The sequence below is a fragment of the Bradyrhizobium sp. LA2.1 genome, from assembly GCF_040547725.1.
Lineage (GTDB): Bacteria > Pseudomonadota > Alphaproteobacteria > Rhizobiales > Xanthobacteraceae > Bradyrhizobium > Bradyrhizobium barranii.
In genome coordinates, this window is record NZ_JBEPQI010000006.1 from 285,329 (window position 1) to 342,441 (window position 57,113).

The following is a 57,113-nucleotide window of genomic DNA, read 5'->3' on the forward strand; positions in this document are numbered from 1 at the left end:
GGTGTTCTCGCCAGATGGCACCAAGGTGGCGTTCTATACCTTTGCCGACAATCTTGTGCCGGGTAGTTCTAACAACCTAATCGGCAACATCGTCATTAAGGATCTGACCACAGGCGCGGTCACGCTGGTATCGACCGATGCCGACGGAGTCCCGCAGAACAACGGCGAAGCCCAGAAACCCGTGTTCTCGCCTGATGGCACCAAGATTGCGTTCTATTCCAGTGCCACCAATCTCGTGCCGGGTGTCAATGCCGATCAGGTCGTCTATGTGAAGGACCTGGCCACGGGTGCCATCACGGCCGTCTCGACCAATGGGGGCAGGCCGTGGGAATTCGGAGGCGGCAGCCGGCTTCCCGTGTTCTCGCCTGATGGCACCAAGGTGGCATTCGAGTCTTTATCCAGCATTCTGGTGCCGGGCGATACCAACCATACCTACGACATCTTTGTAAGAGATCTTACTACGCCTTCCTTCACCGCAGCGAAGCTGACGGACAATGGTGCTGCCCATTTTTCGACATCGCAGGCGGGTTTCTTTGCCGGTGCCCACACGGTCGCGGTGGCACCGCAAGACGGCAATCTCGGCACACTCACGGCCACCATCGACGTTGCCGATGGCAAGGTGACGTGGAGCTATGATGTCTCTCATGCCAACATCGCTCCGCTCGCGGCCGGACAGACCCATACCGACATCTTCATCTTGGTCCTCGACGGCTTCTACGGGACACAGGGCATCACCGTGACGCTGACGGGAATCGATGATGCGCCCGTGATCAGCTCGGGCACGACGGCAAGCTTCGCGGAGAATGGCACTGGCGTCGCCTACCACATCGCGGCGACCGATGTGGACAGTCCCGCGCTGACCTATTCGCTGTCCGGCACTGACGCGGCTCTGTTCGACGTGTCGGCGACGGGCGATGTGACGTTCAAGTCCGCGCCCGACTTCGAGGCCCCGAAGGACGCGAATCACGACAACGTCTATGACGTCACCGTCGCGGTCAGCGACTTGACAACAATCACGACAAAGAACGTCGCGATCACGGTCACTGACGTGAATGACACCAGCGGCGGCGGTGGCGTTCTGACTGTCACCGGCTCGACCGGCTTCACGTCGATTGATCGGGCAACGATCAATATCAGCGTGACCGGCAATTTGCACGAGACCGGCCGCGCCGGTGTGATCAGCAACAGCACGATCAACAATCTCGGTTCACTGAGCGAAACCCAGGCGATGCTCGCCTTCGTGAACGATACGATCGCCGGCGGTTCCCTCGGTGCGATCGTCGCCAATGGCGGCACCATCACCTTCGACAACGTGCATCTGGACGGGACGTTGCTGGATGCGACATCAGGCGGACTCATCGAATCCGTTGCAGGCAGCGCCAACAGCTTCAACAACGTGACGCTCAAGGCCGGCGCCGTGTTTGACGACAGTGCCGGAAGCGTTCTGAATGTCAGCGGCACGCTGAACAACGGCGGCAAGATCGAGCTCTTCAATTTCGCGAAAGTCATCCTGACCGGCGACGCCACGGTCATCGGCAATGGCGAGATCAAGCTCGATCCGGGCTCCTCGATCCTGAACAGCGGTGGGCATCACACGCTCGACCTTGAAGGCGGCACGATCGACGGCGCCGGCACCATCGGAAACGGAGATCACAGCCTCACTTTGGATATCGGCTTCTCCGGCACGCTCGAGGCGAACGGGTCCCAGCCGCTTGCGGTGAACACCGGCAATTCCGTCACCAGCAGCGGCCTGATCGAAGCCGTGCATGCCTCGCTCAATTTCGACGACGCCGTTCTCAACACCTTTGGAACGATCACCGCCGATCAGGGCGGCACGATCGACTTCACGAGTGGCCTGACCAATGGCGGCATCGTCAATGTGCACGCCGGCAGTGAGGTGGATGTCTCGGGCAACCTCGTCAACAACGCCACTGTCCTGGATAATGGCGTGCTCAAGGTCGACAATTTGAGCGGGACCGGAACGGTCAACGTCAACAACGGGACATTGGTGGTCACCGGTAATTTGAGCAGCAATGTCGTTCTGACGGGTACGGACACGTTTGTTTTCGGGCCCGACGCCCGGCAAACATCCGGTGTCATCTCAAACTATACGCCAGGCACGACGCTGGTGCTGGATGGCTTCGACGCCAAGGTGAACGCGGCCTTCGACACTCAGACCAATATTTTGACGCTGACCGATGCGGATCATCATGCGATGACGCTTCACCTCGCGCCCGGATCCCTGATCCCGCAGGCCCACGGCGCGGCGCCGGATTTTCTGGTCTAGCGAATTTCCCCAAGGACACTTTGCCGAGCCCGCCATGTCCAGGCGGGCTGTGGCAATTCGCCAGGGAATTTGCCGCGCAAAAATTCTAATATATTAGCTCTTCGCATCCGGCATGCGCGCCCCGCCCGGCTTAAGCTTCTCCCGCCCTGATGGGTGCGGTCCTCCTGTCGGGCAATATTCGGATGAAAGCCATGGACCAGCAGAAACTCGACCGTGCGATCGGTCGTCGCTTGAAGACGTTGAGGACGCAGGCGGGCATCACGTTGAACGAACTCGCGACGCGCTCCGGTGTCAGCCGGGCCATGATCGGGAGGGTGGAGCGGGCGCAAAGCAGTGCCACCGCTGCGCTGCTCAACAAGCTCTGCGCGGCGCTCGATGTCACCCTCAGTGACGTCGTCGCGCTCGCCGAGAAACCGCCGGAGCGGTTGATGCGGCTTGCCGACCAGCCGCTTTGGCGCGATCCCGACAGCGGCTACCGTCGGCGGCACGCCTCGCCGCCGGATGCGGCAAGTGGCATCGAGATCATCGTCGTCGACCTGCCGGCCGGTGCGCGCGTCTCCTACAGCCCCTGGGGCCGCAACGCGTTCACCCAGCAGCTGCTGATGCTGGAGGGGGCGGTCTGCGTGCATATCGACGCCAAGACCGTGCGGCTGCGCGACGGCGATTGTCTCGACTTCGACGTGATGCGGGCGGTGACCTTCGAGAACGAAACCAAACAGGATGCGCGCTACGTCATCATCACGCGGCGCGGCACATCGTACGGGAAAATGTGATGTCGCTGATCGTGCGGGACGCCACGCTGGAGGATTCCGAAGATATTCTGGCCATCTACAATTACGCCGCGATCAACACCACGGCGGTGTGGACCGACGGACCGGCCGATCTGGCTTCGCGGCGCGAGTGGATGCGCGCACGGCAAGCGGCCGGCTATCCCGTGCTGGTCGCGATGAAGGGCAGGGACGTCGTCGGCTTCGCATCGTTCGGCGATTTCCGTCCCTGGCCCGGCTATCGCCACACTGTGGAGAATTCGGTCTATGTCGGCGAGCAACATCATCGGCTCGGCGTCGGCCGCAGCCTGATGGCCGCGCTGATCGAGCGCGCTATCGCGCTCAACAAGCACACGATGGTCGCCGCGATCGAGGCTTCGAATTCCGCCTCGACCGGGCTGCACGCGTCGTTCGGCTTTGCCGAGGTTGGCCGTATGCCTGAGGTCGGCTGCAAGTTCGGCCACTGGCTCGATATGGTCCTCATGCAGAAGCGGCTTTCAAGTGAGGTGAGGCCGTGACGATGCAGATCCGCACCGGCGATACCTTCGATCCGCGCGTCATTGCGCTGCTCGACCATCACGTCACGGCTGCGCGGGCGCAGACCGCGCCGGGCAGCGCCCATGCGCTCGATCTCGCTGGGCTGCGCGCGAGCGACGTCGCGTTCTGGACCGGCTGGGACGGCGAGACGCTGGTCGCCACCGGCGCGCTGAAGATGCTCTCGGCCGACCATGGCGAGGTGAAGTCGATGCACACGGTGCAAACCACGCGGAGGCGCGGCTTCGGCGGCCGGATGCTCCGCCACATCATCGCTGAGGCCTGCGCGCGTGGCTTGAAGCGGCTCAGCCTCGAGACCGGCTCCTGGGACTATTTCAAGCCCGCGCATGCGCTCTATCAGGCGCACGGTTTTGTGCCCTGCGGCCCGTTCGAGGGCTATGTCGAGGATCCCAACAGCCTGTTCCTGACGCTCGACCTGACCGGCGGCTGAGGCCGCGCGGTGTGACCCGGGCCCGAAAACATCGTCGTGCGGCTCAAAATGAGTTGCGTACCTCAAAACACCTCGATAACCTTCAGCCATGGCCGATACTCTCACCGCGACCGCGCTGACGCTGAAGGACATCGCCCGCGAGGCGGGCGTCAGCCTCGCGACGGTCGACCGCGTCCTGCACAACCGCCCGGGTGTGCGGCCCGATACGGTCCGGCGCGTCAAGGCGGCGATCGAGCGCAACGCCTTCCAGCCGCACGTCGCCGCCGCCGAGCTCGCCCGCAGCCGCGCCCGCCGCTTTGCCTTCGTGATGCCGGCGGGGCCGAACCCCTTCATGCAGCAGATCGAGGCCTATCTCGGCGAGATGTCGGCCTGGCTCTCGGCCCGCCGTCTCGGCGTCGCGGTGGTCGCCACTGATGTGTTCGACCCGTCCGTGCTCGCGGCCTCGCTGGAGACGCTGTCCGGCGATTACGACGGCGTCGCCGTGGTGGCGCTGGACCATCCCGGAGTCCGCGCCGCGATCAACGATCTCGTCGACGTCGGGACCAGGGTCGTGACGCTGGTCTCGGACGTCCCGTCCTCGCGTCGCCACCATTATGTAGGCATCGACAACATTGCGGCGGGACGCACCGCCGGCGCGCTGGTCGGTCGGCTGGTCGGCCAACGGTCCGGCAAGGTCGCGATCGTCGCGGGCTCGCAGGGCCTGCGCGACCATTCCGAACGCATCTTCGGCTTCAGCCAAGTGATGGCGTCGGAATTCCCCGATCTCAGCGTTCTGCCGGTGCTGGAAGGGCGCGACGAAGACGGCCGTTCGGAACAGGTTCTGGCGCAGCTGCTCGGCAGGCATGCTGACATTGTCGGCCTTTATAACGTCGGCGCCGGCACGCAAGGCGTCGCCAAAGCGTTGAGCGATGCCGGCCGCGGCAAGCAGGTGGTGTTCGTCGGACACGACGTCACCGCACTGACGCGCCGGCTGCTGTTGCAGGGCGTGATGGATGCCGCGATCTCGCAGAACCCCGGGCATGAAGCGCGCGCCGCCGTGCGCGTGCTGCTCGCGCTTGCGCGCGGCGAGCCGATCTTGCGCGAACAGGAGAAGATCAGGATCGACATCGTGATGCGGGACAATTTGCCCTAGGGGCGGGTGGATTTCAAAACGGTCCGTTGCGGAAAGGGCGACTCTGAGATCGCGCACCGCATCAGGCGAAAGGGAGGACGGCGTGTATCTCGGTATCGACATCGGCACATCCGGTGTGAAAGCGGTGCTCGTGAGCGAAACCGGCGCGATTGTCGCGACGGCCGCGCGCGAGCTTGCGCTGTCGCATCCCGCGCCGCTGTGGTCCGAGCAGGATCCCGACGCCTGGGTCGATGCGGCCGTTGGCGCCGTCGACGATCTCGCCGCCCGCCATCCGCGCGAGGTCGCGCAGGTGCGCGGCATCGGGCTGTCCGGCCAGATGCATGGTGCGACACTGCTGGACGAGGATGGACGGCCGCTGCGTCCCGCGATTCTGTGGAACGACGGCCGCTCGCACGCCGAATGCGTCGCGCTCGAGCGGCGCTGCCCGTCGCTGCACACGATCGCCGGCAATCTGGCGATGCCCGGCTTCACCGCGCCAAAGCTGCTCTGGGTCGCGCGGCACGAGCCGCAAATCTTCGAGCGCGTGGCAAAGGTGCTGCTGCCGAAGGCCTATGTGCGTTATCGCCTCACCGGCGAGATGGTCGAGGACATGTCCGACGCCGCAGGCACGCTGTGGCTCGATGTCGGTCTGCGCCGCTGGTCGGCGCTGCTGCTGCACGCCGTCGGGCTCGATCTCCACCACATGCCGCGCCTCGTCGAGGGCAGCGAGGTCAGTGCAGTGCTCGCGCCGGAATTCGCGCGGCGCTGGGGCATGGCGAATGATGTCGTGATCGCCGGCGGTGCCGGCGACAATGCCGCGAGCGCCATCGGGCTCGGCGCGATCGCGCCGGGCGATGCGTTCCTGTCGCTCGGCACATCAGGCGTGGTGTTCCGCGTCACCGATCGGTTTGCACCGGCGCCGGCTTCGGCCGTGCATGCGTTCTGCCATGCGCTGCCCGGCCTCTGGCATCAGATGGGCGTGATGCTGTCGGCCGCGGCTTCGCTGGCCTGGCTCGCCGGCGTGATGGAGACGCCGGCGGCCGCGCTGCTGGCGCCGCTCGGCGAGCGAGTCGACGGACCGAGCTCCATAAAATTCCTGCCCTATCTCGATGGCGAGCGCACGCCGCACAACGATGCCGCCGCCAGCGGCGCCTTCGTCGGCCTGCGCGGTGCGACCGGGCGCGGCCAGATCGTGCAGGCCGTGCTGGAAGGCGTCGCCTTCGCCGCGCGCGACAACCTCGCGGCGCTGAGCGCGGCCAGCGGGCCGATCGCGGAGGTCGATCTCGTCGGCGGCGGCTCGCGCTCGCCGCTGTGGGCGCAGATCTGCGCCGATGTGCTCGGCATTCCCGTCCACCGCGTCGAGGAAGGCGAGGTCGGGGCGGCGCTCGGCGCCGCGCGGCTCGGCCGGCTCGCCGCCACCGGCGAAGATCCCGCGGAAGTGTGCAAGCGCCCGCGGCGGCTCGCGAGCTTTGCGCCCCGCGCATCCGTCACTGCGGCCTATGACGACGCCTATCGGCGATGGCGCGAACTTTATCCTGCGTTGAAGGAGAGTCTTAAGTGAACGCACCAGCAAAATTCTTCGATGCAAGCGCCCCTGTCGCCTTCGGCGGCAAGGATGCGGGAAACACGCCCGCCTTCCGCTGGTACGACAAGGACCGGCTCGTGCATGGCCGCAGGCTCGAGGATCATCTGCGCTTTGCGGTCTGCTACTGGCATTCGTTCTGCTGGCCGGGCGGCGACCCCTTCGGCGGCGAAACCTTTCTGCGCCCCTGGCATCAAGGTGCCGGTGCGATGGCGCAGGCACGCGCCAAGGCCGATGTCGCCTTCGAGCTATTCCGTCTGCTGGATGTGCCCTTCTTCACCTTCCACGACGTCGATGCGGCGCCGGAAGGCAATTCGCTCAGCGAGTCCGTCGCCAATCTCAACGCGATCGCCGATCTGTTCGAAGCGAAGATGGCCTCCGCAAAAGTCCGCTTGCTCTGGGGCACGGCCAATTTGTTCACGCATCGCCGCTACATGGCGGGTGCCGCGACCAATCCGGACCCCGAAATCTTCACCTATGCCGCCGGCCAGGTCCGCGCCGCGCTGGAGGTGACGCACCGGCTCGGCGGCCAGAACTACGTGCTGTGGGGCGGCCGCGAGGGCTACGAGACGCTGCTCAACACCGATCTCAAGCGCGAGCTCGACCAGCTCGGCCGCTTCATCTCGCTGGTCGTCGAGCACAAGCACAAGATCGGCTTCAAGGGCCCGATCCTGATCGAGCCGAAGCCGAAGGAGCCGACCAAGCATCAATATGATTTCGACGTCGCCACCTGCTATGGCTTCCTGGAACGCTACGACCTCCTGAACGACGTCAAGCTCAACATCGAGCAGAACCACGCCATCCTTGCCGGCCACTCCTTTCATCACGAGGTCGCGCTCGCCGAGGCGCTCGGAATCTTCGGCTCGCTCGACGTCAATCGCGGCGACGATCTGCTCGGCTGGGACACCGACCAGTTCGCGATGAACGTGCCGGAGCTGGCTCTGGTGTTCCACGAGATCCTGAATCGCGGCGGCTTCACCTCGGGTGGGCTCAATTTCGACGCCAAGATCAGGCGGCAGTCGATCGACCCCGACGATCTGATCCATGCCCATGTCGGCTCGATGGATGCCTGCGCGCGCGCGTTCCTCGCCGCCGCCGACATGCTCGATGCCGGCGCCCTCACCACACCGCTCGCGCAGCGCTACGAGGGATGGGCGGGGCCCGAGGGCCGGGCCATTCTCGGCGGCCAGCGCTCGCTTGCCGAACTTGCCGACCGTGCGCTCAGCCCCGGCTTCGACCCGCGGCCGCGCTCGGGGCGGCAGGAATATCTGGAATCCCTGGTCAACCGCTACGTCTGAGGAAGGCCGCTGATGACAAAGGCTGAAGCGACACCGGTCCTCGAGCTGACCGGCATCGGCAAGGAGTTCGGCGCAATCCGCGCGCTGCACGGCGTCGACCTGCAGGTCCAGCCCGGCGAGGTCGTCGGCCTGATGGGCGACAACGGCGCGGGCAAGTCCACGCTGGTCAAGATCATCGCCGGCAATTTCCGTCCCAGCCATGGCGAGATCCGCTTTGCCGGCAACGCGGTCCATTTCAACCGGCCCGTCGATGCCCGCGGCGTCGGCATCGAGGTCGTCTACCAGGACCTCGCGCTCGCCGACAATCTGACGGCTGCTGCCAACGTCTTCCTCGGCCGCGAGCTGAAGCGCAGGTTCGGCCCGCTCGCACTGCTCGACCACAAGGCGATGGCGGCGCGTGCGCTGGAGCTGTTCGGCGAATTGCGCTCGGAGACGCGCCCCGACGATCTCGTCAAGCAGATGTCTGGCGGCCAGCGCCAGGCGGTTGCGATCGCGCGGACGCGGCTGTCCAACGCGCGGCTGGTCATGATGGACGAGCCGACCGCCGCGATCTCGGTGCGCCAGGTCGAGCAGGTGCTCGGCCTGATCCACCGGCTGAAGGAGCAGGGCGTCGCCGTCATGCTGATCTCGCACCGTATGCCCGACGTGTTCGCGGTGTGCGATCGCGTGATCGTCATGCGCCGCGGCGAGAAGCGGGCCGACAAGCCGATCCACCAGACGTCGCCCGAGGAAGTCACCGCCCTGATCACTGGCGCGAAGGAGGCGGCGTGATGGCCATGCCCTTGGAATCTCCGATCAGCTTCACCAATGTCGGCCGGATCAGATGGTGGCAGCGCGGCATCTTCGCTTCCCAGACCGGCTATGTGCTGCTCGCGCTGGCGATGCTGCTGGTGGTCATGCATTTCGCCAGCCCCTATTTCTTCACCGAAGGCAACATGCAGAACGTGGCGAAGAATTTCTCCTTCATCGCCATCGCCACCCTCGGCGTCACCTTCGTGATCATCACCGGCGGCATCGATCTGTCGGTCGGCTCGATGATGTGCTTCTCCGCCATGATCACCTCGATGGTCATGACCGAGCTGTCGGCGCCCGGCTCGCCCGCAGGCTCGCTGTTCGTGCATATGGCCGCTGACGGCAAGACCGTGCTGGCCAACGTGCCGGGTCTGATCCTGCTGATCTCGATCCTCGCGGGGCTCGGCGTCGCGCTGATCGCGGGCCTCGTCAACGGCTTCTGTATCGCCGTGCTCGGCCTGTCGCCCTTCGTCACCACGCTCGGCATGCTCTCGATCGTGCGTGGGCTCGGCTACGTCGTCTCCAACGGCCGCGGCAGTTTTCCGGGCGGGCCGGACGCTGATTACTTCTACGCGCTCACCTCGGGCGATGTGCTCGGCGTGCCCGTGCCCTTCATCTATCTCGTGGTCCTCGCGCTGGCGATGGCCGTGGTCCTGCACCACAGTTCGTTCGGCCGCCACGTGTTCGCGCTCGGGGGCAACGAGAAGGCCGCCGAGCTCACGGGTATACCGGTCGTGCGGGTGAAGATCGAGGTCTATGTGATCTGCGCGCTTGCCGCAGGGCTGCAAGGCATCATCATCTCCGGCTGGCTCGGATCGGCGCCCGCCAACATGGCGACGTCCTACGAGCTCAACGTGATCGCAGCGGCCGTCATCGGCGGTGCCAACCTCGCCGGCGGCATCGGCGGTCCGTTGGGGGCCATCGTCGGCTGCGTGCTGCTGGAAGTGATCCGCAACGGCCTCGTGCTGGCACAGGTCAGCTCCTACTGGCAGCAGACGCTGGTTGGCGTGATCATCATCCTGGCGGTGCTGGTCGATCGCATCCGCTCGCGGATGATCTGAACTGACGTCGTTCCGGGAGGGCAACGAAAATGTCGCCTGTCCGCTCCCCGGACGATCTTAAGAGGATGGGCGCCAGAGAAGGGTGGAGGAAACAATGAGGAAACTTCTTCTTGCCGGCATCGCGGTCGCGATGATGGCGACGCCGGCGTTCGCCGCGAACTACCGTTTCGTGATCGTGCCCAAGGCGATGAACAATCCGTTCTTCGACTTCGCGCGCGACGGCTGCCTGAAGCGTGCCAAGGAGCTCGGTAACATCGAGTGCATCTACAAGGGGCCGGTGGAGCATGAGCCGGCGACGCAGGCGCAGATCATCCAGGACTTCGTCACCCAGAAGGTCGACGGCCTCGCCATCTCGGTCGCCGACGTTGCGGCCATGACCAAGTCGATCGAGGCGGCGACCGCGGCCGGCATCCCCGTCATCACCTTCGATGCCGATGCGCCTGGCTCCAAGCGGATCGCCTATATCGGCACCAACAACAAGGAGTTCGGCGTCGCGCTTGGCAAGGAGCTCTTGAAGCTGCGGCCCGATGGCGGCAAATACGCGATGGTCTCGGGCGGTCCGGGCGCCAAGAATCTCGCCGAGCGCGTCGACGGCGTCCGCGAGGCGCTGAAGGGCTCGAAATGGACCGAGGTCGCGGGCTCGCCGACCTTCTGCAACGACGATCCGGCGCTGGCGGTCCAGCAGATGACGGATATGCGCACCGCCACGCCCGACCTCGCCTCGATCGTTCCCATCGGCGGCTGGCCGATGTTCGCCCCCGAAGGCTTCAAGGCCTTCGCCTCCAGGAACAAGAAGGACATCGACTCCGGCAAGTTCACGCTGGTCGTCGCCGATACGCTGAAGATGCAGCTTGAACTGCTGCGCGACGGTTACGCCAATGCGCTGGTCGGCCAGCGTCCGTTCGAGATGGGCGAGAAGGCGATGGATACGCTGCTCGCCATCAAGAAGGGCGAGAAGGTACCCGAGATCGTCTATACCGGCCTCGATCTCGTGACCAAGGACAACGTTGCGCAGATGTTGAAGTAGGAGCGTCGCCAGCCCCGTGCTCCTGCGATCCTCTCCCGCTTGCGGTTTCCGCAAGCGGGAGAGATGATTTGGACGGTTGGAAGGAAGACTTTTGGAAGGCAATGGGAATGAAACGATCGCGGCTCGGCTCCCTCGACGTCACCTCTATCGGTCTCGGTTCGGCCCCGCTCGGCGGATTGTTCACCGCCGTCAGCGATACCGATGCGTTCGCCACGATCGAGCGCGCCTGGTCGGCCGGCATCCGCTTCTACGACACCGCGCCGCTCTACGGCTTTGGCCTCGCCGAACGGCGGATCGGCGCTTTCCTGCTGCAGCAGCCGCGCGACTCCTACGTCATCTCGACCAAGGTCGGTCGTCTGCTGCGCGCGCCTGATGGCGCGGCCGCCGAGGACGCGCACTACAAGGGTACGTCGCGCGAGCGGCCGGTGTTCGACTTCTCCCATGACGGCGTGATGCGTTCGGTGGAGGAGAGCCTGACGCGCCTTGGGCTCGACCGCATCGATGTCCTGCTCGTGCATGATCCCGACGATCACTATGACGACGCCGTGGCCGGCGCCTTCCGCGCGCTCCAGCGCCTGCGCGCCGACGGCACGGTCAAGGCGATCGGTGCCGGCATGAACCAGTCGGAAATGTTGGTTCGTTTTGCCCAGGCCGTTGCGGTCGACTGCTTCCTGCTCGCCGGCCGCTACACGCTGCTCGACCAGGGCGCGCTGGATGCGCTATTTCCGGTCTGCCGCGAGAAGAACATCGGCATCCTGCTCGGCGGCATCTACAACAGCGGCATTCTGGCCAATCCGCATCCCGGCGCGAAGTTCAACTATCAGGACGCCGACGCGGCGCTGATCGCGCGTGCGCTCGAGCTCGACGAGCTCTGCCGCAAGCACGGGACCGAGCTGAAGGCCGCCGCGCTCCAGTTCTGCATGGCCCATCCGGCGGTCACAATTGCCGTGCTAGGCGCGCGCAACGCCGCGGAAGTTTCCGACAACATCGCGATGTCGGAGAAGGCGGTGCCACAAGCCTTCTGGCAGGAGCTGCGTGCGCGCAAACTCGTCGACGCACGCGCGCCGTTGCCGGGCGGAGCGTGAGGGCATGATCATCGACGGCCATCAGCATTTCTGGGATCCGTCGCGCGCCGACTATCCCTGGATGGACGCGCCGGAATTGGCCTCGATCCGCCGCGCCTTCGGCCCCGCCGATCTCGCGCCGCTGTTGAAAGCAAACGGCATCGACGCGAGCATATTGGTGCAGTGCCGCTCCGCGCTGGAGGAGACCGGGGAATTCTTGCGGATCGCGCATGCGACGCCCTCGGTGATTGGCGTCGTCGGCTGGGCTGATCTGACGGACGGTGCGCTTGGCGACGCGCTCGACCGCTTGCGCGCTTCGCCCGGCGGCGACAAGCTGGTCGGCATTCGTCACCAGGTGCATGACGAGGCCGATTCGGACTGGTTGTTGCGCGAGGACGTTCAACGCGGCCTCACTGCAACGTTCGCCCGCGATCTCGCCTACGATTTCCTCGTCCGCACTCGCGAATTGCCCGCCGCGATCGCAACTGCACAGGCCTTTCCGCAAGCGCGTTTCGTGCTCGACCACGCCGCAAAACCGCCGATCGCCGATGGCGGAAGCGCCGAATGGGCCGATCGCATCGCGGCTCTCGCGGCCTGCGGCAATGTCTGGTGCAAGATTTCGGGCCTCGCGACGGAAGCGGTGTGGAGTGACTGGGATGCGGAGCGGCTGTTTCCGTTCGTCGAACATGCCGCAACATGTTTTGGCGAGGATCGCCTGATCTTCGGCTCGGACTGGCCGGTGTGTCTGCTTGCCGGGAGTTATGGCGAGATCAAGGGGGCGCTGGAAGCGTGCCTGGCGAAGCTGGGTCCGAATGTTCGAGAGAAGGCATTTGGTGTGAATGCGAAGCGAGCCTATCGGCTGGCAACTGCAAGCTAAGGGCCGGGCTCTTGCTTACCCTCCCCTGGAGGGGGAGGGTCGATCGCGCGCAGCGCGAGCGGGGTGGGGTGATCTCTCCGCTCGGGCATCGCATCGGTGGAGAGACTGTCACCCCACCCCGTCTCACATTTCGCTGCGCTCAATGTGAGCCGACCCTCCCCCTCCAGGGGAGGGTAAGAGACGTCACGCGCCCGCGGGCACCTGGTCCAGAAATCCCGTGATGCTCCTGATCCGCCCGTCCTTCAGCACGGCGAAATCCGTCCCCTTGATCGGGCTGTCGACACCGTCGGGACCAAGGCCCCACGAAAAGCGGACATGCTCGCCGTAGCCGTTGGGCTCGCCGATCAGCGTGAACTTGAAGTCGGGAAAGCGCTGCTGCACGCCCGCGATCAGCGCGTCGATGCCGTCCCGGCCATCGCCCTTCATCAGGGGGTCGACATAGCTCGCATCCGCCGTCCAGTTCTCGCTGAGCAGTTCGCGACGGCGGCCTGCGGCGCGCTCGTTCCAGAGCTCGATATAGCGGCGGGCGATGGTGACGGGGTCGGTCATGGTGCTCTCCTTCGATGGCGCCGTGTTCGGCTGTCTCGACTATCGAAGGTTCGCACGCGCAGATCGATTACCTCGGAGGTCATGCGTACGCAGAAAAGAAGCGCGATGATGTTCTCATCGCGCTTCGGACGTTCGCAACAATTTCAGCGCGAGTTTACTTCGCCGCGGTGACCATGATCTCGACGGTGTACTGAGCCGCCGCGAGCTTGGCTTCGACGGTGGCGCGAGCCGGTGTGTTGCCGGGCGAGACCCAGGCGTCCCACACCGCGTTCATCTCGGCAAAGGTCTTCATGTCGGTGATGTAGATCGTGGCCGAGAGCAGCTTCGACTTGTCGGTGCCGGCTTTGGCGAGATGGCTGTCGATGGTCGCCAGGATGTCCTGGGTCTGCTTCGTGACGCTTTCACCGGCGGCCTTGTTGGCGACGACGCCGGCGAGATAGACGGTGTTGCCGTGCACGACGACCTGGCTCATGCGCGGGCCGGTTTCGAAACGCTGAATGCTCATTGGGGGATCTCCTGCTGGGAATGGCGGCCCTGTCTAACCCAGCGCCCCCAGCTCTGCCACCCCAGGCACGCATGCGTTGCCAGGCATGCATGCGTTGCCCGTTGATGCATGGGCCGTTCACGGAAACTGACTGAAAAACGACCAGATCGTCTCGGCGCCGTCGATGTCGCGGTTCTGCGGCCCGAGCAGGCTGGTTGCGACCTTCGGGAAGCGGGCATCCGGAGCGAAGCCGGGCATGCGGTGGCCGCCATGGTTGATGCGATAGAGCACGACGTCGTGCCCTTTGGGACAGCGTGAGGAGATCCGTGTGACCGTGGACTGATCCGCGGGCGCCTTCTCGGGCAAATCGGTTACCTCGGCGTCGTCGGTCTCGCAGCCATTGAGCTTGCGCCAGAAGGCCAGCGTCTCTTCGGTGGACCAGAACCCGTCTGCGGCATAATAGCTCGATCCGCGTCCGCCCTCGTAGGGGACCAGCGGGTCGGCCGTGCCGTTGATGAGCAGCATCGGCAACGGCCGCGATGGATGACAGGTGACTGCGGCCTCATCCGTGAGATTCATGATCACGCTCGCGCCCGCCGCAAACAGATCGGCGCGCGCGCAAACCAGCGTCATCGCCATGGCGCCGCCATTGGAGATGCCGGCGACATAGACACGCTTCGGGTCCGCCGTGCCGTTCGTCACCAGCGTCTCGACCAGCTTTGCGATGAAGGCGACGTCGTCGGTGCCCTCGGGCGGGCCACGCAGCGCCGGTCCAGCCTTCGTCCGCGCATCGGCCCAGGCATGGTTGAGCCCGTCGGGAAAGACCACGGCAAAACCTTCGCGCTTCGCGACCTGTGGCCACGCCGTTCGCGCGACCATGTCGGCGCCGCGCTGGGTCTTGCCGTGCAACACGACCACGAGCGGCACAAGCCGCTTTGCCGGCAGTTGCGCGGTGTAGGATCGCTTCACGCCGTTGACGTCGATCGTATCGGCGGATGCAGCAGAAGCTGCGGCCAATGCCGCAAGAAGCGCCCCGATCTGCATCCACCTCCGCATGATCTAGCCCACGGCCTTCGCCGCGGCGCGGCCGGCATTGCGGCCCGAGAACAGGCAGCCGCCGAGGAAGGTGCCTTCCAGCGAGCGATAGCCGTGCACGCCGCCGCCGCCGAAGCCTGCGGCTTCGCCGACCGCATAGAGGCCGGGAATGACGCTGCCCTCGCTGCCGAACACGCGCGAGTCGAGATCGGTCTCGAAACCGCCCAACGTCTTGCGGGTGAGGATGTTGAGCTTGACCGCGATCAGCGGCCCCCGCGCGGGATCGAGGATGCGGTGCGGAGAGGCGGTGCGGATCAGCTTGTCGCCGATATAGCGCCGCGCATTGTGGATGTTCATCACCTGCGCATCCTTGACGTAGGGATTGGCGATCTCGCGGTCGCGCGCCTCGATCTGCATCCTGACGTGCTCGAGCTTGAGGAGGTCGCTGCCGGCGAGCTTGTTCATGGCCGCGACGAGATCCTCGATCTTGTCGCGTACGATGAAGTCGACACCATGGCTTTTGAATGCCTCCACCGGCGCCGGAGCGCCCTTGTTGGTGGCGCGGCGCAGGGTCATCCGCCAGCTCTTGCCTGTCAGATCGGGATTCTGCTCCGAGCCCGACAGCGCAAATTCCTTCTTGATGATGCTCTGGGTCAGGATGAACCAGGAATAATCATAGCCGGTGGACATGATGTACTCGAGCTGGCCGAGCGTGTCGGAGCCGGGAAACAACGGCGCCGGCAGCCGCGTGCCTGTTGCGTCGAACCACATCGAGGACGGGCCGGGCAGGATACGGATGCCGTGGCGCGGCCAGATTGGATTCCAGTTCTGGATGCCTTCGACATAATGCCACATGCGGTCGCGGTTGATCAGCCGCGCGCCCGATTTCTCGGTGATGCCGATCATGCGGCCGTCGACGTGCTCCGGCACGCCGGAGATCATGAACTTCGGCGGCTCGCCAAGCCGCTTCGGCCAGTTCTGCCGCACCAGCTCGTGATTGCCGCCGATGCCGCCGGACGCCACGATCACGGCCTGCGCCTTCAGCGCGAACTCGCCGACCACGTTGCGCGACGAGCTCTTGCCACGTTCGACATTGTCAGGCGCGAGCACGGCGCCGCTGATACCGTCCACCGTGCCGTTGGTGATGGAGAGCGCATCGACGCGATGGCGGAACCTGAAGGTCAGCCGGCCGCTCTTCATGGCCTCGCGCGCGCGGCGCTCGAACGGCTCGACGATGCCGGGGCCGGTTCCCCAGGTGACGTGGAAGCGCGGCACCGAATTGCCGTGGCCCATCGCGTCATAGCCGCCGCGCTCGGCCCAGCCGACCACCGGGAAGATGCGGTGCCCCATCGCGCGCAGCCAGTCGCGTTTCTCGCCCGCCGCAAACGCCACATAGGCCTCGGCCCACTGGCGCGGCCAGAAATCCTCGTCGCGGTCGAAGCCGGCGGTGCCGATCCAGTCCTGCATGGCAAGGTCGAAGGAGTCCTTGATGCCGAGCCGGCGCTGCTCCGGCGAATTGACCAGGAACAATCCGCCGAACGACCAGAACGCCTGGCCGCCGAGCGACTGCTCGCCCTCCTGGTCGACCACGATCACGCGCTTGCCGGCGTCCGCGATCTCGGTTGCGGCCACCAGTCCCGATAGTCCCGCACCGACGACGATGACGTCTGTCTCTTCAGCCATAGGTTCCCCCCTGTAGTTACCCGGGATTGAAGCCAGCGGTTGCAGCTGAGATCAAGGGTGTGGCGCATAAGGCATCGTTAACTTGTTCCGCTTTGGGATGAGGGCCGTCCGAGTGCAGCGCGGGCGCAACACTGGATTTGAATTTGTTTTGAGCCAGCCGACGTGCCTAGACAAAACCACGGTTACGACGGACGCTAGCAACGCATCACCACCTGACACGCAGATTCGAATTCGACTGGGGCGGGGGACAATGAAGTTTCTGACGGGGTTGCTCGCGGCGGTTCTCCTGATCGCGGGCATGGGGGCTTCTCACGCAGTGGTTCGGATTGCGGATGACCGCGGTGGCCGGATCGGAACCTACGTCGACAGGTACCAGGATCTGCGCCAGTCAGGCGACACCGTCATCATCGACGGCCTCTGTGCCTCGGCCTGCACCATCGTCCTCGGCGCCATTCCGCGCGACCGCATCTGTGTGACCTCGCACGCGACCCTCGGCTTCCACGCCGCCTGGGATTTTGGCGCCAACGGCCGTGCGGTGACCAACTCCGAAGCGACCCAGATGCTCTATGCGATGTATCCCTCGCAGGTGAAGCGCTGGATCAACCAGCGCGGCGGCCTCACCCCGCATATGCTCTTCCTGAGGGGCAAGCAGCTCCAGGCCATGTACAAGCCCTGCTACCTCGACGCGCAGGCCTCGACCAACCGCCCCCTGCGCCGGGCTCTCCCGCAGGCGGAAGAGCTGGAGTCCGCTCGGGGCCAGCTGCTTCGCTGACGTCATCGGCGCGATCTGATTCCGGAAAGTATTCCTTGGAGCACCCGCGGCGCTTGCCCGGGCCCAAGCCAACGCCTATTTGAATGGCAAGGGAACCGGGGCCTTCGCCCCGATCGTTGTCATGGCTCAACCACTGCACCCGGTCCAACCGCTACAGGACAATTCGCCCACTGCCGGCCGGCTGCCGTTCGTGCTGCTGTTGGCTGGCGCGGGGATCGGCGGTCTGGTCGTGCTCGGCGCGCTGGCGCTCTGGTTCCACTACGGCAGCCAGGTGTTCTTCGAAATGATCAGGACCGGCTTTGCCGCCTGCTTCTGACCTGCGACAGGAAGTTTTCCGCTCATGAGCTCCACCGCCCGTCCGCTGGTGATCGCGACCGCCTTCGCTGCAAGCCTCGTCGTCGGACTGCTGATCGTGTTCTGGGCGATGGGCGGGGTCAGCAAGGTGGCGCAGCCCGCCGCGATCGGCGGCCCGTTCCAGCTCACCGACCAGCACGGCAAGGCCGTCACCGACAAGAACCTGAAGGGCAAGCCGACCCTGATCTTCTTCGGCTACACCCATTGCCCCGACGTCTGCCCGACCTCGTTGTTCGAGATCTCGGAAGTGCTGCGCGCGATGGGCAAGGATGCCGACAAGGTCAATGCCGTCTTCATCTCGGTCGATCCCGAGCGCGATACGCCGGCGACGATGAAGGACTATCTGTCGAGCTTCGACCCGCACCTCGAAGGGCTCAGCGGCGACCCCGCCGAGACCGCCAAGGTGATCACCTCCTACCGGGTCTATGCCAAGAAGGTCCCGACCAAGGACGGCGACTACACCATGGACCACACCGCGCTGATCTACCTGATGGACCGCGACGGGCGGTTCGTATCGCCGTTCAACATGAAGCGGACGCCGGAAGAGGCCGCGGCCGATTTGAAGCGGTATCTCTGAGGGCCCTTTCGGGCGCAGTCCTCTCCACATCGTCATGGCCGGGCTTGTCCCGGCCATCCACGTTCTTCGGAGGGTGCTAATGTTCGTGGATGCCCGGGCCTTCGCCTCGCCGGAGGGGCTTCGGCCCCGCAGGCGGGACAAGCCCGGGCATGACGGCTGAGAGACCTTTACCCATCCCGCAATCGGCGCTCGCGTTCCCGGCGGGATGGTCTATAACGCCTTCCGATCCCAACGAAATTCGTTCATTTCCCGCCGATGGCCCCGTCGCGACAGGCAAAATCGTCCAAAACCGTGCGCCGCGTCCTGACCGGGCTGGTCGCCTGCGCATGTCTGCTCGCAGGCCTGCCCTCCGCAAAGGCCCAGGCCCCGGCCAAGCAGCCCCCGCCGGCACCCCAAGCCACGCCGCAGGTCGCCCCTCAAGCCGCTCCCCAGGCCGTGCCCGGCTTCTGGGACCCGCGGCGGCGGCCCGAGCGGCCCGACCTGTCGCGCCTGACCGTGATCCGCTTCCTGACCGAGACCGACTATCCGCCGTTCAACTACACCGGCGCTGACGGCAATCCGGCCGGCTTCAACGTCGATCTCGCCCGCGCGCTGTGCGAGGAGATCAAGGTCACCTGCACGGTGCAGATGCGTCGCTTCGAGACCCTGGTTGACGCGCTCTCCTCCAACCGGGGCGATGCCATCATTGCCTCGATGGCGGTGAGTCCGCAGCTTCGCGTCCGCGTTGATTTCACCGATCCCTATTACCGCGTGCCGGCGCGCTTCGCCTCGCGCAAGGACGCGGTGATGCCGGAGATCCGGCCCGAATATCTCGAGGGCAAGAAAGTCGGCGTCATCGCCGGCTCTGCGCACGAAGCGTACCTCAAGGCGATGTTCACCGACGCCGAGCTGCATCCCTATCCCAACGACGACGCGATGCGCGCCGCCTTGCGCAAGGGCGAGGTCGACTTCATCTTCGGCGACGCCATCTCGCTGGCGTTCTGGATCAACGGCACGGATTCCGGCGATTGCTGCGCCTTCTCCGGCGGTCCCTTCGTCGAGAGCCGCTTCTTCGGCGAGGGCATCGGCATCGCCGTCCGCAAGGGCAACGACGTGCTGCGCCAGGCCCTGAACTGGGCCCTGTTCCGCGTCTGGGAGAAAGGCCGCTACACCGATCTGTGGCTGCGGTATTTTTCGGTGAGCCCGTTTTAGTGCCGTAGGGTGGGCAAAGGCGCGCTAGCGCCGTGCCCACCGTCTTTGGCAGTGGTGGGCACGCTTCGCTTTGCCCACCCTACGATTCCACGATAAAGGCGCTGCTACTTTTGCATTCTGCCCGGAAATCGCTATTTTCCGCGGCCCGGAGGCCCCTGAATGTCTGTCATCGATCTTGCCGCGAACCCGAGCGACCTGCGTGCGCTCGCCGAACAATCCAACGCCTGGCCGTTCGAGCAGGCGAAGGCCATTGTCGCGCGGCTGAAGAAAAGCCCGAAGGACGAGGTGCTGTTCGAGACCGGTTACGGCCCGTCCGGCCTGCCGCATATCGGCACGTTCGGTGAGGTCGCGCGCACCTCGATGGTGCGCCATGCCTTCCGCGTGCTGACCGAGGACAAGATCAAGACGCGCCTGCTCGCCTTCTCCGACGACATGGACGGGTTTCGGAAAGTGCCCGACAACGTCCCCAACAAGGAGATGCTGGCCGCGCATCTCGGCAAGCCGCTGACGCGGGTGCCGGATCCGTTCTCCAACGAGTATCCGTCGTTCGGACACCATAACAACGCTCGTCTGCGCGCGTTCCTCGATCATTTCGGCTTCGACTATGAGTTCGCGAGCTCGACCGACTACTACACGTCCGGTCGCTTCGACGCGACGTTGCTGAAGATGCTCGCCGCCTACGACAAGGTGATGGCGATCATCCTGCCAACGCTCGGCCCCGATCGCCGCGCGACCTATTCGCCGTTCCTGCCGATCAGCAAGACCACCGGTGTCGTGCTTCAGGTCCCGATGATCCGCCGCGACGTCGCGGCCGGCACGGTGACCTATGTCGATCCCGATACCAACCAGGAAGTCGAGACGCCGGTGACGGGCGGCAACGTCAAGTGCCAGTGGAAGGCCGACTGGGCGATGCGCTGGGTCGCGCTCGGCGTCGACTACGAGATGGCCGGCAAGGACCTGATCGACTCCGTGAAGCTGTCAGGCGCGATCGCCAAGGCGCTCGGCGCCACGCCGCCCGAAGGCTTCAACTACGAGCTTTTCCTCGACGACAAGGGCCAGAAGATCTCGAAGTCGAAGGGCAATGGTCTCACCATCGACGAATGGCTGCGCTACGCCTCGCCGGAATCGCTGTCGCTGTTCATGTATCGCGAGCCGAAGGCGGCCAAGCGGCTGTATTTCGATGTCATCCCGCGCAATGTCGACGACTACCAGCAGTTCATCGACGGCTTTGCGAAGCAGGATGGCAAGCAGCAGCTCGGCAATCCGGTCTGGCACATCCACAACGGCCATCCGCCGAAGGGCGACATGCCCGTCACGTTCCAGCTCCTCTTGACGCTGGTGTCGTCGTCGAATGCGGAGAATGCCGAGACGCTGTGGGGCTTCATCGGTCGCTATCGTCCCGGCGTCAGCCCGCAGACGCATCCGAAGCTCGATGCGATGGTCGGCTATGCCATCAACTACTATCGTGACTTCGTGGCGCCGACGAAGCAGTTCCGCGAGCCGACCGAGGTTGAGCGCGCCGCGTTGCAGGATCTGCGCGATGCGCTGTCGCAGCTTCCGCAGGAATCCTCGGCCGAGGACATCCAGAACGTCGTCTACGAGATCGGCCGCCGCGAGCCGTTCCTCGACCAGGTCAAGAAGGGCAAGGACGGCCGCCCGGGCGTGACGCTCGACTGGTTCAACATGCTCTACCAGGTGCTGCTCGGCCAAGAGAAGGGCCCGCGCTTCGGCTCCTTCGTCGCGGTCTACGGCGTGCAGAACGCGGTGAACATGATCGACGGTGCGCTGGCGCGAAGCGCGTAGTAGATGCCGTAGCCCGGATGTCGCTACGCTCATCCGGGCTACAGATTTGAAGCGCGCCTCAGATCGAGCGCAGCACGAAGCGCCGGTTGTCCTTCTGCACCGGGCGTGCGTTCATCGGATAGAGCTTTGCGAACGCAGCGACGTCGGTGGCTGACACCTGGATCGGGTCGGTCAGCAGCAGCCATTCGACGACCTCCGAACAGGGCGGGGTCGTCAGCGAACCGGAGTAGCGGAAGTAGCTCAGCCTGTGCGGCAGCATGGCGTGGGGATCGATGGCCGCGTCGGCTTTCACCGCGGGGCCTTCCGCCGCGGGCATGGTCTTTACGATCTTGCCGAAGGCCGTGTTCGGCTTGCCTTCCGCCATCAGCACGCCGACCACGGCGAGCCCGCCGGCATCGTTGCGATGCACGAAGTGCGCTTCCATCGGAAAGTTCTTGCCGCCGATCATGTGTTCGCTCGGCCGGTGGAAATGCACCTGGAGCAGCTTGTATTTGACGTCGCCGAGCGTGAGCGTGCTGCCTTCGGCGAAGTTGAGCTGGATCGTGTGCCCGTTGTTGACGATGGTGTCGGCGCTCTTGCCCCAGTTCAGCTTCAGAACAGGCAATTGCGACTTGATCGTCCCCTCGATGTCGATCGGCGATTGCTGCAAGCCAACCGCGCAGGCCTTGTTGGCCGCGTCGAGATCGCCCCATTTGGCCGGGCCGCCGGCGCCCTCGTAGCTCCAATGCGTGCCTTCGGCGGCAAAGGCCGGCTTGCACAGCGGACAGAGTGCGAGACCCGCCAGGGCCTTCAATGCGTGACGGCGATTCATCATATCCCCCTGCGATGAATTTGATCGGCAAAATCGGCCGCAACCTATGCGAGAGGGATGGTGAGTCGCAAGGTCGCCGGGGCGAGAAGCGGCGCGGCCGGCGTCATGGTGCGGTTACGACGCAATCACTGGCTCGCCCACACGATTCGCGCGATCCAGCCGACGTCGCTCGGCGCCATCGTATGCTCGGCCTGCGATGCATCGAGCGGCTGCAATTCCAGTGCCTTTGCCGTGCGGCGCTTCAGCGTCGCGACCGTCACCTCGCCCGCCTTGGTCTTCACCACCACGCGATCGCCTCTGCGGATCGGCGCGCGGGGAGAGATCAGGATGACGTCGCCGTCGCGATAGGCCGGGGCAAGCGCATCGCCGGAAATCTCCAGCGCAAAGGCGCGACTGTCCTCGGCGGTGGGAAGCGCAAGTTCGGTCCAGCCCTTGCCGGATGGAAAGCCGGACTCGTCGAAAGCTCCGCTCGCGCCGGCTAGTGCGAGGCCGAGCAGCGGCACCGAGCGGCCATCGCTGGCGTCGTCACCGGTCAACCCGGCAAAGGTGTCCATCGAGGAGCCGGCCGCCGCCAGCGCTTTCGCGATCGATTCGGTGGATGGCCAGCGCTCGCGCCCGTCGGGGGTGACGCGCTTGGACTTGTTGAAGGTGGTGGGATCGAGCCCGGCCCGCTTGGCGAGGCCGGACGGCGACAGGCCGGCACGCTCCGCCAGCCGATCCAGCGCTCCCCAGATCTGGTCGTGAGTCAGTATCCTCTGCGCTTTGGCCTGTCTGACCATGGAAGGTCCAGCCCGTCGCAACTCAGGAAAACTGTCCTCAAATCAACCGGTTTTCCGTTTTTCGCGCAAGGGGTGGCGGGAGAAGCATTTTCAAGCGAAGCGGATACCGGTTCGCGTCAAGAAAACGCGTCAAAACAAGAATTTAAAGCCCCGTTCCGATTTCATCGGAACGGAAATGGCTCTAAGCCTTGAGTTCGGAGGGGGCGGCCATTACGGTCGCGCCCGGGTTTTGAGGACCCGCACGAGACGAAAAAACCCAAAAGACTCAAAGAGCAAACAGGGCTGCGTGAGCGGTGGTCAAGATCTACAAAATCTGTCCGGCCTCGGCCTGGCGCGAGGCGGAACGGCAGGGTGTCTACCGGGGCAGCGCGGACGATTCGCGCGACGGTTTCATCCATTTCTCGACCGCGCCCCAGGTTCCCGAGACCTTGCGCAAGCACTATTTCGGGCAGCGCGCGCTGTTCCTGGTCGAGGTCGACGGCGACGCGCTCGGCAGCGCATTGCGCTGGGAGCGCTCGCGCAATGACGAGCTGTTTCCGCACCTCTATGGCGAGCTCGATCTCGGCGCGGTGCTGTCGGTGATGAACCTCAACATGCGCTCCGATGGCGGCCACGACGTTCCGGAGCTTATCCCGTGATCCGCGCCTTCGACGCCTTTTCGCTGCCGGTGCTGCGCTGGCTCGATCCGGAGGATGCGCATCGCCTCGCGATCCAGGGCCTGCGCTTCCTGCCGCCGGTCAAGCCGCGGCCTGACGATCCCAAGCTCGCCGTGCGTGCCTTCGGGCTCAACTTCCCCAATCCGATCGGCATGGCCGCGGGCTTCGACAAGAGCGCCGAGGTGCCGGATGCGCTGCTGCGGCTCGGCTTCGGCTTCGTCGAGATCGGTTCGGTGACGCCGAAGCCGCAAAGCGGCAATCCGCGGCCGCGGCTGTTTCGTCTGGAGCGCGACGAGGCCGTGATCAACCGCATGGGCTTCAACAATGACGGCGCTGAAGTCGCGCTGCGCAGGCTCGCGGCGCGTGCGCAGCACGGCGGCATCATCGGGGTCAATGTCGGCGCCAACAAGGATTCGCCGGATCGCGTTGGCGATTACGTCAAGCTGATCGAGACCTTTGCGCCGGTCGCGAGCTATTTCACCGTCAACGTCTCCTCGCCGAACACGCCGGGTCTGCGCAATTTGCAGGAAGGTGCGCTGCTGGACGATCTCCTCGCCAGGGTGATCGACGCGCGCGAGCGGGTGCGCCAGAAGGCCGGCGACACGCCGGCGCTGCTCAAGATCGCGCCTGATTTGAGCCTCGCCCAGCTCGACGACGTCGTGCAGGTGGCGCGCTCGCGCCGGGTCGACGGCATGATCGTGGCGAACACGACGATCGCGCGGCCGAGCACGCTGCGCGAGGAAATGCGCGCCAAGGAGCAGGGTGGTCTGTCCGGCCGGCCGCTGTTCCGCCTGTCGACGCGCATGGTCGCGGAGACCTATGTGCGCGTCGAGGGCGCGTTCCCCTTGATCGGCGTCGGCGGCGTCGATTCCGGCGGAGCCGCGCTGACGAAGATCCGCGCCGGCGCGAGCCTGATCCAGCTCTATTCGTCGCTGGTCTACAAGGGCCTCGGCCTGGTCGACGAGATCAAGCGTGATCTCACCTCGACGCTGCTGCGGACAGGGCGGGATTCGCTGTCAGAGATCGTCGGCGCCGATGCGGCGACACTGACCGCGGAAGACTGGCCGGGGATGTAGCCACCGTCCAGTAGCCCGGATGGAGCGCAGCGCAATCCGGGAATCTTTCCGCGAGCACGAAGACCCCGGATTTCGCTGCGCTCCATCCGGGCTACGAATCTACGATTTCGGAAACGTCACCCGATACAGCGCCGGATAGCGCGCGCCCTGCAAACCGCCGCGAGCGACGTAGAACGCGATCAGCGCGCTCCACAGCCCGGCATTGCCGAACGATTGCAGCGCCCACCAGGCGCCGAGAAAGATCGTGAACGATAACAGCATCAGATTGCGCATCTCGCGCGCCCAGGTCGCGCCGACATAGATGCCGTCGAAGCCGAAGGCGAACACGCCGGGGATCGGCGCAAGCACGATGAACGGCAGGAATTCGCGCGCGGCGCGGCGGACGTCCTCGCTTGCGGTCATGACATTGACCAGGTTCGGCCCGAACAGCGCGAACAGCACCGCGACGACCAGTGCGAAGCCGAGGCCCCACAGCAGCACCAGCCGCGTCGAGTCCGCAAAGCCCCTGGCATCGCGTGCGCCAAACGTGCGCCCGCAGAGCTGCTGGGCTGCGTTCGCAAGACCGTCGAGGAAGAACGCGCTGACCAGCAGGAAATTGTTCAGCACGGAATTCGCCGCCAGCGTGACATCACCGGCGCGCGCGCCCTTGGCGGTGAAGAACAGGAACACGGCGATCAGCGCCGCGGTGCGGATCATGATGTCGGAGTTCACCGCCAGCAGCCGCATCAGTTTTGCCCGGTCGAGCAGCGTGGCAAGGGGCACCGCAAAGCCGCCATCCGCATAGCGCCGGCAGACGATCACGCCGAGCACGAAGCCAATCGTCTCCGAGATCAGTGCGGCGATCGCCGCGCCCGCGATGCCGGTGTCGTAGACCAGCACCAGCAAGATCGTCGCCGCCATGTTGATGAGGTTGATGACGACCTGCAGCAGCAGCGCCGGATTGGCGCGCGCCTGCCCCACCAGCCAGCCGAGAATGACGTAGTTGGCGAAGGCGAACGGCGACGACCAGATCCGGATCATGAAATAGGTCTTTGCCGCGCGCGTGACGCCTTCGCTGCCGCCCATCAGGTCGAACAGCCCGGCGGCCAGCGGCAGTTGCAGCACGATCAGCGCGGCGCCGATCAGGCCCGCGACGATGAAGCCGCGCACCAGGATCACGGTCTGCTCGCGCGTCTCGCCCGCGCCCATCGCCTGCGCCGTGAAGGCGAGTGTGCTCATGCGCAGGAAGCCGAATAGCCAGAACAGGCAGTCGAAGATGACGGAGGCCATCGCGACACCGCCAAGCAGCGCGGCATCGTCGAGCCGCCCGATCGCGGTGGTCGAGACTACGCCGATCAGCGGCGTGGTGAGGTTCGCGACCATCGCGGGACCGGCGATGGTGAAGACCTGGCGAGAGCCGATCCTGGGATGAACGGGCGCGTGCATGTCAGAACACGACCACCATGCCGTCTTCGGCGGCGAGATGCGGTACGTCGTCCAGGCGCGACAGCACGTCGTCGCTCATATGGGTGAGGACAAGCCGCTTGGCGCAGATGGCGGGGAGGTGCTGTTCCAAGGTCTTCAGGCTGAGATGGTTCTTGACCACCTTCTCGTACATATAGGCTTCCGCAATGAAAAGGTCCGCGCCATGCGCCAGCGGAATGAGCGCCTCCGTCCATTCGGTATCGGCGCTGTAGGCGAGCGTGCGGCCTTCAACCTCGACGCGGTAGGCCAGATGCGGCCCGCCGGATTCGCCGTGCACCACCGGGTAGGGCGTCACATTCACCCCGCCAAAGGTTTGGCTTCGCCCGGGCGCGAGTTCGATGAGGTTCAGCTCGAAGCGCCGCCTGGTCTTCGAGGAGTGCTCGAACAGCGCCTCCATCACTTGGCCGAGCCGTGTCTCGAGGCCTTGCGGGCCCGCGATCGTCAGCGGCCGGGTCCGCCGCGAGAATTGCGCATCGAGCAGGACAAACGGCAGCCCGGCAAAATGGTCGCCGTGGAAATGCGTGATGAGAATGAGGTCGATCTCGTTGCAGTCGATCTCGAGTCGCTTGAGCGCCGGCAGCGCCGACGCGCCGCAATCGATCAGGAAGTTGGCCGCGCGCCCCGAGACGTGGAAGCAGGTGTTGAGCCTGCCGCCCGAGCCGAAGGCGTCGCCGCAGCCGACAAAGCGCAATTGCATCGGCTGCGGGCTCCCAAATCCTTACCTGTTGCGCGGCGCGCCGAAGACGCGCGAGAGCAGCCAGATCGGAATCACGATGACCGCGCCGAGCAGGAAGTAGCGCCACAGCCAGTTCACCGCGTCGAAGCCGAGATCCCAGAGGCGCTGGAACAGCAAGCGGATGCTGTAGATGATATTCCAGGGATCGAAGCCGATCGCGGCGAGCACGACGCCGACCAGGATCGAGAGCAGGACCAGGCGAAACGCGACCGCCAGCGGCGAGCCGCCGAGAAAGCGGTTCAGCCCATCGCTGCGGCCGGCCGGCAAATCTCTGACGTCTTGGACCATCTCAAACTCCTCGCGGGGATTCGACCCCATTATAGGTCACGGCGGGGCACATGGGGAACCCGCATTCCCCCGTCAATGGCTGTCGGCGGACGCCGCAACCTTAATTGTTGGTAGGGATTCGTCAGCCTTCAGCATCTTTTCCAGCGTTTCCAGCCGGTCGGCCTCGCGCGGCGGCTTGTCCCAGCGCAGCCGGCTGATGCGGGGAAAGCGCATGGCGACGCCGGATTTGTGCCGCGGGGAACGCTGCAGCCCCTCGAACGCCACCTCCAGCACCAGCCCCTTGTCGCGCTCGTGCACGACGTGGCGCACGGGGCCGAATTTCTCGGTGGTGTTGCGACGGACGAAACGGTCGATCTGCAAGAGCTCCTCGTCGGTGAAGCCGAAATAGGCCTTTCCGACCGGCACCAGCTCGTCGCCGGCTTCGCCCTCGGTCCAGACGCCGAACGTGTAGTCGGAGTAGTAGGACGAGCGCTTGCCGTGGCCGCGCTGCGCATACATCAGCACGGCGTCGATGATGTGCGGATCGCGCTTCCACTTCCACCACTGGCCTTTTGGCCGCCCCGGCAGGTAAGGCGCATCGCGCCGCTTTAGCATGACGCCTTCGACGGCATCGGCATCTTCGCCCGCGCCGGCACGCGCGGGATCGGCGCGCGCCGCGGTCAGCGCCTGCCAGCTTGCGAAGGGCACGGTGGGCGACAGGTCGATGCGGGGATCGTCGAGCTTGCCGATGAACGTCTCCAGCCGTTCGCGCCGCTCCGCGAAGGGCAGCTCGCGCAGATCGTTCTCGTCGTCGCCGAGCAGATCGTAGGCGCGCAAATGGATCGGAAATTCCTTGATCAGCTTCGGCGAAACGACCTTGCGGTTGAGGCGCTGTTGCAGAACATTGAAACTCTGCACGCGGCCTTCGCGCAGGATCAGAAGCTCGCCGTCGATTGCGCCTGCGAGCCGCAGCGACGGCACGAGATCCGGAAAGCTCCCCGTGATGTCCTCGCCGGTGCGCGAATAGAGCCGCGCCGTGATCTGTCCGCGCTCATCGCGGCCAGCCACCGCCTGCACGCGGATGCCGTCCCATTTCCATTCGGCGATGTAGTCGGCGGGATCGAGCGCGGCGAAATCCGTGTCCTCGATCGCGTGCGCGAGCATCACCGGCCGGAACGGCGCGGGATCGCGATTGACCGGCTTTTCGCCGCGGCCTTCCAGCCAGGCGAACAGGTCGAGATAGGGAGGGCTGAGCCCCGGCCAGATCAGCTCGACCTCATGCGGGTCCTTGTCGCCGAGCGCAGCGGCCGCGGTCTTCGCCAGCCGCGCGGAGATGCCGATGCGCAGCGCGCCGGTGACGAGCTTCAAGAGCGCCCAGCGCCCGGTCTCGTCGAGCTCGTCGAGCCAGCGTTCGAGCTGCTTTGGCAGCTCGGTCTTGCCGAGCGTGCGCAGCGTGGTGACGACGTCCGTGAGGGTTGGGGGTGGTGGGTTGTTGTGGTTGCCTGGGTGGAGCGCATCGCTGGCATCCCGCCCGCGGTACCCCTCTCCCTGACCCTCCCCCGCAAGGGGGGAGGGAACGGTGAGAGTGGTGCGTCCATCACTCGCTGAATCGCTATCAGCGGTCGAGCTCGTCTGTCGCCCCGCGCGCAACTGCGCTCCCTCCCCCCTTGCGGGGGAGGGTTGGGGAGAGGGGTGGCCCGGAAAAGACTCTTCGTTGTTTGCGCTGCGCCGCGGCCACATCAGCGCCACGGTCTCCGAGAGATCGCCAACGTAATCGTAGGACAACCCGAACAGCACCTCATCCGTACGCGCCGCGATCAGATCGCGGATCAGCGCGGGCTTGGCATGCTTGAAGCTCAGCGCGCCGGTCAGCGCGGCCAGCGCGTAGCCGCGGTCGGGATCGCCGACCTCGCGGAAATAGCCGGTGATCAGCCGCAGCTTGTTGTTGCGGCCGGGCTCGTAGGCGAGGCGGTCCAGCAGTTCGGCGAAGCGGTTCATGCTTCGGCCTCATCTTGAAGCGGCGTCTCGCTCTCCTCCTCGTCGCCATAGCCGACGAGATCGAGCGGCCGCGCGCGAAGACCTTGCGACTTGCACCAATGCACCAGCGCGTCTTCCTGGCCGTGCGTCACCCAGATCTCGCCGGCGCCGGTCGCGGCGATGGTCTTGGTGAGGCCGTCCCAATCGGCGTGGTCGGAGATCACCAGCGGCAGCTCGATGCCGCGCTGTCGTGCGCGGGCACGCACCCGCATCCACCCCGAGGCAAAGGCGGTGACGGGGTCGGGAAAGCGCCGCGTCCAGAGGTCCGAGGTGGCCGACGGCGGCGCCAGCGTGATGGTGCCGGCGAGCGCCGCCTTCTTTACGCCCAGCACCGGCTTGAGCTCGCCGAGATTGATCCCGCGGCTCTGATAGTACTCGGTGATCTTCTCCATTGCGCCATGCAGGTAGATCGGTGCGTCATAGCCGGCCTGTCGCAACAGCGCGATCACGCGCTGCGCCTTGCCGAGCGAATAGGCGCCGACGAGATGCGCGCGTTCGGGAAACAATGCAACGGAGGCCAGCAGCTTCCTCACCTCGTTGGCGGCATCGCCATGGCGAAACACCGGCAGGCCAAAGGTGGCTTCAGTGATGAAGACGTCGCAGGGCACGAGCTCGAACGGCGTGCAGGTCGGGTCGGGCGCATCCTTGTAGTCGCCGGAGGCGACGATGCAGGTGTCCTTGCAGGTCACCGCGATCTGCGCCGAGCCCAGCACATGACCGGCCGGGTGAAACCTCACACGGACGTTGCCGAGCCGGATCTCCTCGCCATAGCGGATCGCTTGCGTCGAGCCGGCAAAGTTCTCGCCGTAGCGCAGCCGCATCATGTCCAGCGTTTCCTGCGTCGCCAGCACCGCGCCATGGCCGGCGCGGGCGTGGTCGGAATGGCCGTGGGTGATCACGGCCCGCTCGACCGGGCGGACAGGGTCGATGTGGAAGTTGCCGGGCTTGCAGCACAGGCCGTCAGCAGTTGGCAGCAGGATGTCTTGCGGACGCATCTGCATCATATAGGGAGCGGCCACCCCAAATGAACCCGTCATGCGCGGGCTTGCCGTCTCCGCTAGGCTTCGCCGGCCCGGCGGTGTAAAAGCCCGCCGAAGCCAATTGGCGGAGGCGGGACCCGCGCCTCCATCCTCTTAAACAGTTCCCTTTTTGATGGATTGCCGGGTCGAGCCCGGCAATGACGAGCCGAGTTCCTATGCCCCTGCGCCTGTTCCACTCCTCCGGCGATCTCATGGCCGACCGCCGTTTCGAGTTCGCGCGCGACCTCCAGCTCAAGGGCGATCTGCCCGCCGCCGCCGACCTCATCGAGCAGGCGATCGAGCTCGCGCCTGACTTCACCTCGGCTTGGTTCACGCTCGGCGAGATCCGCCAGCAACTCGGCGAGCGCGACAAGGCGATTGCGGCGTTCCGGAAGGCATGCGACTGCGACCCCGAGGACCAGCACGGCGCCGGCCTGCATCTGATGCGGCTCGGTGACGCGCAGATGGCGGAGATGCCCAAGGCCTATGTGCAGGCCCTCTTCGATCAATATGCGCCGCGCTTCGAGCACACGCTGATCAACGATCTCGACTATCGCGCACCGTCGCTGATCTTCAAGGCGGTGGTGGCCGCGCGCGTCGCCGACAAGAAGCCGGCCTTGTTCAAGCACGCCATCGATCTCGGTTGCGGCACCGGGCTCGCCGCCGCCGCCTTCGCCAAGCAGGTCGATCATTTCATCGGCATCGATCTGTCGACCGGCATGATCAAGGAGGCGCGCGCCACCGAGCTCTATGCCGAGCTCGAGGTCGCCGACATGATCGAAGGCCTGCGCACCAAGGGCGATACGAGCGCGAACCTCGTCGTCGCCGCAGATGCGTTCGTCTATCTCTCCGATCTCGCGCCGGTGCTCACGGAAGCGCAGCGCGTGCTCGTATCCGGCGGCGTGCTCGCTTTCACGCTGGAGACGCATGACGGCAGCGGCATCGTGCTCGGTGAAGGCCTGCGCTATGCCCATTCGGCGGAATATGTGCGTGACGCGATGGCGAAGGCCGGGCTCAAGCTGCTGACATTGGAGCCGGCATCGCCACGCATCGAGAACAACGAGCCGGTGCGCGGCCTCGTCGTCGTCGCCGAGAAAACTTGAGTTTAGGCGCTAAAAACCCCGCGATTTAAGCGTCATTGCGTCGCAAAGCGGCGACTTCCCACTTGCGACCCGCGCTGCGATGCCAGCACAATGCGGGCGCTAGGGAGAAACAAAAATGACCAAAAATCCAACGCGGCGCGATTTCAGCGCCGGCGCGCTCGCCACCGTCGCTGCATCCACCTTGCCTGCGCCGTATGTCTGGGCCGCGGAGAAGAAATACGATGCGGGCGCCAGCGACACCGAGATCAAGATCGGACAGACCGTGCCGCATTCCGGTCCCGGCTCGCTCTATGGGGTGTTGGGGCGCATCGGCGAGGCCTATTTCCAGATGCTGAACGAGAAGGGCGGCATCAACGGACGCAAGGTCAAGTTCCTCACCATGGACGACGCCTACAGCGCGCCGAAATGCGTCGAGGCGACGCGGCGTCTGGTCGAGCAGGAAGAGGTGCTCGCGCTCTACGGCTCGCTCGGCACCGCGCCGCAGACCTCCGTGCACAAATATCTCAATTCCAAGGGCGTGCCGCAACTGCTGCTCAACACCGGCGCGTCCAAGTGGAACAATCCGAAAGAGTTCAAATGGACGATGGCGGGCCTGCCGCTCTATCCGACCGAAGCGCGCATCTTGGCGCGGCACGTCCTCAGCGTGAAGCCGAATGCCAAGGTCGGCATTCTCTACCAGAACGACGATTTCGGCCGTGACTTCCTCGGTCCGTTCAAGAAGGTGCTGGCGGATGCCGGGGGCACCGCGCAGGTGATCATGGAGCAGACCTACGATCTGACCGATCCGACCGTCGATTCCCAGCTCATCAATCTCTCGAAATCGGGCGCCGACGTCTTCTACAACATTTCCACCGGCAAGGCGTCGTCGCAGTCGATCCGCAAAGTGGCCGAGCTCGGCTGGAAGCCGCTGCAATTGTTGTCAGCCGGTTCGACCGGTCGTTCGATCCTCAACGCAGCAGGCCTCGAGAACGCCGCCGGCATCGTCGCCATCCGCTACAACAAGGAAGTCGGCCTGCCCAAATGGGAGAAGGATCCGGACGTGATGGCGTTCGAGGAATTGCGCAAGAAGTACACGCCGGCGATCGATCAGGACAACACCATCGCCTTTGCCGGTTACGGCCAGGCCGTCACCATGGGCGAGATCCTGCGCCGCTGCGGCGACGACCTCACCCGCGCCAACGTGCTGAAGCAGGCGTCCACGCTCGCAGGCTTCCACTCGCCCTATTTCCTCGACGGCGTCACCTACAGCTACACGCCCGAGGACTACACGCCGATGAAGACGCTCTTCATCTCCACCTTCAGCGGCAAGGACTGGGACATCTCCGACAAGCCGATGTCGGAGTAGGTGCGGGCAGGGTGCCGTAGGGTGGGCAAAGGCGCACTCGCGCCGTGCCCACCATCTCTCCCGGTGCTCGGGGCGAATGGTGGGCACGCTTCGCTTTGCCCACCCTACGGGGCCTCCCACCCCCTCGACGAACCCACCCCCACGGCTTACCTGTGATGCCGTGCCGCCCCGCATCCTCAAAATCCCGGCCGAGCCGGCCACGCTGCTGCCCGACCGCTTCCAGGCGTGGTTCGCGGCCCGCGGCTGGTCGCCGCGTGAACATCAGCTCGCGCTGCTGGACAAGGCGCGCGAGGATCGTTCCGCACTGCTGGTCGCGCCCACCGGCGCGGGCAAGACGCTGGCGGGATTTCTGCCGACGCTGGTGGAGCTCTCGACGCAGCCGGTCGGACGGGACGCAGGCGCGAAGCAAAGCCTCGTCTCCACCGGCCGCGATGTTCGCCGCAGCGATGGCCTGCACACGCTCTACATCTCGCCGCTGAAAGCGCTCGCCGTCGATATCGCCCGCAATCTCGAGCGGCCGATTGCGGAGATGGGGCTGCCGATCAAGGTCGAGACCCGCACCGGCGACACGCCGGTGTCGCGGCGGCAGCGCCAGCGGCGCTATCCGCCCGATATCCTGCTGACGACGCCTGAGCAGGTCGCGCTGCTGCTCTCCTCCGACGACGCGCCGTTCCTGTTCTCCTCCTTGAAGCGCATCGTGCTCGACGAGCTCCACGCGCTGGTGACGTCCAAGCGCGGCGATCTGCTTTCGCTCGGTCTGGCGCGGCTCTGGCGGCTGGCGCCGCAGCTGCGCGCGATCGGCCTGTCGGCGACCGTGGCCGAGCCGGACCAGCTTGCGCGTTTCCTGGTGCCGCAGCCCGGCGGGAAGGAGGCGGCCGCCGACATTGTCGTCGCCGGCGGTGCCGCGCCGCCGCTGGTCGAGATGCTGGATACCCGCGAACGCCTGCCCTGGGCAGGCCACAGCGCGCGCCACGCGCTTCCCGAAATCTACGAGCTGATCAAGGCGAACAAGACCACGCTCGTCTTCGTCAACACCCGCAGCCAGGCCGAGATGCTGTTCCAGAATCTCTGGAGCATGAACGACGACAACCTCGCGATCGCGCTGCATCACGGCTCGCTCGACGTCGCCCAGCGCCGCAAGGTCGAGGACGCGATGTCGGCGGGCAGATTGCGCGGCGTGGTCTGCACCTCCTCGCTCGACCTCGGCGTCGACTGGGGCGATGTCGATCTCGTCGTCAATATCGGCGCGCCCAAGGGCGCCTCGCGCCTGATGCAGCGGATCGGCCGCGCCAATCACCGTCTCGACGAAGCCTCGCGCGCGGTGCTGGTGCCGGCCAACCGGTTCGAGGTGCTGGAGTGCCGCGCCGCGATCGATGCGATCGCCGAGAATGCGCAGGATACGCCACCCTTGCGCACCGGCGCACTCGACGTGCTGGCCCAGCACGTGCTCGGCCGCGCCTGCGGCGAGCCGTTTCTGAGCGATGATCTCTACGGCGAGGTGCTCACGGCCGCGCCTTACTCAGATCTCGCCCGGCAGGATTTCGACGACGTCGTCGATTTCGTTGCCACCGGCGGCTACGCGCTGAAGACCTATGAACGCTTCGCCCGCATCAAGCAGGACAAGCAGGGGCGCTGGCGCGTTGCCAATCCAAAGGTGCGGCAGAGCTATCGTCTCAATGTCGGCACCATCGTCGAGGAGCCGATGCTGAAGGTGCGGCTCGTTCGTGGGCGCTCCACCGGCAGCGGCTCGACCGGCGCCATCGCGCGCGGCGGCCGCGTGCTCGGCGAAATCGAGGAATATTTTATCGAGGGCCTGACCGCCGGCGACACCTTTGTGTTCGGCGGCGAAGTCGTGCGCTATGAGGCGTTGGCCGAGGATCAGGTCTATGTCTCCCGCGCCAACGACAAAGACCCGAAAGTGCCGTCCTATATGGGCGGCAAATTTCCGCTCTCGACCTATCTTGCCGAGCGCGTGCGGCGCCTGCTCGACGACCGCCGTGCATGGAACGGTCTGCCTGAGCAGGTGCGCGACTGGCTGTCGTTGCAGAAAGACGTCTCACGTGTGCCCGGCGTGCGCGAGCTGCTGGTCGAGACCTTTCCACGCGGCAACAAGCATTATCTCATTTGCTATCCCTTCGAGGGCCGGCTCGCGCACCAGACGCTGGGCATGCTGCTGACGCGGCGGCTGGAGCGGATGCGCGCCCGGCCGCTCGGCTTCGTCGCCAATGAATATGCGGTGGCGATCTGGGGGCTTGGCGATGCCTCCTTCATGATCCGCAACGGCCAGCTCGATCTCGACGCGCTGTTCAACCCGGACATGCTCGGGGACGATCTCGAAGCCTGGCTCGCGGAATCCGCGCTGATGAAGCGCACCTTCCGCAATTGCGCGCTGATCTCCGGCCTGATCGAGCGGCGCTTCACCAGCGAGGACAAGAGCCGCCGCCAGGTGCTGTTCTCGACCGATCTCGTCTACGACGTCCTGCGCAAGCACCAGGCCGATCACGTGTTGCTGCGCGCCGCCCGTGCTGATGCCGCTACCGGCCTGCTCGACCTGCGCCGTCTCGGCGCCATGCTTGCCCGCATCCAGGGCCGTATCACGCATCGGGAACTCGATCACGTCTCGCCGCTCGCCGTCCCCGTGATGCTGGAAATCGGCCGCGAGTCAGTCTATGGCGAAGCTGGTGACGAGCTGTTGGCCGAAGCCGCCGACGAGCTGGTCAAAGAGGCGATGTCGTAGAGAATTTTACCAGTGGTGCGCGCAACTCCATCCACATCGTCATGCCCGGGCTTGACCCGGGCATCCACGTCTTTGCTTCCGCGGCAAGAACGTGGATGGTCGGGACGAGCCCGGGCATGACGGAGCAAGTGGCACTATCGATCACTTCAACGCTTGCACTGGATATCGCCAGTGTGTCGTTCGCAACCGATCTCTCCGGTGCGCTGTTCTGGGAAGAGCAGCGCCTGCTCGTCGTCTCCGATCTGCATCTGGAAAAAGGGTCCAGCTTCGCCACGCGCGGTGTGCTGCTGCCGCCTTACGATACGTTGGCAACGCTGAGCCGTCTCGCTGCTGTCATCTCCCGCCATAATCCCCGAACGGTCATCGCGCTCGGCGACAGCTTTCACGACCGAACCGCGCATGAGCGGTTGTCGTCCGACGATCGCGATGCTGTTGCCGCACTCCAGACCGGCCGCGACTGGATCTGGATCTCGGGCAATCACGACCCCATGCTGCCGCGCGATCTCGGCGGGACCGTCGCCGACGAAGTCGCGATCGGCCCGATCACCTTCCGCCATGAGCCAACAGGTGCGCGCGGCGAGATCGCCGGACATCTGCATCCGAAGGCGCGCGTCTCCGCACGCGGCCGCTCGATGGAACGCCGCTGCTTCGCCAGCGATGGGATGCGCGCCGTGATGCCCGCCTTCGGCGCCTATGCCGGCGGTCTCAGCATCCGCGATGCCGCGTTCGCAAAGATCTTTCCCAGCAATGGCTTTGTCGCCCATCTGCTCGGTGACCGCCGCGTCCACGCCATTGCGGCCTCGCGCTGTTGTTGAGATCCCGGCCTCGTGCCAACCGGATCCATCGGGCCCGCCAACGGAAAATAGGACAGGACTACGTCCAGTACTTATCCGGAATCGCCTAAGTTCATAGGTACCTCTAACTTGCCAATTGCCGGGGCTGGATTTCATCCCGAACACGATTGCAACCGGCAAAGGGGTCGCTGCGAGGCGACCCCTTTCGATTCCGCCAGCCGGACTTTGTCCCCTGTTCCGGAACAAATTAAGAACACTTTAGCAAGTCTTTGATATATCATTGTGATTCGGCGCGTTGCCGACACAATATCTAGCGTCCGTCAGACTTTGCGAGGACTACATGTCCACCATCGCCTTCGATCAATTTGCCCTCACCCGGATCGCCGATTTCGCGCGCTCGCTGTCGCGGCTGCATCAGGCCGCGCGGCGCTACGCGGTCGATGACGACCAGTTCGATCGCGAGTTCAACGCGGTGTGCCAGTCGATCTGGGGCTACACCATCGACGACGTCAGCGACGATCTGTTCTCGACCGAGGATCATCTGTTCCTCGACACGCTGGACGAAGCGCATGCGCGCATCTTCGCAGCCGAGCAGGGTTACGATCTCATCGGCGAGGCGGGCATGCTCACCGACTGGTGGGGCTTCTGCTGGATGATCCTGGCCGAGAAGCGCGGCCTGCTGACTCAGGAAAACCGCGCCGCCGCGCGCGCGGCGATCGAGGAGAAATATCTGGCGGCCCCGAACGTGATCGGGGTGATCATCGGGAGATGACGCAGCACTCTCCGTCACTGCGAGCGTAGCGAAGCAATCCATAATCTGTTCGCGGTGACAGACTGGATTGCTTCGCTGCGCTCGCAATGACGACTTTGATTCAGTTGGGGCTTAGTCCAGCCCCGCCCGCTTCGCCGGCTTCTGTGCTGGGGTCTTCGGCACCGTCACGTCAGGCAGCGCCTCGCGCACGATCTCGACTGAGGCCGGCGCATCCGCCGCGACCGTCTCCGCGCGCACCGGGGCCACCTTCATCTCGCCGAGCCGCGCGCGGACCTGCGCGGTGAGGCCGGGGTAGGAGGCAACCGGCGTGAAGTCCGCAGCCTGGTCATTGCCGACGCGGATGCCGGTATAGGCGACGAGGCCGTCGCTGGTCGCGATCACGTCGCCGGCTTTCAGCGAGGAATCCAGCGCGAGATCGACCGGGGCGAGGCCGACCGGCTCGCGGCCGTTGCAGGTGCAGTCGGCACGCAGCGCCTTGCGATAGGCGAACGCGTTTTCGCTGTCGGCGTAGCGCTCGCCGGTCTGCGAAGCGGCGCCGTCGATCGAAGAGCCGAAATAGACCTTTGTCGTGGTGGCAGGACAGAACGCCTGACACATCTGAGCGGGCGAGGCGAGGCCGCGCATCAGCGGAAAATATTTGCCGTCGCAGGTGCGCACGCAGAAGGCCGGGCCGGAGCCGCCGGCCGCCGCCGCGCGTGTCGGGGGCACATATTGCGGGTTTGCGGGATTCTGCTGGCTGGCGAAGGGATCGGCAAAGGAGTTCGACTGCTGAGGAACCTCACGCTGCGGCCGGGGCCGCTGCATTCCGCCGAAGAAGAAGTCGAACAGGCCTTCGGCCGAAGCCGGGGCTGGAGCCGCAAGCAGCGGGGCCGCCAGGCTGGCGGCCACAAGCATCGCGCGACGCGCATGGGACAAGGCTGTACGCAATGCTCACTCCGACGCTACTGAACCGGCCGGAACCTTCCGAGGTCTCGGCACATGATTCACCATAGTGCTGGATGGTAAATGAGCAGTTGAGCGGAGGCGATTTCAAGTCGAGGCCGTGACCTCTTCAAGGCCGGGCACAGCTTCCGGCGGATGGTTGCTTCCGGGCAACGCCCGGGCATGGACGGACTGTCTCGCGGCCTTAAGCCTTCAGGAACTCCGACGCCTTGTACAGCGAGCGGAACGGCAGGCCGGCCGCGCCAAACGTATCGGTGGCGCCTTCCTCGCGGTCGACCATGGTCAGCACCAGCACCACTTCGGCGCCGGTCTCGCGTACGGATTCCACCGCCTTCATCGCCGAGCCGCCGGTGGTGGTGACGTCCTCGACGATCACGACGCGCTTGCCTTCGAGCGTCTCGCCCTTGGGCAGGCCCTCGATCGCGAGCTTCGCACCGTGCTCCTTCGGCTTCTTGCGCACGAAGAATGCCGCGATCGGATGGCCCTTGATCCAGGAGATCTGCGCCAGCGCGCCGGCCAGCGGCACCGCACCCATCTCGAGTCCGCCGATGAAGTCGAGCTGGTCGTCCTTCAGCGCCTCATAGGTCAGCTCGGCGAGCAGCGTCGCGCCCTCGGGGTCGAGCATGGTCGGCTTGAGGTTGAAGTAGAAATCGCTCTTACGGCCCGACGCGAGCGTGACGTCACCGCGGCCGAAGGAGCGCCGGCGGATGATTTCGAACAGGCGGGCGCGGGAGGCAGATTTCGACACGGCGGTCCCTCGGGGCTTTTTGGAGGTGGCGGAATTTATCCGCGACGGCCGCGACATTCCAGAGGGGACCGGTCGAGTCAACAGGGATCGGCCATCCCGGTCCGCCAGTTGTGGGGGTGCAACCTTCTGGAGTAGTTGGATGCCAGATATCTCGGGGAAGGAAATGCCTGAATGACCATCGAGCTGCACACCTGGAACACGCCGAACGGCCGCAAGATCTCGGTCGCATTGGAAGAAATGGGGCTGCCTTACAAGGTGGTCCCGGTGAACATCACCAAGGGCGAGCAGATGGCGCCGGGCTTCCTGAAGCTCAGCCCCAACAACAAGATCCCCGCGATCGTCGACCCCGAGGGGCCGGACGGCAAGCCCGTCAGCATCTTCGAGTCCGGTGCGATCCTGCTCTATCTCGGCGAAAAGACCGGCAAATTCCTGCCGAAATCGCTCTCGGAGCGCATCCCCGTCTATGAATGGCTGATGTGGCAGATGGGCGGCTTCGGCCCGATGCCCGGCCAGGTGCACCATTTCATCGCGCTCGAGAACGAGCAGGATCGCGCCTATGGCCTGAAGCGCTACATGGCGGAGACGCGCCGGCTCTACGGCGTGCTGGACCGCCGGTTGGAGGCCCACGACTTCGTCGCCGGTGACCTCTCGGTTGCCGATTTTGCCATCCTGGGCTGGGCCTGGCGCCACCCTCGCCACAAGGTTGAGCTGGCCGATTTTCCCAACGTCAAGCGTTGGTATGAGGCGCTGATGGCCCGTCCTGCGGTGAAGCGGGGCATGGACGCGAAGCTGGATTGATTGGGCGGTGTCATCGCCCGACTTGATCGGGCGATCCAGTATTCCAGAGGCGGCGGTGATTGAGCCGAGAGGTCGCGGCGTACTGGATGCCCCGGTCAAGCCGGGGCATGACAGTGTGCCTCACACCTTCTTCGCTTCCACCGCCATCCGCACCGCAAGCCCGGCCAGCACCGTGCCCATCAGCCAGCGCTGCACCAGCATCCAGCTCGGCCGGCTCGCCAGGAACAGTGCGATCGACCCTGCGGCAAGCGCGATCATCGCGTTGACGCTGACGCTGATCGCGATCTGGATCGCCCCCAATACCACCGACTGCGTCAGCACGCTGCCGGCGGCGGGATCGATGAACTGCGGCAGCAGTGCCAGATACAGCATCGCGATCTTCGGATTGAGCAGATTGGTGACAAAACCCATCGCGAATAATTTGCGCGGGCTGTCGATCGCAAGCTGCTTCACCTGGAACGGCGAACGACCGCCCGGCTTCACCGCCTGCCACGCGAGCCAGAGCAGATAGCCCGCGCCGGCGAAACGCAGCGCGTCATAGGCAAAGGGAATGGCAAGCAAGAGCGCGGTGATGCCGAACGCCGCGCACAGCATGTAGAACACGAAGCCGAGTGCCACCCCGCCGAGCGAGACGATGCCCGCCGCCGGTCCCTGCGTGATCGAGCGCGAGATCAAATAGATCATGTTCGGCCCCGGCGTGAGCACGAGACCAAGGCAGACGAGGGCGAAGCCGAGCAGGGCGGAGGTGTGGGGCATGGGTGAACCGGTGTGGGGACGGCACGGTTCTAATATGCGCCGCGCGGCGGAGCCATCGCGCAATTGCACGGAGGACAATTCGATCTGCCGCCGAACGCTCGGTGCGCTCCCTCGCCCCGTTCTTACGGGGCCGCGACGAGCTTCGCTCGCGCTGAGAGGGTTGGGGTGAGGGGCTTCTCTCCAACCGGGTGGTCGTCGATAGACCTGTACCCCCTCACCCGGATCGCGCCGGACGATGCTTCGCATCGCCGGGGGGCGATCCGACCTCTCCCCGCAAGCGGGGAGAGGTGAAAAAGCGATCAATGCGCCTCGTCCCAATTCTTCGCCGCGCGCGCATCGACATGCAGCGGCACCGACAGGTTCACGGCCGGGAACGGCGCGTCCTGCATCACGTGCTGCACCACCGGCAGCGTCGCCGCGACCTCGGCGTCAGGCACCTCAAAAATCAGTTCGTCGTGCACCTGGAGCAGCATCTGTGCCGACAGCTTCGTCTGGGCCAGGGCATCCTCCATCCGCGTCATGGCGCGGCGGATGATGTCGGCGGCGGTGCCCTGGAGCCGCGCGTTGATCGCGGCGCGCTCGTTGAAGGCGCGCACCGAGACGTTCGAAGCCTTGATGTCGGGATAGTACATCTTCCGGCCGAACAGCGTGGTGACATAGCCGTTGCTCCGGCAGAAGTCGCGCGTCTCGTCCATGTAGGCGCGGATGCCGGGGAAGCGCTCGAAATACTTCTTGATGTAGGCGGAGGCTTCCTCGCGCGCGATGCCGAGCTGGTTGGCGAGGCCGAATGCCGAGATGCCGTAAATGATGCCGAAATTGATCGCCTTGGCACGGCGCCGGATTTCGCTCGGCATGCCCTCGATCGGCACGCCGAACATTTCGGAGGCCGTCATCGCGTGAATGTCGAGCCCGTCCTTGAACGCCTGCTTGAGGACGGGAATGTCGGCGATCTCGGCGAGCAGCCGCAGCTCGATCTGCGAATAGTCGGCGGAGACGAGCTTATGTCCCGGTGTCGCGATGAAGGCGCGGCGGATCTTTCGCCCGTCCTCGGTGCGCACCGGGATGTTCTGCAGATTCGGCTCGTTCGACGACAGCCGGCCCGTCGTGGTCGCGGCCAGCGCGTAGGTGGTGTGGACGCGATGGGTTTGCGGGTTGACGTAGGTCGGCAGCGCGTCGGTGTAGGTCGATTTCAGTTTCGAAACCTGGCGCCACTCCAGGATCTTCTTCGGGAAGTCGTGGCCCTGCTCGGCAAGCTCGTCGAGCACCTGCGCGGTCGTCGACCACGCGCCAGTCTTGGTCTTGGTGCCGCCGGACAGTCCCATCTTTCCGAACAGGATGTCGCCAATCTGCTTGGGGCTGCCGACATTGACGGGCTCGCCCGCGATCTCCTGGATCTCGGCTTCGACGCGCGCCGCGGTCTGGGCGAAGTCGCCTGATAGCCGCGACAAGACCTGGCGGTCGATCGAGATGCCGCGCCGCTCCATGCGCGCGAGCACCGACACCAGCGGCCGCTCCAGCGTCTCGTAAACGGCGGTCATGTGCTCGGCGACGAGGCGCGGCTTCAGCACGCGCCACACGCGCAAGGCCATGTCGGCGCCTTCCGCCGACAGCGGTGCGGCCTTGTCGATCGGCACCTGGTCGAAGGTGATCTTGCCCTTGCCGCTGCCGAGCAGCTCGCTCTCCTTCAGCATGGCGTGGCCGAACCAGCGCTCCGCGAGCGCTTCGATCGCGTGCGAGCCGCGGCCGGCATCGAGCACATAGGAGATCAGCTGCGCATCGTCGGCGTTGCGCAGCGTGATGCCTTGCTGCGCCAGCATCACGGCGGTGAACTTGACGTCGAAGCCGATCTTGAGAATGCCCGCCGATTCCAGCACCGGCCGCAGTGCTTCGATCGCGTCGGCATGCTTGACCTGGTCCGGCGCGAGGCCCGCGTCGAACAGACCGGCGCCGCCACCGGACTGCTTGTGCGCGAGCGGCACGTAGCAGGCCTCGTTCGGCGCCAGCGCCAGCGCGATGCCGCACAGATCGGCCTGCATCGGATCGATGGAGTTGGCTCTCGTCTCGATCGCGACATAGCCGGCGTCATGGATGCGCGCGACGAAGGCGTCGAGCTCCATGAGCGTCTTGATCGCCTGGTATTTGCCACGGTCGACCGGCAGCTTGCGCAGCGCCTCTTCGCGCGCGGCGGCCAGTGAAATCGGCGAGCCCTTGAGACCGGCCGACTTATCGCCCTTGTCGCCGCCCGTTGCGGTCGCGGCTGGAGCGGCGAAAAGATCGCCGGAGGTCTCTGACGTTCTTGCCTTGGCTGCGTCGCCGCCGGCCCTGGCGCCGCTGCTGTTCGACGCATCGGCATCGACATTGGCGGGATCGATCTGCGAATAGTCGGCGACGCGGCGCGTCAGCGTGGTGAATTCCATCGCCTTCAGGAAGGCAATCAGCTTGCGCGCGTCGGGCTCGTGCACCGCGAGGTCGTCCAGCGGCACCTCGAGCTCGACCTTGTCGTCGAGCAGCACCAGCTTGCGCGAAATCCGCGCCTTCTCGGCATTCTCGATCAGCGCCTCGCGCCGCTTCGGCTGCTTGATCTCGGTGGCGCGGAACAGAAGCTGTTCGAGGTCGCCATATTCGACGATCAGCTGCGCCGCGGTCTTGATGCCGATGCCGGGCACACCGGGCACGTTGTCGGTGGAATCGCCGGCCAGCGCCTGCACTTCGACGACTTTCTCCGGCGGCACGCCGAACTTCTCGATCACCTCGGGAATGCCGATACGGCGATCCTTCATGGTGTCGTACATCATGATCCTGTCGTTCACGAGCTGCATCAGATCCTTGTCGGAGGACACGATGGTCGTGTGGGCGCCGCGATCGCTGGCCTGCCGCGCATAGGTCGCGATCAAATCGTCGGCCTCGAAGCCGCCCTGTTCCAGGCAGGGCAAATCGAAGGCGCGCACGGCTTCGCGGATCAGCGCGAATTGCGGGATCAGATCATCGGGCGCGGGCGGCCGGTGCGCCTTGTACTCGGGATAGATCTTGTTGCGGAACGTGACTTCCGACTTGTCGAACACGATCGCCAGATGCGTCGGGCGGTTGTCCGCGGGCATGTCGCGCAACAGCTTCCACAGCATGTTGCAGAAACCGAGCACGGCGTTGACCTGCAAGCCATCGGACTTGCGGTTCAGTGGCGGCAGCGCGTGATAGGCGCGGAAGATGTAGCCGGAACCGTCGACCAGGAAGATGTGGTCGCCCTTGCCGGCCACCTTCGCCGCGACCGGTTTGGCAGCAGGCTTGTCAGCAGCGGGTTTGGTGTCGGCTTTGGCGGCGGTCTTCGGGGATGTTTTGGGCATGGCCGCAATGTATGAATTTTTGCGGGCTTTGACAGCCTTGAGCGGGGGATTTTTGGGCCGCTGGTGCCGCTATCCCCACCGTCGTTCGCCACATCCCCGCTGTCATTCCCCGCGAAGGCGGGGAAACCAGTACGCCGCGGCTTCTCGGCTCGATCACTGGCGTCTCGGCGTACTGGGTCGCCCGGTCGAGCCGGGCGACGACACCGAGAGGGCGGCTACTCCGCCGCCTGCAACACCGGCCCTGCCTTCTTCGGCGCGATCCAGAACGTCTGCGGCCGTTCGAACAGGAAGCGGGCATTGAGCCGCAATGCGACGTACCAGATCGCGAGCGATCCGATCACGCCGACGATGGTGACGATCAGCGACACCGTGCCGATGTCGGCAATGACGCCGGTGCGCAGCAGCAGCGTTCGTGTCGCCGCCATCGGCAGGAAGAAGGCGAGGTAGATCACGATCGAATGCTCGCCGCAGAAGCGGAAGAAGTTCAACCATTGTGCGCGGGCGAGCAGCGTGCCCATCGTGATGATGGCGCAGGCGCCGGCGAAGCCGAGCACGAGCGAGACGATCTTCCATTCGCTGGCGCCGAGCGCGACGAGGCCCGCATTGACCAGCGCCCAGCTCGCAAGCGCCGCCAGCGCAAGTGCGGGATGGTTGCGCGCGCGATCGGACAGCGCGAACACGTAAGGCGCGAACAGATATCCCGAATAGAAATAGACGAAGCGCGCGCAGAATTCGTCGATCGCGGTCCAGCCGGTCGAGATCCGCGCCGTCTCCAGCGCGGCAGCGATGAGCCAGATCGCCAGCGGCGGGACTCGCCGTGTCAATTTTGTGACCACGAAGAAGATCGGCAGCAGGTAGATGAACCAGAGCGTGCCGAACGGTTCGACGAAGGATTCCAGATACAGCAAGCCGGCCTCGCGCCAGCTCGTCTCCGCCGCGAACGCCGGTGCCTTGAAGCCGAACTGGATTGTCACCCAGACGACATAGAAATAGGCGAAATGCACCACCTTGCGGTCGAGATAGGTTCGCCAGTCCCGATCGATCACCAATGGCAGGAACAGGCCCGAAATCAGGAAGAAGTCCGGCATCCGGAACGGCTTTGCGAAGGCCACGGCGACATGCATGAAACCGGTCTGGCCGGCCGCGATCTCCACCCCCAGCACCGAGTGCATCATCACGACCATGACGATGCAGATGCCCTTGGCATAGTCGACCCAGTCGACACGGGCGGGCGAGGGGGCCTTGGAAAGCCCGCTCGCGGCGATTGTGCCTGATAGTGCCATGGTGTCCCGTTTCGAGGCGCGGTCCGCCCGGCTCTGTGCGGACGTGGCGCAGTGTGAAGCCTTGCGGTTTAAGGTTTCTTTACCGGTACAATTCGCGTGCCGGTTTTTGCATCCGGGCTGTTCTCTCCCCTCAGGAAAATGCTAAACCGCTCAAGTTGGGGTTTCGTTAACCAAGCTGGAACAGGGTTTTTCATGCGAATCGCGATGATCGGAACGGGCTATGTGGGACTGGTGTCCGGAGCCTGCTTTGCGGATTTCGGTCACGACGTCACCTGCGTCGACAAGGACGAGAAGAAGATCGCGGCGCTTCATCGCGGCGAGATTCCGATCTACGAGCCCGGGCTCGACGAGCTGGTCGCGACCAATGTGAAGGCCAAGCGGCTCGACTTCACCACCGATTTGTCGAAGCCGGTCGCGGACGCCGATGCCGTCTTCATCGCGGTCGGCACGCCCTCGCGCCGCGGCGACGGTCACGCCGATCTCTCCTACGTCTACGCCGCCGCGCGCGAGATCGCGCAGTCGCTGTCGGGCTTCACCGTCGTCGTGACCAAGTCGACCGTCCCGGTCGGCACCGGCGACGAGGTCGAGCGCATCATCCGCGAGACCAACCCTGCGGCCGACGTCGTCGTCGCCTCCAACCCCGAATTCCTGCGCGAGGGCGCGGCGATCCGCGACTTCAAGTATCCCGACCGCGTCGTCGTCGGCACCTCCGACGAGCGCGGCCGCAAGGTGATGGGCGACGTCTATCGCCCGCTGTCGCTGAACCAGGCCCCGCTGATGTTCACGGCGCGCCGCACCGCCGAGATGATCAAATACGCCGCGAACGCGTTCCTCGCGACCAAGATCACCTTCATCAACGAGATCGCCGATCTCTCGGAAAAGGTCGGCGCCGACGTGCAGGAGGTCGCGCGCGGCATCGGCCTCGACAACCGCATCGGCACCAAGTTCCTGCATGCGGGTCCGGGCTTCGGCGGCTCCTGCTTCCCGAAGGACACCAAGGCGCTGATCAAGATCGCGCAGGACTATGACGTGAACTTGCGCATCGTCGAAGCCGTGCTGGCCGTCAATGAGAACCGCAAGCGCGCGATGGCGCGCAAGGTCAGCCAGGCGCTCGGCGGTAGCTTGCGCGGCAAGACCATCGCCGTGCTCGGCCTCACCTTCAAGCCCGACACCGACGACATGCGCGATGCGCCGTCGATCCCGCTCGTCACCGGCCTGATCGACATGGGCGCGACGGTCAAGGCTTTCGATCCCGTCGGCATGGAGCAGGCCAAGGGCGAGCTGCCGAACATCACCTATTGCGAGGACGCCTATTCCTGCGCGCAAGGCGCCGATGCGCTCGTCATCGTCACCGAATGGGTGCAGTTCCGCGCGCTCGATCTCCACCGGCTGAAGGCGGCCATGACCCAGCCCGTCGTCGTCGATCTCCGCAACATCTACCCGCCCGAAGAGATGCAAGCCGCCGGCTTCACCTACGAGAGCATCGGCCGTCCGCCGGTGCAGGGCTGACGGTCCACTGCCGCAACGATTTCGTCATGGCCGGGCTTGTCCCGGCCATCCACGTCTGTTTCTAGTCGAAGACGTGGATGCCCGGCACAAGGCCGGGCATGATGAATGGATAGGCCTTGCCCCGCAGCTTCGACACGCCCCTCCCGATCGATGCCGTGCTCGACGACCTCTCGCGCACGCTGGAGGCGCATAACGCCGCCGTGCTGGTGGCGCCGCCCGGCGCAGGCAAGACCACGCGGGTGCCGCTGGCGCTGCTGGATGCGCCCTGGGCCGCGGGCAAGAAGATCATCGTGCTGGAGCCGCGGCGTATCGCTGCGCGGGCGAGTGCCGAGCGCATGGCCAAGTCGCTTGGCGAGCGGGCCGGCGAAACCGTCGGATACCGCGTCCGCTTCGGCTCGAAGATCTCGCGCGCGACGCGCATCGAGGTGGTGACCGAGGGGATCTTCACCCGCCAGATCCTCGACGATCCCGAGCTCTCCGGCATCGCGGCCGTCCTGTTCGACGAATTCCACGAGCGCTCGCTCGATGCCGACATGGGCCTCGCGCTGGCGCGCGACGCGCAAACCGGCCTGCGCGAGGATCTGCGCATCCTCGTGATGTCGGCAACGCTCGACGGCGCGCGCGTGGCAAGGCTGCTCGGGGAAGCGCCCGTTGTCGAGAGCGAGGGCCGCGCCTTTCCGGTCGAGACGCGTTATCTCGGCCGCAAGGCGGATGCGCCGGTGGAGCGGCAGATGGCGGATGCGATTGCGTCCGCGCTGCGCGCCGACGGCGGCTCGGTACTGGCGTTCCTGCCCGGCGCCGCCGAAATCCGCCGCACCCAGAATTTCCTCAGCGAACGCGTCCAGGATGCCAGCATCGAGATCGTGCCGCTGTTCGGCGCGCTCGACGCTGCCGTGCAGGACCGCGCGATCGCGCCCGCGCCGAAAGGCACGCGCAAGGTGGTGCTGGCGACCTCGATCGCGGAGACCTCGCTCACCATCGAGGGCGTGCGCATCGTGGTCGATTCCGGTCTCGCCCGCGTGCCGCGCTACGAGCCCGACATCGGGCTGACGCGGCTCGAGACCGTGCGCGCTGCGCGTGCGGCGGTGGACCAGCGCCGCGGCCGCGCCGGCCGCACCGAGCCCGGCGTCTGCTACCGGCTCTGGGACGAGCCGCAGACGGCCTCGCTCGCGCTCTACACCCAGCCGGAGATCCTCAGCGCCGACCTCTCCTCGCTGGTGCTCGACCTCGCGCAATGGGGCGTCGCCGATCCTTCGGCGCTGTCGTTCCTCGATCCGCCGCCGCTGCCCGCCTGGAAAGAAGCGAAAAGCCTTCTGTCCGAGCTCAACGCGCTCGATGGCGACGGCCGCATCACCGCCGAAGGCAAAAGCCTGCGCGCGCTGGCACTGCCGCCGCGGCTGGCGCGCATGATCGTGGATTCGCATCGCGTAGGCAGCGGTGAAGCCGCGGCCGAGATCGCGGCCATCATCACCGAGCGCGGGCTCGGCGGCGACAGCGTCGATCTCGAGTACCGGCGCGATCAGTTCCGCCGCGATCGCTCGCCGCGCGCCGCGAGCGCGCGCGATCTCGCGCGGCGCTGGGCTTCGCAGGTGGCGGCGTCGGAGAAGGCCGCAACCGGACAGGATGATCTCTCGACCGGCCTGATGCTCGCCTACGCCTTCCCGGACCGCGTCGCGCGCAATCGCGGCAATGGCACCTTCGTGCTCGCCAATGGTCGCGGCGCCGCGGTGGAGCAGTCCTCGTCGCTCGCCCGCGCACCCTACATCGCGATCGGCGAGATGACGGGCACGGCGGCGAGCGGCCGCATTCTGCTGGCGGCGCCGATCGGCGAGGACGACATCGAGCGGCATTTCGCCGAGCATATCGAGACCGTCGACGAGATCTCGTTCGATCGTGGCGCGATGGCGCTGCGCGCGCGGCGCAAGCGAGCGCTGCATGCGATCACGCTGTCTGAGGCAACACTCGCGGTGTCGCCTTCGGAGGAGACCGCGCGCATCTTCGCCGATGGGCTGATTGCCGCAGGTCTCGACCGGTTGCCCTGGTCGAAGGCCGCAAAGCAGTGGCGCGACCGCGTGATGTTTCTGCGCAAGGCCGAGGGCGACAGCTGGCCCGATTTGTCCGACGACGGACTGATCACGCGGCGGGACGACTGGCTGGTGCCGGCGCTCTACGACAAGATCGCACTGAAGGACATCTCGGCCGGCGATCTCTCCGACGCGCTGATGGCACTGTTGCCCTGGGAGATGCGCGCAAGGCTCGATCGTGAGGCGCCGACGCATTTCGAGGCGCCGACCGGCAGCGTGCTCGCGATCGACTACGAGGCCGAGCAGGGGCCGACCATCGCGGTGCGGCTCCAGGAGTTGTTCGGGCTCAACACCCATCCGTCGATCGCCGCCGGTAAGGTGCCGCTGGTGCTGGAATTACTGTCGCCGGCGCAGCGCCCGGTGCAGGTGACGCGCGATCTCCCCGGTTTCTGGCGCGGCAGTTACGCCGCCGTGCGCTCCGACCTGCGCGGCCGCTACCCGCGCCATCCCTGGCCGGAGGATCCGGCGAGTGCGCTGCCGACCCGGCGGGTCAAGCCGCGCGGGACCTGAGAAGCCACGAAGGCGTATTAACCCTCCGCTCATCCTTTTCGTCAAAATAGCGACGCTCTGACCGCAGCGTCGCTCGCGGCCAGACGTGTCGCGTGGTGAAATCGAGCTTTGCGGCTCGGAAGTGGTGTGATGCGTAACATAATGATCCTCGCGGCCATCATGATCGGCCTCGGCACGTTCATGGCGCAGATAGCGGACAGGATGAGTTCCGCCTCCGCGACGTCAGCGCCGCGCACGACGATCGCGGTTGCTGCGACGGCGCCGGCCGGTGGGCGCAGCCTCGCCATTTCCCGCGATGGCCGTGGCCATTTTCAGGCCGAAGGCCGCATCGACGGCCAGCGGATCGGCTTCATGATCGACACCGGCGCTTCCGTGGTCGCGCTGAACGAGACCTCGGCCGCCCGCTTTGGCCTCCGTCCCTCGCGCGGCGAGTACAACGCCACCGTCTCGACCGCCAACGGCACCATCAAGGCGGCGCGCACGCGCATCGCCATGCTCGAGGTCGGCGGCCTCGTCGTGCGCGACGTCGACGCCATGGTGCTGCCGGACGAGGCTCTGTCGGAGAACCTGCTCGGCCTCTCCTTCCTGTCCCGCCTGAAGCGCTTCGAATACGCCAACGGCCAGATGGTGCTGGAGCAGTAAGCCGCCTCAAAGGCGCTCGCCGCGCCGACGAACGGTCGTTCGCACGGATTTTTTTCAGGACGGCATTGGCGGAAGTCTCGCGCCGGGCCGCGTTTTCCCGTTACCAAACTGCCGCAATTATAAGCCATAAGCTGCCATTCCCGCCTTCCGCTGCGGCCCGGCATTCGCTAAGGCTGCATCAATTCCCGCCATTTTCACGAGACCGTCTCAATGTTCCCCAAGCCGAAATCCGTCTTGTTGCCCAACACCTATGCCTTCGAATCCGAGCCGATGGTGAAGGCCACGGGTTTTCGCGAATACGACGCGCGCTGGTTGTTCCAGAAGGAAATCAACCTGATGGGGATCCAGGCGCTCGGCATGGGGCTGGGCGCGCTGATTGCGGAGCTCGGCGTCAAGCAGGAGATCGTCACCGGCCATGATTTCCGCGGCTATTCGGCCTCGATCAAATATGCGCTGATTTCCGGCCTGATGGCTGCGGGCTGCAAGGTGCACGACATCGGGCTCGCGGTAACGCCGATGGCCTATTTCGCGCAGTTCGACCTCGACGTGCCCTGCTGCGCCATGGTCACGGCCTCGCACAACGACAATGGCTGGACCGGCGTGAAGATGGGCGCCAACCGCCCGCTGACCTTCGGCCCCGACGAGATGACGCGGCTGAAGGAGATCGTGCTCAACGCCGAATTCAAGAACAAGGCCGGCGGCTCCTACCAGTTCCACGAGAATTATCCGGCGCGCTACATCGCCGATCTCACCGGCCGTCCGAAGCTGACCCGCAAGCTCAAGGTCGTCGCCGCCTGCGGCAACGGCACCGCCGGCGCGTTCGCGCCGCAGGTGCTGGAGGCGATCGGCTGCGAGGTGATCCCGCTCGACACCGAGCTCGACCACACCTTCCCGAAATACAATCCGAACCCGGAAGACATGGAAATGCTGCACGCGATCCGCGACGCGGTGCTGCATCACAAGGCCGATGTCGGTCTCGGCTTCGACGGTGACGGCGATCGCTGCGGTGTCGTCGACAACACCGGCGAGGAAATCTTCGCCGACAAGGTCGGCGTGATGCTCGCCCGCGACATGTCGGCGATCCACAAGGACGCGCATTTCATCGTCGACGTGAAGTCGACCGGCCTGTTCGTCACCGATCCCGTGCTGCAGAAGCAGGGCGCCAAGGTCGCCTATTGGAAGACCGGCCATTCCTACATGAAGCGCCGTACCCACGAGACGGGTGCGCTCGCGGGCTTCGAGAAGTCCGGCCACTTCTTCTTCAACAAGCCGTACGGACGCGGCTACGACGACGGCCTGGTGTCGGCGCTCGCGATCTGCGACATGCTCGACCGCGCGCCGGGCAAGTCGATGGCCGATCTGAAGAACGCGCTGCCGAAAACCTGGTCGTCGCCGACCATGTCACCGCATTGCGCCGACGAGACCAAGTACGGCGTCATCGACCAGGTGGTGAAGCATTTTGAAGGCTTGCAGGCCAAGGGCGCCAAGATCGGCGGCCAGGCGATCCGCGATCTCGTCACCGTCAACGGCGTACGCGTCACGGTCGAGGACGGCAGCTGGGGCCTGGTGCGCGCGTCCTCCAACAAGCCCGAGCTCGTCGTCGTGGTCGAGAGCCCGGTCTCCGAGCAGCGCATGCACGACATGTTCGAGATGGTGAACAGCGTGCTCCGCACGCATCCCGAAGTCGGCGCGTACAATCAGACGATTTGAGGGGTATCAGGGAGCACAACCCGCGCAGCAAATCTCCGCTGTCATGCCCCGGCTTGACCGGGGCATCCAGTACGCCGCAGCTTCTCCGTATCCAATCGCCGCCTCTGGAATACTGGATCGCCCGGTCAAGGCCGGGCGATGACAGCTTCCTTGTGGTGAGACCTGAGAACTAAGCTTCTAAGCCGCCACCACCGCCGGGATCGGCAGCGCGGTGACCGACTTGATCTTCTCCATCGCGAAGCGCGAGGTGACGTTCTTCAGCGGCACCGCGCTGATCAGCTTCTTGTAGAACACATCATAGGCCTGCATGTCGGCGACCACGACGCGCAGCATGTAGTCGACGTCGCCGGCCATGCGGTAAAACTCCATCACCTCGGGCATGGCGCTCACGGCCTCGGCGAATTTTTTGAGCCAGGCATCGGAATGGTCGGAGCTTTCCACCGAGACGAATACGGAGATGCCGAGACCGATCTTGTTCTGGTCGACCAGCGCCACCCGCTTCAGGATCACGCCGTCGGCCTCGAGGCGCTGGATGCGCTTCCAGCAGGGGGTCGAGGACAGCCCGACGCGGTCGCCGATCTCGGCGACGGAGAGGGAGGCATCCTCCTGGAGCACCATCAGAATCTTGCGGTCGATGGCATCGAGGCGGCGGCTGGTCTCGGGGAGTTGGACAGCGAGGTCAGTCATTTGAAGAACTTTGTTCCATTTCAGGGGCTGATTTCCCTGATATAGAGAAAATCTTTCCACGGCAAGCCTATAATCTCGGCGTAACAGTGGAACTTCTCTAGAGCCTGCCTGGTAAAAGCTCTTCAACTTCAACGCGTTGTGGGGCGGCCATGCCGCCACCGTGGCGGGTGCATTTCAGCGCTGCGGCGGCCGCGGCGAATCGCAGCGCCTCCCGCACCTCCTCGCCCTCGGCGAGGCGAAGCGCAAAGGCGCCATGGAAGACGTCGCCGGCCCCGAGCGTATCGACCGCCTGAACCGGGAGGGCCGGTGTCTCCTCCAGCTCGCCCGCCTCGTTCAGCCAGATCGTGCCGCGCGGGCCGCGCGTGGCGGCGACGAAGGCCGGCGTCAGCCTGGCCAGGCGCTTCAACGCGCCACCGTCGTCGGCGACGCCGGCCGTCTCCTGCACCTGGTCGCTGGCGAACAGCAGGTGCGAGGCGGCCGTGAGCAGGCCGTCCTGCAACGACATCGCGCGATCGACGCCGACGATGACGGGAATGCCGCGCCGTCGCGCCTCGGCGCAGAGATCGATACAAAGGGCGCCGCAGCGGCTCTCGACGAGGACCGCCCGGCAATCAGCGAGCAGCGCGTCACCGTCCGGCAGCTTCACGCCCCACAGAGCGGGATCGCGATAGATCGTCAGCGTCCGCTCGCCCGAGGGCTCGATCAGGATCGCGGAGACCGGCGTGGTCAGGCCGGGCATGCGCACGACGTGCGTCGTGTCGATGCCTTCACTGGCCATCTGTTCGAGAATGAAGCCGCTCGACGCTTCCCGTGCATCACCCATCGGTCCTGCGAAGGAGACCCGGCCACCGAGCCGCGCGATGGCGATCGCAGCATTGAGCGCGTTGCCGCCGCAGATCTCGGCGAGATGCGTGGCGTTGGCCTTGCTGCCGCGCGCGGGCACGGCCTCGACGCGAAAGGTGAGGTCGCGCACGGGAATGCCGATGCAAAGGGTGTGTGGCGCGGTCCGTGATGTGGCCACCGGCGGCCCCAGCTTACGCGCCGGTCTTGTCGTGCACCCAGCGGCCGAGCAGGTGGTGGGCGATCGCGAACGGATGCGGGCCGGCGAGCCCGTCCGGATGCGTCCGCGTCAGCATCAGCGCGGCCTCCTCGCGGGTGAACCAGCGCGCGTCCTCTAGCTCGGAATGATCGACGACGACGTCCTCGTTGAGCGCCCGCGCGCTGCAGCCGATCATCAGCGACGATGGATAGGGCCAAGGCTGCGTCATGTAATACTGCACGTCGGTGCAGCGGATTCCGGATTCTTCGAGGATTTCCCGGCGTACCGCGTCCTCGATGGTCTCGGCGACCTCGACGAAGCCGGCGAGGCAGGAATACATGCCCGGCGGAAACTGCTTCTGGCGGCCGAGCAGGCACTTCTCGCCCGAGGCGACCAGCATGATCACGACGGGATCGGTGCGCGGAAAATGCTCGGCCTTGCAAGCAGGGCACTCGCGCTTCCAGCCGCCTTCCTTCATCGCGCTCCGCGTGCCGCAATTGGCGCAATAGCCATGGCGCTGGTGCCAGCTCACCATCGACTTCGCCATCGCGATCGCCGAGAGCTCGTCGGGCGGAATCGCGCCCTGCATCGCCATGCCGCGCAGCTCGGTGACGGTGTAGTCCTCGCGGCCGATCAGCTTCTCGGCCGCCGCCTGCGACATCCCCATGCCGAACACCGCGGCGCCGTCGCGCAACCCTAAGAAGATCGTGCCGGGGTTGGCGCCGCATTTCAGCGCCTCGTCTACTCCCAGCAGCGCGCGCGCCTTGTCGCCCTCGCGCTTCACCAGCAGCGAGTCGCGGTAGACGACATAGGCGCGTGACGATGGCTTCTGCTCCATCGCGAACAGCTTCTCGTCGTCGCGGCGCAGATGCGCGGCGCGATCGAGGATGTTGGTGACGAAAGCCGGCTGTCCCAGCGGAAACGAGTCGAATGCTGACATTTCTTGTTCTCAACCCAACCAGATCTTGCGGCGAAGCGCGCTGATGAAAGTCTGCACCTCGGTGGCGTCATGCGCCAAGGGCTTCATCACGCCCCAGACCGGCCGCGGCCATGCAGCGTCGCTGGTCCGGCGTGCGATGATGTGGACATGAAGCTGCGGCACGAGGTTGCCGAGCGCGGCGACATTGAGCTTGTCGCATTTGGTGATCTCTTTCAGCGCGCGCGAGACGCGGGAGATCTCCGTCATGAGTTGCGCCTGCTCCACCTCGTCGAGATCGATGATCTCGACCGCATCGGGCCGCCGCGGCACCAGCAGCAGCCAGGGATAATGCGCGTCCTTGATGACCAGGACCTTCGACAGCGGCAGGTCGCCGATGTCGATGGTGTCCTCTTTCAGGCGGGAGTGCAGCGACCAGGCGGGATCAGACATATGCGTTTCCGGATAGCCCGATGGGGCGGGCGTGTTTGGCCGGACCATACGATAGGGAGTCCCTGAGGGGAAGGTTAGGGGCCGCGGGGGCGGCATGCTCCGCAGTCGTCCCGGGGCGCGCAAAGCGCGAGCCCGGGACCCATAACCACAGGGAGAAGTTTGGCGAAGATGCGTGGTGACCAGCTCGCGCGACAACCACTTCCTGTGGCTATGGATTCCGGGCTCGCGCTGCGCGCGCCCCGGAATGGCGGAATTACGCCTCCGCAAGCACCCGCGCATTGGCGCGGACGGAGGCCTCGCTGACGCGGATGCCGAGGCCCGGGCCGTCGGGCACCACGACATGGCCGGCTCGGTTGGCAACGCGCTCTTCCAGCACGTCCTCGGTCAGCACGTGATGCGGCATGTAGAATTCGCAGCCGAGCGAGATGCCCGGCGTTGCCGCGATCAGCTGCGTCCCGGCGGCAAGCCCGATGCCGCCCTCCCACAGCGTGCCGCCATAGCCGGGCAGGCCGGCGATGTCGGCGATCGCCATGATCGCCTGCGCCTCGAACAGGCCGCCGGCTTTCATCAGCTTGATCGAGACGGCATCGGCCGCCTCGCGGCGCACCACCTCCATCATGTCGCGGCGGTCGAAGCAGCTTTCGTCGGCGAGAACGGGTGTTTCCAGCGCCGCGGTGAGCTGCGCCATCACGTCGAGATATTTGCGCGGCACCGGCTGTTCGATGAAGGTCGGCGCAAACTCTTCGACATCGCGCAAAATCTTGATCGCGCCGAACGGCGCCAGCGCCTGGTTGTAATCGACGCGCAGGTCGACCTTGTCGCCGAATTCCTTGCGGATCGCTTCGAGATGATCGAGGTCCTCGCGATGCGGTTTTACGCCGGTCTTGACCTTGTAGATGACGTTGCCGTCCGGAACCATTTTTCGCATGCGTTCGAGATCGGCGGCGAAATCGGGATCGGCGATGGAGAAGGAGAGGGGAATCGTGTCGCGCACGCGGCCGCCGAGCAGGTCGGCGACCGATAATCCTGACGACTTGCCGACGATGTCGAGCAGCGCCATCTCGATTCCGACCTTGGCCTCGGCATGACCGACCAGCGTACGGTCGAGCTCGGCCATCAGCGCGCGAATGCGGCGCACGGGTTTGCCGAGCACGATCGGCCGCAGATAGATGTCGAGCGCGGAGAAGGCCGCTTCCGGCGTTCCCGTGAACACTTCCCACGGTGCCGCCTCGCCCCAGCCGATCACGCCGTCGCTCGCGGTGAGCTCGATCAGCACGCGCTTCACCGTGCCCTTGACGTTGCCGACGCCTTGGAGGCGCGCCATCTTGATCGGGCTCTCGATCAGGAACAGCCTGATGCGTTCGATGGTTGCTTCGGTCATGTCAGGCCTCCATTGACGTGCCAGACCTGGCCGGTGACGTAGGACGCCTTCGGTGATGCCAGGAAGACGATGATCTCGGCCACTTCTTCCGGCCGCCCGCGACGGCGCATCGGGATCAGTGCCTCGGTGGTGGCGATCTGCTCGGGCGAGAGCCGGCTCTCGCTCGGCTTGTCCTTGATGATGAGGCCGGGTGACACCGCATTGACGGTGATGCCGTCTTTGGCGAGCTCGATCGCGGTGAGACGCACCAGCGCTTCGAGCGCGGAGCGGCTTGCCGCCGTTGCGGCAAACGGTGCGAATTCCGGCCGGATCGCATGCGCGACGAAAGAGGACACCGCCACGATCCGCGCATCGCGCCCGTCACGCAGCAGCGGCAGCGCGGCGTCGACCAGCCGCGTGAACGCCAGCGCCGATTCGTCCATCGCCTGCCGGAACTGATCCGCCGGCGTGCCGATCGCGCTGCCGCGACGGGCATGACCGCCGACCAGGATCAATCCGTCGAGCCGTCCGAACGCGCGTTGCGCGGCGGCGACGGCGTCGGTGACGGCTGCTTCCTCGGCGAGATCGCCGAGGCACTTTGCGACAGCCGCGCCTTTCGCTTCGGCTTCTGCCGCAGTGGCATCGAGACCTTCTGCGTTTGAGCGGGTGTGGAGCAGAAGCGCGGTCCCGGGGGCCGCGAGCAGCTTTGCGGTGGCGCGGCCGATGCCGCTGGCGGCACCGGTGACGAGATAGGCGCGATCGATATCAGGCATCACGGTGCTACGTTGGCCGGCGGCAACGCGCCGGTGCGGTGGAAATGGCTGAGGAAGGCGCGCGTCGCGGCTTCCTGCGGATTGTCGATCACCTGCCGCGCCGGACCTTCCTCGACCACGACGCCATCGCGCATGAAGATGAGGCGATCGGCGACCTCGCGGGCGAAGGCGATCTCATGGGTCACGATCACCATGGTCATGCCTTCCGAGGCCAGCCGCTGCATGACGGCGAGCACCTCGCCGACGAGCTCGGGATCGAGCGCCGAGGTGGCCTCGTCGAACAGCATCACATCAGGCTCCATCGCGAGCGCACGCGCGATCGCGACGCGCTGCTTCTGCCCGCCGGACAGCGTCGCCGGATATTGGTCGGCCTTTTCCGCAAGGCCCACCTTGGCAAGCTGCGCGCGCGCGAGCTTCTCGGCGTCCGCCTTGGCCATGCGGCGCACCGTGACAGGCCCCTCCATGACGTTCTGAAGCGTCGTCATGTGCGGGAACAGATTGAAATGCTGGAACACCATGCCGGTGGTGGTGCGGAATTTCGCGAGTGTCTTCACGTCCGGAAGCTTCGCGCCTTCGCCGAATTGGAAGCTTGTGTCGCCGACGCGGACGCTGCCGCCGTCGGGCACGACCAGCAGATTGATGCAGCGGAGCAGTGTCGACTTGCCGG

General features: G+C 65.5%; 52 protein-coding genes (2 of these 52 running past the window's edge). 29 read left to right on the plus strand and 23 right to left on the minus strand.

The features are described from left to right. The 12 genes from ABIB95_RS13985 to ABIB95_RS14040 form a co-directional block, all read left to right on the plus strand. Positions 1-2,287 carry the 3' portion of a DPP IV N-terminal domain-containing protein gene (locus tag ABIB95_RS13985; RefSeq protein ID WP_354240057.1) on the plus strand. 767 nt of this gene lie to the left of the window's left edge, so the window shows 2,287 of its 3,054 coding nt (coding positions 768-3,054); its start codon lies off the left edge, out of view; the stop codon is at positions 2,285-2,287. Between the two features lie 191 nt (positions 2,288-2,478). Beyond that, positions 2,479-3,060: a helix-turn-helix domain-containing protein gene (locus ABIB95_RS13990; RefSeq protein ID WP_071917075.1), complete on the plus strand. Its 582-nt coding sequence runs from the start codon at positions 2,479-2,481 to the stop codon at positions 3,058-3,060. Next, a complete protein-coding gene (locus ABIB95_RS13995) occupies positions 3,060-3,572 on the plus strand; it encodes a GNAT family N-acetyltransferase (protein ID WP_354240059.1) in 513 nt (170 codons plus the stop codon). The genes ABIB95_RS13990 and ABIB95_RS13995 overlap by 1 nt, the downstream gene beginning before the upstream one ends. A gap of 2 nt (positions 3,573-3,574) precedes the next feature. Further along, positions 3,575-4,039: a GNAT family N-acetyltransferase gene (locus ABIB95_RS14000; RefSeq protein ID WP_354114469.1), complete on the plus strand. Its 465-nt coding sequence runs from the start codon at positions 3,575-3,577 to the stop codon at positions 4,037-4,039. An 88-nt stretch (positions 4,040-4,127) separates the two neighbouring features. Further along, complete coding sequence (locus ABIB95_RS14005) at positions 4,128-5,171, plus strand: LacI family DNA-binding transcriptional regulator (RefSeq protein WP_354240061.1); 1,044 nt, start codon at positions 4,128-4,130, stop codon at positions 5,169-5,171. 82 nt (positions 5,172-5,253) lie between these two features. Then, on the plus strand, positions 5,254-6,711 hold the full coding sequence (gene xylB, locus ABIB95_RS14010; RefSeq protein WP_354114456.1) for a xylulokinase: 1,458 nt from the start codon (positions 5,254-5,256) through the stop codon (positions 6,709-6,711). Continuing rightward, positions 6,708-8,030 carry a xylose isomerase gene (xylA, locus tag ABIB95_RS14015; RefSeq protein WP_354114455.1) on the plus strand — a complete coding sequence of 441 codons (1,323 nt, stop codon included), beginning with the start codon at positions 6,708-6,710 and terminating at the stop codon, positions 8,028-8,030. The genes xylB and xylA overlap by 4 nt, the downstream gene beginning before the upstream one ends. 12 nt (positions 8,031-8,042) lie before the next feature. After that, positions 8,043-8,801, plus strand: coding sequence for an ATP-binding cassette domain-containing protein (locus ABIB95_RS14020; protein WP_014491326.1), 759 nt, complete (start codon positions 8,043-8,045; stop codon positions 8,799-8,801). Further along, a complete protein-coding gene (locus tag ABIB95_RS14025; RefSeq protein WP_085399632.1) occupies positions 8,801-9,883 on the plus strand; it encodes an ABC transporter permease in 1,083 nt (360 codons plus the stop codon). Before ABIB95_RS14020 ends, ABIB95_RS14025 begins: the two co-directional genes overlap by 1 nt. 94 nt (positions 9,884-9,977) lie before the next feature. Next, complete coding sequence (locus tag ABIB95_RS14030) at positions 9,978-10,910, plus strand: sugar-binding protein (RefSeq protein ID WP_063985925.1); 933 nt, start codon at positions 9,978-9,980, stop codon at positions 10,908-10,910. Between the two features lie 107 nt (positions 10,911-11,017). Then, positions 11,018-11,995, plus strand: a complete 978-nt coding sequence (locus ABIB95_RS14035) for an aldo/keto reductase (RefSeq protein WP_354240064.1) — start codon at positions 11,018-11,020, stop codon at positions 11,993-11,995. A 4-nt stretch (positions 11,996-11,999) separates the two neighbouring features. Next, positions 12,000-12,851, plus strand: coding sequence for an amidohydrolase family protein (locus tag ABIB95_RS14040; protein ID WP_354240066.1), 852 nt, complete (start codon positions 12,000-12,002; stop codon positions 12,849-12,851). Between the two features lie 183 nt (positions 12,852-13,034). Here ABIB95_RS14040 and ABIB95_RS14045 read toward each other — a convergent pair whose 3' ends face one another. The 4 genes from ABIB95_RS14045 to ABIB95_RS14060 form a co-directional block, all read right to left on the minus strand. After that, positions 13,035-13,400, minus strand: coding sequence for a nuclear transport factor 2 family protein (locus ABIB95_RS14045; protein WP_028147997.1), 366 nt, complete (start codon positions 13,398-13,400; stop codon positions 13,035-13,037). Between the two features lie 154 nt (positions 13,401-13,554). After that, the gene (locus ABIB95_RS14050; protein ID WP_014491332.1) at positions 13,555-13,905 is read right to left on the minus strand and encodes a RidA family protein; all 351 of its coding nucleotides are present in this window, start codon (positions 13,903-13,905) and stop codon (positions 13,555-13,557) included. 117 nt (positions 13,906-14,022) lie between these two features. Continuing rightward, entirely contained in the window at positions 14,023-14,940 is a 918-nt protein-coding gene (locus ABIB95_RS14055; RefSeq protein WP_094183948.1) for a CE1 family esterase, read from the minus strand. Between the two features lie 3 nt (positions 14,941-14,943). Then, complete coding sequence (locus ABIB95_RS14060; protein ID WP_354240068.1) at positions 14,944-16,602, minus strand: FAD-binding dehydrogenase; 1,659 nt, start codon at positions 16,600-16,602, stop codon at positions 14,944-14,946. Between the two features lie 250 nt (positions 16,603-16,852). On the opposite strand from ABIB95_RS14060, the gene ABIB95_RS14065 reads away from it, so the two are divergent. The 5 genes from ABIB95_RS14065 (at position 16,853) to ABIB95_RS14085 (ending at position 21,299) form a co-directional block, all read left to right on the plus strand. Further along, positions 16,853-17,374 (plus strand): Clp protease/crotonase-like domain-containing protein, encoded by a 522-nt coding sequence (locus tag ABIB95_RS14065; protein ID WP_085399635.1) that lies wholly within the window; start codon positions 16,853-16,855, stop codon positions 17,372-17,374. A 121-nt stretch (positions 17,375-17,495) separates the two neighbouring features. Then, complete coding sequence (locus ABIB95_RS14070; RefSeq protein WP_354240070.1) at positions 17,496-17,690, plus strand: hypothetical protein; 195 nt, start codon at positions 17,496-17,498, stop codon at positions 17,688-17,690. 24 nt (positions 17,691-17,714) lie between these two features. Next, positions 17,715-18,305 carry an SCO family protein gene (locus ABIB95_RS14075; protein WP_014491337.1) on the plus strand — a complete coding sequence of 197 codons (591 nt, stop codon included), beginning with the start codon at positions 17,715-17,717 and terminating at the stop codon, positions 18,303-18,305. A 255-nt stretch (positions 18,306-18,560) separates the two neighbouring features. Beyond that, on the plus strand, positions 18,561-19,496 hold the full coding sequence (locus ABIB95_RS14080; RefSeq protein ID WP_354240072.1) for an ABC transporter substrate-binding protein: 936 nt from the start codon (positions 18,561-18,563) through the stop codon (positions 19,494-19,496). Positions 19,497-19,655: 159 nt separating this feature from the next. Further along, the gene (locus ABIB95_RS14085; protein WP_354181798.1) at positions 19,656-21,299 is read left to right on the plus strand and encodes a lysine--tRNA ligase; all 1,644 of its coding nucleotides are present in this window, start codon (positions 19,656-19,658) and stop codon (positions 21,297-21,299) included. A 58-nt stretch (positions 21,300-21,357) separates the two neighbouring features. On the opposite strand, the gene ABIB95_RS14090 is transcribed toward ABIB95_RS14085, so the two are convergent. Continuing rightward, positions 21,358-22,110: a carbonic anhydrase gene (locus tag ABIB95_RS14090; protein WP_063985922.1), complete on the minus strand. Its 753-nt coding sequence runs from the start codon at positions 22,108-22,110 to the stop codon at positions 21,358-21,360. A 125-nt stretch (positions 22,111-22,235) separates the two neighbouring features. Continuing rightward, the gene (locus tag ABIB95_RS14095) at positions 22,236-22,889 is read right to left on the minus strand and encodes a S24 family peptidase (protein WP_071909156.1); all 654 of its coding nucleotides are present in this window, start codon (positions 22,887-22,889) and stop codon (positions 22,236-22,238) included. Positions 22,890-23,182: 293 nt separating this feature from the next. Between ABIB95_RS14095 and ABIB95_RS14100 the strand changes: the two genes are divergently transcribed. Together ABIB95_RS14100 and ABIB95_RS14105 are read left to right on the plus strand one after the other, a co-directional pair. Further along, positions 23,183-23,527 carry a DUF952 domain-containing protein gene (locus ABIB95_RS14100; RefSeq protein ID WP_354240075.1) on the plus strand — a complete coding sequence of 115 codons (345 nt, stop codon included), beginning with the start codon at positions 23,183-23,185 and terminating at the stop codon, positions 23,525-23,527. Continuing rightward, positions 23,524-24,621 carry a quinone-dependent dihydroorotate dehydrogenase gene (locus ABIB95_RS14105; protein WP_354240077.1) on the plus strand — a complete coding sequence of 366 codons (1,098 nt, stop codon included), beginning with the start codon at positions 23,524-23,526 and terminating at the stop codon, positions 24,619-24,621. The genes ABIB95_RS14100 and ABIB95_RS14105 overlap by 4 nt, the downstream gene beginning before the upstream one ends. Before the next feature lie 99 nt (positions 24,622-24,720). Here the strand turns inward: ABIB95_RS14105 and ABIB95_RS14110 are convergent, their stop codons facing one another. From ABIB95_RS14110 to ABIB95_RS14130, 5 genes are all read right to left on the minus strand, one after another. Continuing rightward, positions 24,721-26,046, minus strand: a complete 1,326-nt coding sequence (locus ABIB95_RS14110; RefSeq protein WP_354240079.1) for an MATE family efflux transporter — start codon at positions 26,044-26,046, stop codon at positions 24,721-24,723. 1 nt (position 26,047) lies between these two features. After that, the gene (locus ABIB95_RS14115) at positions 26,048-26,782 is read right to left on the minus strand and encodes an MBL fold metallo-hydrolase (protein WP_354240081.1); all 735 of its coding nucleotides are present in this window, start codon (positions 26,780-26,782) and stop codon (positions 26,048-26,050) included. 21 nt (positions 26,783-26,803) lie between these two features. Continuing rightward, positions 26,804-27,109, minus strand: a complete 306-nt coding sequence (locus tag ABIB95_RS14120) for a DUF6460 domain-containing protein (protein WP_014491345.1) — start codon at positions 27,107-27,109, stop codon at positions 26,804-26,806. Between the two features lie 72 nt (positions 27,110-27,181). Continuing rightward, positions 27,182-29,086 carry a cisplatin damage response ATP-dependent DNA ligase gene (locus ABIB95_RS14125; protein ID WP_354240084.1) on the minus strand — a complete coding sequence of 635 codons (1,905 nt, stop codon included), beginning with the start codon at positions 29,084-29,086 and terminating at the stop codon, positions 27,182-27,184. Beyond that, positions 29,083-30,120, minus strand: coding sequence for a ligase-associated DNA damage response exonuclease (locus ABIB95_RS14130; protein ID WP_354240263.1), 1,038 nt, complete (start codon positions 30,118-30,120; stop codon positions 29,083-29,085). Before ABIB95_RS14130 ends, ABIB95_RS14125 begins: the two co-directional genes overlap by 4 nt. Before the next feature lie 200 nt (positions 30,121-30,320). Here ABIB95_RS14130 and ABIB95_RS14135 point away from each other — a divergent pair, with 200 nt between their 5' ends. The 5 genes from ABIB95_RS14135 (at position 30,321) to ABIB95_RS14155 (ending at position 36,895) form a co-directional block, all read left to right on the plus strand. After that, complete coding sequence (locus ABIB95_RS14135) at positions 30,321-31,247, plus strand: class I SAM-dependent DNA methyltransferase (RefSeq protein WP_354240086.1); 927 nt, start codon at positions 30,321-30,323, stop codon at positions 31,245-31,247. Between the two features lie 115 nt (positions 31,248-31,362). Then, entirely contained in the window at positions 31,363-32,592 is a 1,230-nt protein-coding gene (locus ABIB95_RS14140) for an ABC transporter substrate-binding protein (protein WP_354240088.1), read from the plus strand. 160 nt (positions 32,593-32,752) lie between these two features. Next, positions 32,753-35,329: a ligase-associated DNA damage response DEXH box helicase gene (locus tag ABIB95_RS14145; protein ID WP_354240090.1), complete on the plus strand. Its 2,577-nt coding sequence runs from the start codon at positions 32,753-32,755 to the stop codon at positions 35,327-35,329. Between the two features lie 116 nt (positions 35,330-35,445). After that, positions 35,446-36,144, plus strand: a complete 699-nt coding sequence (pdeM, locus tag ABIB95_RS14150) for a ligase-associated DNA damage response endonuclease PdeM (protein WP_354240092.1) — start codon at positions 35,446-35,448, stop codon at positions 36,142-36,144. A gap of 319 nt (positions 36,145-36,463) precedes the next feature. Further along, a complete protein-coding gene (locus ABIB95_RS14155; RefSeq protein ID WP_014491352.1) occupies positions 36,464-36,895 on the plus strand; it encodes a hypothetical protein in 432 nt (143 codons plus the stop codon). A gap of 111 nt (positions 36,896-37,006) precedes the next feature. On the opposite strand, the gene ABIB95_RS14160 is transcribed toward ABIB95_RS14155, so the two are convergent. Together ABIB95_RS14160 and pyrE are read right to left on the minus strand one after the other, a co-directional pair. Continuing rightward, a complete protein-coding gene (locus ABIB95_RS14160; protein ID WP_071909165.1) occupies positions 37,007-37,789 on the minus strand; it encodes a DUF2865 domain-containing protein in 783 nt (260 codons plus the stop codon). Positions 37,790-38,021: 232 nt separating this feature from the next. Continuing rightward, on the minus strand, positions 38,022-38,585 hold the full coding sequence (gene pyrE / locus ABIB95_RS14165; protein WP_014491354.1) for an orotate phosphoribosyltransferase: 564 nt from the start codon (positions 38,583-38,585) through the stop codon (positions 38,022-38,024). Positions 38,586-38,756: 171 nt separating this feature from the next. Here pyrE and ABIB95_RS14170 point away from each other — a divergent pair, with 171 nt between their 5' ends. Next, a complete protein-coding gene (locus ABIB95_RS14170; RefSeq protein ID WP_039154700.1) occupies positions 38,757-39,383 on the plus strand; it encodes a glutathione S-transferase family protein in 627 nt (208 codons plus the stop codon). A gap of 120 nt (positions 39,384-39,503) precedes the next feature. Here ABIB95_RS14170 and ABIB95_RS14175 read toward each other — a convergent pair whose 3' ends face one another. The 3 genes from ABIB95_RS14175 to ABIB95_RS14185 all read right to left on the minus strand — a co-directional run bounded on the left by ABIB95_RS14175 (position 39,504) and on the right by ABIB95_RS14185 (position 44,763). After that, positions 39,504-40,139, minus strand: a complete 636-nt coding sequence (locus tag ABIB95_RS14175) for a LysE family translocator (RefSeq protein ID WP_354240094.1) — start codon at positions 40,137-40,139, stop codon at positions 39,504-39,506. 299 nt (positions 40,140-40,438) lie between these two features. Beyond that, on the minus strand, positions 40,439-43,480 hold the full coding sequence (polA, locus tag ABIB95_RS14180; RefSeq protein ID WP_354240096.1) for a DNA polymerase I: 3,042 nt from the start codon (positions 43,478-43,480) through the stop codon (positions 40,439-40,441). 215 nt (positions 43,481-43,695) lie between these two features. Continuing rightward, complete coding sequence (locus tag ABIB95_RS14185) at positions 43,696-44,763, minus strand: acyltransferase family protein (protein WP_354240098.1); 1,068 nt, start codon at positions 44,761-44,763, stop codon at positions 43,696-43,698. 192 nt (positions 44,764-44,955) lie between these two features. Here ABIB95_RS14185 and ABIB95_RS14190 point away from each other — a divergent pair, with 192 nt between their 5' ends. The 4 genes from ABIB95_RS14190 to ABIB95_RS14205 all read left to right on the plus strand — a co-directional run bounded on the left by ABIB95_RS14190 (position 44,956) and on the right by ABIB95_RS14205 (position 51,218). Next, the gene (locus ABIB95_RS14190; protein ID WP_354240100.1) at positions 44,956-46,272 is read left to right on the plus strand and encodes a UDP-glucose dehydrogenase family protein; all 1,317 of its coding nucleotides are present in this window, start codon (positions 44,956-44,958) and stop codon (positions 46,270-46,272) included. A 116-nt stretch (positions 46,273-46,388) separates the two neighbouring features. Then, a complete protein-coding gene (gene hrpB, locus ABIB95_RS14195) occupies positions 46,389-48,866 on the plus strand; it encodes an ATP-dependent helicase HrpB (RefSeq protein ID WP_354240102.1) in 2,478 nt (825 codons plus the stop codon). A gap of 129 nt (positions 48,867-48,995) precedes the next feature. Further along, positions 48,996-49,508, plus strand: coding sequence for a TIGR02281 family clan AA aspartic protease (locus ABIB95_RS14200; protein ID WP_354240104.1), 513 nt, complete (start codon positions 48,996-48,998; stop codon positions 49,506-49,508). Positions 49,509-49,718: 210 nt separating this feature from the next. Beyond that, positions 49,719-51,218, plus strand: coding sequence for a phosphomannomutase/phosphoglucomutase (locus ABIB95_RS14205; protein ID WP_085398210.1), 1,500 nt, complete (start codon positions 49,719-49,721; stop codon positions 51,216-51,218). Between the two features lie 177 nt (positions 51,219-51,395). On the opposite strand, the gene ABIB95_RS14210 is transcribed toward ABIB95_RS14205, so the two are convergent. The 7 genes from ABIB95_RS14210 to ABIB95_RS14240 form a co-directional block, all read right to left on the minus strand. After that, a complete protein-coding gene (locus tag ABIB95_RS14210) occupies positions 51,396-51,905 on the minus strand; it encodes an Lrp/AsnC family transcriptional regulator (protein WP_354240107.1) in 510 nt (169 codons plus the stop codon). 97 nt (positions 51,906-52,002) lie between these two features. Next, the gene (locus ABIB95_RS14215; RefSeq protein ID WP_354240109.1) at positions 52,003-52,926 is read right to left on the minus strand and encodes a sugar kinase; all 924 of its coding nucleotides are present in this window, start codon (positions 52,924-52,926) and stop codon (positions 52,003-52,005) included. Between the two features lie 13 nt (positions 52,927-52,939). Continuing rightward, the gene (gene nudC / locus ABIB95_RS14220) at positions 52,940-53,884 is read right to left on the minus strand and encodes an NAD(+) diphosphatase (protein WP_063979833.1); all 945 of its coding nucleotides are present in this window, start codon (positions 53,882-53,884) and stop codon (positions 52,940-52,942) included. 9 nt (positions 53,885-53,893) lie between these two features. Next, the gene (locus tag ABIB95_RS14225; RefSeq protein ID WP_063979832.1) at positions 53,894-54,313 is read right to left on the minus strand and encodes an HIT domain-containing protein; all 420 of its coding nucleotides are present in this window, start codon (positions 54,311-54,313) and stop codon (positions 53,894-53,896) included. A 253-nt stretch (positions 54,314-54,566) separates the two neighbouring features. Continuing rightward, complete coding sequence (locus ABIB95_RS14230) at positions 54,567-55,694, minus strand: muconate cycloisomerase family protein (RefSeq protein ID WP_063979831.1); 1,128 nt, start codon at positions 55,692-55,694, stop codon at positions 54,567-54,569. Further along, positions 55,691-56,446 (minus strand): SDR family NAD(P)-dependent oxidoreductase, encoded by a 756-nt coding sequence (locus tag ABIB95_RS14235; RefSeq protein WP_354177843.1) that lies wholly within the window; start codon positions 56,444-56,446, stop codon positions 55,691-55,693. Before ABIB95_RS14235 ends, ABIB95_RS14230 begins: the two co-directional genes overlap by 4 nt. Continuing rightward, a protein-coding gene (locus tag ABIB95_RS14240; RefSeq protein WP_354177842.1) for an amino acid ABC transporter ATP-binding protein crosses the window boundary here: on the minus strand, positions 56,446-57,113 show its 3' portion. Its footprint extends 139 nt past the window's final position; only the last 668 of its 807 coding nucleotides appear in the window; its start codon lies off the right edge, out of view; the stop codon is at positions 56,446-56,448. The genes ABIB95_RS14235 and ABIB95_RS14240 overlap by 1 nt, the downstream gene beginning before the upstream one ends.

Bases quoted from the DNA above. Each gene is read 5' to 3' on its own strand.
- ABIB95_RS14025 (WP_085399632.1), top strand. From the start codon at position 8,801: ATGGCCATGCCCTTGGAATCTCCGATCAGCTTCACCAATGTCGGCCGG.
- ABIB95_RS14210 (WP_354240107.1), bottom strand. From the start codon at position 51,905: ATGACTGACCTCGCTGTCCAACTCCCCGAGACCAGCCGCCGCCTCGAT.
- ABIB95_RS14040 (WP_354240066.1), top strand. From the start codon at position 12,000: ATGATCATCGACGGCCATCAGCATTTCTGGGATCCGTCGCGCGCCGAC.
- ABIB95_RS14065 (WP_085399635.1), top strand. From the start codon at position 16,853: ATGAAGTTTCTGACGGGGTTGCTCGCGGCGGTTCTCCTGATCGCGGGC.
- ABIB95_RS14110 (WP_354240079.1), bottom strand. From the start codon at position 26,046: ATGCACGCGCCCGTTCATCCCAGGATCGGCTCTCGCCAGGTCTTCACC.
- ABIB95_RS14120 (WP_014491345.1), bottom strand. From the start codon at position 27,109: ATGGTCCAAGACGTCAGAGATTTGCCGGCCGGCCGCAGCGATGGGCTG.
- ABIB95_RS14085 (WP_354181798.1), top strand. From the start codon at position 19,656: ATGTCTGTCATCGATCTTGCCGCGAACCCGAGCGACCTGCGTGCGCTC.
- pdeM (WP_354240092.1), top strand. From the start codon at position 35,446: ATGACGGAGCAAGTGGCACTATCGATCACTTCAACGCTTGCACTGGAT.
- ABIB95_RS14175 (WP_354240094.1), bottom strand. From the start codon at position 40,139: ATGCCCCACACCTCCGCCCTGCTCGGCTTCGCCCTCGTCTGCCTTGGT.
- ABIB95_RS14005 (WP_354240061.1), top strand. From the start codon at position 4,128: ATGGCCGATACTCTCACCGCGACCGCGCTGACGCTGAAGGACATCGCC.
- ABIB95_RS14140 (WP_354240088.1), top strand. From the start codon at position 31,363: ATGACCAAAAATCCAACGCGGCGCGATTTCAGCGCCGGCGCGCTCGCC.
- ABIB95_RS14045 (WP_028147997.1), bottom strand. From the start codon at position 13,400: ATGACCGACCCCGTCACCATCGCCCGCCGCTATATCGAGCTCTGGAAC.
- ABIB95_RS14170 (WP_039154700.1), top strand. From the start codon at position 38,757: ATGACCATCGAGCTGCACACCTGGAACACGCCGAACGGCCGCAAGATC.
- nudC (WP_063979833.1), bottom strand. From the start codon at position 53,884: ATGTCAGCATTCGACTCGTTTCCGCTGGGACAGCCGGCTTTCGTCACC.
- ABIB95_RS14050 (WP_014491332.1), bottom strand. From the start codon at position 13,905: ATGAGCATTCAGCGTTTCGAAACCGGCCCGCGCATGAGCCAGGTCGTC.
- ABIB95_RS14225 (WP_063979832.1), bottom strand. From the start codon at position 54,313: ATGTCTGATCCCGCCTGGTCGCTGCACTCCCGCCTGAAAGAGGACACC.
- ABIB95_RS13995 (WP_354240059.1), top strand. From the start codon at position 3,060: ATGTCGCTGATCGTGCGGGACGCCACGCTGGAGGATTCCGAAGATATT.
- ABIB95_RS14035 (WP_354240064.1), top strand. From the start codon at position 11,018: ATGAAACGATCGCGGCTCGGCTCCCTCGACGTCACCTCTATCGGTCTC.
- ABIB95_RS14000 (WP_354114469.1), top strand. From the start codon at position 3,575: ATGCAGATCCGCACCGGCGATACCTTCGATCCGCGCGTCATTGCGCTG.
- ABIB95_RS14160 (WP_071909165.1), bottom strand. From the start codon at position 37,789: ATGCTTGTGGCCGCCAGCCTGGCGGCCCCGCTGCTTGCGGCTCCAGCC.
- ABIB95_RS14125 (WP_354240084.1), bottom strand. From the start codon at position 29,086: ATGAACCGCTTCGCCGAACTGCTGGACCGCCTCGCCTACGAGCCCGGC.
- ABIB95_RS14205 (WP_085398210.1), top strand. From the start codon at position 49,719: ATGTTCCCCAAGCCGAAATCCGTCTTGTTGCCCAACACCTATGCCTTC.
- ABIB95_RS14235 (WP_354177843.1), bottom strand. From the start codon at position 56,446: ATGCCTGATATCGATCGCGCCTATCTCGTCACCGGTGCCGCCAGCGGC.
- ABIB95_RS14020 (WP_014491326.1), top strand. From the start codon at position 8,043: ATGACAAAGGCTGAAGCGACACCGGTCCTCGAGCTGACCGGCATCGGC.
- ABIB95_RS14115 (WP_354240081.1), bottom strand. From the start codon at position 26,782: ATGCAATTGCGCTTTGTCGGCTGCGGCGACGCCTTCGGCTCGGGCGGC.
- ABIB95_RS14230 (WP_063979831.1), bottom strand. From the start codon at position 55,694: ATGACCGAAGCAACCATCGAACGCATCAGGCTGTTCCTGATCGAGAGC.
- ABIB95_RS14185 (WP_354240098.1), bottom strand. From the start codon at position 44,763: ATGGCACTATCAGGCACAATCGCCGCGAGCGGGCTTTCCAAGGCCCCC.
- ABIB95_RS14080 (WP_354240072.1), top strand. From the start codon at position 18,561: ATGGCCCCGTCGCGACAGGCAAAATCGTCCAAAACCGTGCGCCGCGTC.
- ABIB95_RS14130 (WP_354240263.1), bottom strand. From the start codon at position 30,120: ATGCGTCCGCAAGACATCCTGCTGCCAACTGCTGACGGCCTGTGCTGC.
- ABIB95_RS14200 (WP_354240104.1), top strand. From the start codon at position 48,996: ATGCGTAACATAATGATCCTCGCGGCCATCATGATCGGCCTCGGCACG.
- ABIB95_RS13990 (WP_071917075.1), top strand. From the start codon at position 2,479: ATGGACCAGCAGAAACTCGACCGTGCGATCGGTCGTCGCTTGAAGACG.
- ABIB95_RS14135 (WP_354240086.1), top strand. From the start codon at position 30,321: ATGCCCCTGCGCCTGTTCCACTCCTCCGGCGATCTCATGGCCGACCGC.
- ABIB95_RS14090 (WP_063985922.1), bottom strand. From the start codon at position 22,110: ATGAATCGCCGTCACGCATTGAAGGCCCTGGCGGGTCTCGCACTCTGT.
- ABIB95_RS14030 (WP_063985925.1), top strand. From the start codon at position 9,978: ATGAGGAAACTTCTTCTTGCCGGCATCGCGGTCGCGATGATGGCGACG.
- polA (WP_354240096.1), bottom strand. From the start codon at position 43,480: ATGCCCAAAACATCCCCGAAGACCGCCGCCAAAGCCGACACCAAACCC.
- ABIB95_RS14155 (WP_014491352.1), top strand. From the start codon at position 36,464: ATGTCCACCATCGCCTTCGATCAATTTGCCCTCACCCGGATCGCCGAT.
- ABIB95_RS14075 (WP_014491337.1), top strand. From the start codon at position 17,715: ATGAGCTCCACCGCCCGTCCGCTGGTGATCGCGACCGCCTTCGCTGCA.
- ABIB95_RS14055 (WP_094183948.1), bottom strand. From the start codon at position 14,940: ATGCGGAGGTGGATGCAGATCGGGGCGCTTCTTGCGGCATTGGCCGCA.
- ABIB95_RS14190 (WP_354240100.1), top strand. From the start codon at position 44,956: ATGCGAATCGCGATGATCGGAACGGGCTATGTGGGACTGGTGTCCGGA.
- ABIB95_RS14070 (WP_354240070.1), top strand. From the start codon at position 17,496: ATGGCTCAACCACTGCACCCGGTCCAACCGCTACAGGACAATTCGCCC.
- ABIB95_RS14060 (WP_354240068.1), bottom strand. From the start codon at position 16,602: ATGGCTGAAGAGACAGACGTCATCGTCGTCGGTGCGGGACTATCGGGA.
- ABIB95_RS14095 (WP_071909156.1), bottom strand. From the start codon at position 22,889: ATGGTCAGACAGGCCAAAGCGCAGAGGATACTGACTCACGACCAGATC.